We start from the raw sequence: 57124 nt of genomic DNA on the forward strand, positions 1-57124 counted from the left end.
ATATTTCAACGACACGATCAGGATCAACGACCACAGGATCAGCGACACCGCCCCCGTGGCCGCCGCCGGGACCGAGGCGCCGCCGGCGGTCGCCGCCTTCACCGCCTCCTTGAACGCGTAGAGCGGGCTCGTGCCGATGTCCCCGTACACGACGCCCAGCGCGCCCAGCATCAGCGCGGCGCCGGGCCCGTGCCGGACCGCGCCGGGCTTGCGCGCCACCGGCGCCGCTGGGAGATCGACCGCCGGGGCAGCTGCAGGGTGCAGGGCTTGGCTCACGGGCAGGTCCGGTGGATGGCGTCGCTGTTGGGCGAAACCTTAGCGCGTCGGCCGCGCGGCGATAGACTGCAGGCGTCTACGCAGCGCCGATGACAAAGACTTGTCACCCGATCGTGATGACCCTCGAAGCCCGCTCAAGCGGCGATCTCCGATCCACAGCATCGTGCCGACCTGCCGCGCGACGGACGCCTCAGGCGCGGGGATGACGGCCATGCCGCAGCTCGACGCTCAGGCGGCGTCCAGCCCCAGATCGATGATCGCCGCCGAGTGGGTGATCCAGCCGCAGGAGATCAGGTCGACGCCCGAGGCCGCCACCGCCCCGACGGTCTCGCGGGTGATCCGGCCCGACGCCTCGGACAGGGCGCGGCCGTCGATCATCGCCACCGCCCGGGCGAGCAGGTCGGGACCCATATTGTCGAGGAGAACCGCGTCGATCCCCACCGACAGCGCTTCGGCCAGCTGCTCCAGGCTGTCGACCTCGCACTCGATCTTGACCAGATGGCCGGCGCGCGCCCGGGCACGCGCGATCGCCGGCACGATGCCGCCCGCGACGGCGACATGGTTGTCCTTGATCAGCACCGCATCGTCGAGGCCGAACCTGTGGTTCGAGCCGCCGCCGGCCCGGACCGCGTGCTTCTCCAGGGCGCGCAGGCCCGGCGTGGTCTTGCGGGTGCAGACGATCGACGCCTTGCCGTGCGGACGTGCCGCCTCCACCAGCCCGTGGGTGGCGGTGGCGACGCCCGACATCCGGCACAGCAGGTTCAGGGCGACCCGCTCGGCGGTGAGGATCGCGCGGGCCGGCCCGTCGAGCCGCAGGACCACGTCCCCCGGCGCCACCCGGGCGCCGTCGCCGCGCTCGACCGTCACGGCGACCGCCGGGTCGACCAGCGCGAAGGCGATGGCGGCGGCGTCGGTGCCGGAGATGACGCCGTCTTGGCGGGAGGCGATCACGCCGCGCATGCGCGCGCCCGGCGGCACGATGGCGTCGGTGGTGATGTCGCCGGCCCGGCCGAGATCCTCGAGCAGGGCGGCGCGCACCACCGGCTCGACCAGGAGCCGCGGCAGGGGCAGGATCTCTTCGGACAGGACCGAGTGCGTCGCTGCGGGGGTCATGGCGTCAGCGCCTCCTCGGCGGACGGGACCGCGCGGAGCGCGGCGTTCAGGTCGGCCAGCGTCGTCTCGGTGTGCGTGGCCGGGGCGGTGTGGGGGAAGTCGCTGCGCCAGTGGGCGCCGCGGCTCTCCTCCCGGGCCAGCGCCCCGCGGGCGATCATCAGGGCCACCAGGGCCGCGTCGCAGGTCTCCGCCCGGGGCGTCAGGGCGGCGACCGCCCCGGCGAGCCCGGCCGCGTCGCGCACGACGCCGACCCGGCCCTCCATCAGCGCCCGGATCGCCGGCAGGTCGCCGGTCGGGCGCGCGGCCGCGACCTGGGGCAGGATGGCGGACGGCGGCGGCGCGTCCAGCCCGTCGGCGATGAAGCGGGCGTAGGCGAGCCCTTCCAGCAGGGAGTTGCTGGCGAGGCGGTTGGCGCCGTGCAGGCCCGTCGAGGAGACCTCGCCGCAGGCGTAGAGGCCGGGCACCGAGGTGGCGCCGTGGGCGTCCACCTTCACGCCGCCCATGTGGTAGTGCGCCGCCGGACGGACCGGGATCGGCTGCACGGCCGGGTCGATGCCGGCGGCGGCGCAGAGGCCTGCCACCGTCGGGAAGCGTCGCGGCATCGCGGTCCCGAGCGCCCCGCGGGCGTCGAGGAAGACCGTGCGACCCCGCTGGAGCGCCTGGAAGATGCCGCGCGCGACCACGTCGCGCGGGGCGAGATCGCCGCCCGCGATGCCGGCCATCACGGGGGCGCCGGTCTCGTCGATCAGGCGGGCGCCCTCGCCGCGCAAGGCCTCGGTGGCGAGGGGCATCGGGTCGGCGCCGGCCGCGATGGCGGTCGGGTGGAACTGCACGAACTCCATGTCGCGCAGCACCGCGCCGGCCCGGGCGGCCAGCGCCAGCCCCCGGCCGAGGGCGCCGGGCGGGTTGGTGGTCGCCGCATAGACGGCGCCGACGCCGCCGGTGGCCAGCACCACGGCCCGGGCCGGGATGCGGAAACGGGCGCCGTCGCGCTCGGCCACGATCCCCGCGACGGAGCCGTGGGCGTCCCGCAACAGGTCGCAGGCCCTCGCCTCCACGACCTCGACGGTGGGCGTGGCCAGCACCGCCCGCACCAGCCCTTCGAGGACCCGCGCGCCGGTGGCGTCACCGCCGGAGCGGACGATCCGGCGGCGGCCGTGCGCGGCCTCCAGGCCGAGGGCGAGCGCCCCGTCGTCGGTGCGGTCGAACGGCACGCCGATCCGCACCAGCCAGTCGATCAGCCCGGGCCCCTCCCGGGCGACCCGCAGCGCCACGTCGGGCTCGGTGAGCCCGGCGCCGGCCGCCTCGGTGTCGGCGGCGTGGAAGTCGGCAGCGTCGTCGCCGCCGACCGCCGCGGCGATGCCGCCCTGCGCCCAGCCGGTGGCGGTCCCGAGGCCGAGCGCCGAGGCGGTGATCAGGGTCACCGGACGGGGCGCGAGGCGCAGCGCGACGCTGAGGCCGGCGACGCCGCCGCCGACCACGACGATGCGGTCGGCCATGTTCGGAGCGATGGCGTTCATGGCTAGCGCACCAGCAGCATGCGCTCGACCGCCGCCCGGGCGCGGTCGGCGAGCGCCGGATCGACCGTGACCTCGTGGGTCATCGTCTCCAGGGCGCGGCGGATATTCTTCAGGCTCATCCGCTTCATGTGCGGGCACATGTTGCAGGGCTTGATGAACTCGATGTCCGGGTTCGCGGCCGCGATGTTGTCGGCCATCGAGCACTCGGTCACCAGGACGACCTGGCTCGGGCGCTTCTGGAGGACGAAGTCCATCATCATCGCGGTCGAGCCGGAGAAATCCGACTCGGCCACCACGTCCGGCGGGCATTCGGGATGCGCGATCACCGTGACGCCGGGGTAGCTGTCGCGGACATCGCGGATGTCGGCCGGGGTGAAGCGCTCGTGAACCTCGCAGTGACCGGCCCAGGTCAGGATCTCGACCTCCGGGATCTCGGCCTGGACGTTCTGGGCCAGGAACTCGTCCGGGATCATCAGCACCCGGGGCGCGTTCAGCGACTTCACCACCGCGACGGCGTTGCCGGAGGTGCAGCACAGATCCGACTCGGCCTTCACGGCGGCCGACGTGTTCACGTAGGTCACGATCGGCACGCCCGGATATTTGGCCCGCAGGGCGCGCACGTCCGCCGCGGTGATCGAATCGGCCAGCGAGCAGCCCGCGCCCATGTCGGGGATCAGCACGGTCTTGGCCGGATTCAGTAGCTTGGCCGTCTCCGCCATGAAGTGAACGCCGGCCAGCACGATCACGTCGGCATCGACCGTCACCGCTTCGCGGGCCAGCGCGAGGCTGTCGCCGACGATGTCGGCCACCGTGTGGAAGATCTCCGGCGCCTGATAGTTGTGCGCCAGGATCACGGCATTGCGCTCCCGCTTCAGACGCAGGATCGCCTCGATGTCCGGGGCGAGCGCCGGCCATTCGATCGCCGGAACGTGCCGGCTCACCCGGGCGTAGAGATCCGGCAGCGGCAGGCCCGGGACAGGCACGCGGGAGACGGGTGACACGGTCGACGCCATGGCGTCCTCCATTATGCTCAGTTTGAGCATTGTGCCGTCTAACTTATGGGGGCCGAAGCGGTCTGTCCAGATATGCTAGCTGTGAGCATAAATCTTTTGCGGTGCGGTGTTATGGTGCGCTGCCACAAGCGGCGCGGCGGCCGGCTGCTCAGCAGAAGGTCGCCGGGTCCGGGCCGATCCGGCCGTCGGGCCGGTCGAGGGCGGCCATTTGGGCCATCTCGTCGGCACGGAGCTCGAAGTCGGACAGGGCGATGTTCTCCAGGATGCGCGCGGGCCGCGCCGTCTTCGGGATCGCCACGCAGCCGATCTGCATCTGCCAACGCAGGACCACCTGGGCCGGCGTCTTGCCGTGCGCCTCCGCGATGGCGACGACCGCCGGGTCGTTCAGCTCCTTGCCCTGACCCAGGGGACTCCACGCCTCGGTCACGATCCCGAGACGCGCATCGTCGGCCCGGGGCCCGCTCCGCTGGAAATGCGGGTGCAGCTCGATCTGGTTCACCGCGGGCGTCACTCCCGTCTCGCCGACCAGCGTGGCGATATGCTCGGCCGTGAAGTTGGAGACGCCGATCGACTTGGCCCGCCCGTCTTCGCGGACCTGGATCAGCGTCCGCCAAGTCTCGACGAACAGGCGCCGCTGCGGGCAGGGCCAGTGGATCAGGTAGAGGTCGACGTAAGGCAGGCCGAGGCGCTTCAGGCTCTCGTCGAAGGCACGCCGGGCCTCGTCGCGGCCCTGGCGGTCGTTCCAGAGCTTGGTTGTGACGACGATCTCCTCCCGCGGGACCTGCGCGTCGCGGATCGCGCGGCCGACCCCCGCCTCGTTGCCATAAGCCGCCGCGGTGTCGATCAGGCGGTAGCCGGCTTGGAGCGCGCGGCCGACGAGGTCCGGTGCCTCCGCGTCGGAGAGCTGCCAGCAGCCGTAACCGATCTGGGGGATGCGGCGCCCGTCATTGAGGGCGAGGGTCGGGACGGTCGCGGCCATGCGATGAGGCTCCGAGGGCGTTTTTCAGCCCTCAGGTGGACCGGCGGCACCGCCGGACAAGGCCGGCCCCGGGCGTCCCACGACGTTCGAACGGTTCCGTCGGACGCCGCCGAGCGTCTTGCGCGATCCGCAACCGCGCTGAACGGGCGCAGTCTGGACCGGATCTAATCCGCCGGGCCGGGCGTTGGCGCACCAGATTCCAGGCTGCGACGTGCGTCCGGCGCACCGCGCACGAGCGGGATGACAGCATGACCGACGTGATTCCGAAGACGCCGTTCGCCGTGACGCGGCGCGCCGTGGTGGAGGGCGCCGCCGCGGCGGGCGTTCTGGGAGCCCTCGGGTTCCGCGCTACCCCCGCCGCGGCGGCGCCGGGCGATCCCGCCCCGCAGACCCTGCCGGTGCGGCTCACCATCAACGGGCAGGACCAGGACCTCGTGCTCGACACGCGCACCACGCTCCTCGACGCCCTGCGCGAGCATCTGGCGCTCACCGGCACCAAGAAGGGCTGCGACCACGGCCAGTGCGGCGCCTGCACGGTGCTGGTCGATGGCCGGCGGATCAATTCCTGCCTGACCCTGGCCGCGATGCACGAGGGCGACCAGATCACCACCATCGAGGGACTTGCCTCCGGCGACCAGCTCCATCCGATGCAGGCGGCGTTCCTGGAGCATGACGGCTTCCAGTGCGGCTACTGCACGCCGGGCCAGATCTGCTCGTCGGTCGGCATGCTGAGCGAGGTCAAGGCGGGTTGGCCGAGCCACGTCACCGAGGATGTCGCGTCGACCCCGGCTCTGAGCGACGCCGAGATCCGCGAGCGGATGAGCGGCAACATCTGTCGCTGCGCCGCCTACCCGAACATCGTCGCGGCGATCCGCGACACCGCCGCCAGCAACCTCTGAGGGGGCGGAGATGAAGGCTTTCACCTACGAGCGTCCCGCCACGGTTCAGGACGCCGCAAGGCTCGCGGCGGAGCGCCCCAACGCGAAGTTCATCGCGGGCGGGACCAACCTTCTCGACCTGATGAAGCTCCAGATCGAGACTCCGGCGACGCTGATCGACGTCAACCGCCTGCCTCTGAACGCGGTCGAACCCACAGCGGACGGCGGCCTGCGGATCGGCGCGCTGGTGCGCAATTCCGACCTCGCCGCCGAGCCGCGCGTGCGGAAGGACTACGCCGTGCTGGCGAAGGCGCTGCTGGCGGGCGCCTCGGGCCAGCTTCGCAACAAGGCGACCACCGCCGGCAACCTGCTCCAGCGGACGCGCTGCTACTATTTCTACGACACGGCGATGCCGTGCAACAAGCGCGAGCCGGGGTCGGGCTGCGCGGCGATCGGCGGGTTCAACCGCATCATGGCGGTGGTCGGCGCAAGCGACTCCTGCATCGCCACCAATCCGTCCGACATGGCGGTGGCCATGCGCGCCCTCGACGCCACCGTCGAGACGCTGGATCCGAACGGGCAGGCGCGGACGATCCCGATCGCCGATTTCCACACGCTGCCCGGCGACACGCCCCAGATCGAGACCACGCTCCGCAAGGGCGAGATCATCACGGCCGTGACCCTGCCGAAGCCGGTGGCGGGCCTGCACATCTACCGCAAGGTGCGCGACCGGGCCTCCTACGCCTTCGCGACCGTGTCGGTGGCGGCGGTGATCGCCGGAGCCGAAGGCGGCAAGCCGCAGGCCGCGCGGCTGGCCTTTGGCGGCCTGGCGCACAAGCCCTGGCGGGTGGCCGAGGCCGAGGCGGCGCTGGTTCGGACCGGTTCCGCCGACGCCGCCGCCGACGCCGTGCTGCAGGGTGCCCGCGGCTACGGCAGCAACGACTTCAAGATCCCGCTGACGCGGCGGACCCTGCGCGCCGTCGTGGCGCAGGCGACCCGCGCGTAGCCCTCCCGATCAAGGACCGTCCCATGGAGATGAACCAGCCGATCGGCCGGACGCCGCTGGACGAGCGTCCCGACGGCCTCGTCGGCAAGCCGTTGAGCCGGGTCGAGGGCAAGCTCAAGGTCACGGGCCGCGCGCCCTACGCCTACGAGACCCGGGCGCTGCAGAATCCCGCCTACGGGTTCGTCGTGACCGCGACCATCGCGTCGGGCACCATCCGCGCCATCGACGCGGATGCGGCCCGGCGGGCGCCGGGGACCCTTCTGGTCCTGACCCACGAGAACGTGCCCGAACAGGGCGAGAAGAAGGAGCAGGTCTGGCCGCAGCTCCAGGGCACCGACGTCAAGTTCTACGGACAGCCCGTCGCCTTCGTGGTGGCCGAGACCTTCGAGCAGGCCCGGGCGGCCGCGATGCTGGTGAAGGTCCAGTACGACGCCAAGACGCCCAAGGGCCGGCTCAAGGACGCGCTCGCGTCGGCCTACGAGCCGAAGCCGGTCAACTCGCCTCCGGATTCGAAGCTCGGGGATTTCGATGCGGCCTTCGCGGCGGCGCCGGTGAAGCTCGACGTGGAATACGTCACGCCGAACCAGATCCACGCCCAGATGGAGCCGCACGCCACGATCGCCTCCTGGGAGGGTGACGGCGTCGTGCTGCACACGGCCAACCAGATGCCGAACCGCGGCCAGAAGGCGCTGGGCTCGGTGCTCAAGCTGCCGCCCGAGAAGGTGCGGATCGTCAGCCCCTATATCGGGGGCGGCTTCGGCGCGAAGCTCCAGGTCCAGCCGGAGGCGACCCTGGCGATCCTGGCCTCGAAGGTGATCCGGCGGCCCGTGAAGGTCGCGCTCACCCGCCAGCAGGAATTCCACGTGGCGACCCACCGGACCGACACGATCCAGCGGATCCGGCTCGGCGCCGACCAGGAGGGCCGGCTCTCGGCGATCGGCCACGAATCGTGGTCCGACACGGCGGAAGGCGACGGCTTCTTCGAGACCTCGGCCAACGTCACCCGCTCGCTCTACGCGGCGCAGAACCGCGTCACGCGCCACAGGCTCGTGAACCTGAACATGCCGATCGCCTCGTCGATGCGCGCGCCGGGCGAGGCCGTGGGGCAGCTCGCCTTCGAGTGTGCCATGGACGAGCTGGCCGAACGACTGAAGATCGATCCGGTCGAATTGCGGATCCGCAACGAGCCGGCCGAGGATCCCGAGAACAAGGTGCCGTTCTCCACCCGCCAGCTCGTCCCCTGCATGCGCGAGGGCGCGCGCCTGTTCGGCTGGGACAAGCGTCAGGCGGCGGGCAGCCGGCGCGAGGGCAACTGGCTGGTCGGCATGGGCATGTCGGCCGCCGCCCGCCTCAACCCGCTGATGCCGTCCTCCGCCTCGGTGCGGTTCGGGCCGGACGGGGTGCTGGTCGTCCGAATGGCGATGACCGATCCCGGCACCGGCACCTACACGATCCTCACCCAGATCGCCGGCGAGATGCTGGGGCTTCCGCCGGAGCGCGTGCGGGTGGAGATCGGCGACACCGCCTTTCCCTACGCGTCGGGGTCCGGCGGCTCGTTCGGTGCCGCCTCGGCGGGCTCGGCGCTCTACGTCGCCTGCGACAACCTCCGGCAGGCGTTGCTGAAGGTCGGAGGCCTCAACCCGGAGGGCGCCACCTTCCGCGACGGGGCCGTCACCGCGGGAGGCCGGACGGTGTCGCTCGCCGACCTCGCGGGTCCGGGTCTGGAAGCCTCGGGCGAGATCAAGCCCGGGGAGATGAAGAAGAAGTTCTCGCAATATTCCTACGGCGCGCATTTCGCCGAGGTCGGGGTCGATGTCGACACCGGCGAGATCCGGCTGCGGCGGATGCTCGGCGTCTTCACCGGCGGGCGCATCCTGAATGCCAAGACCGCCCGCAGCCAAGCGATCGGCGGCATGACCTTCGGGGTCGGCGCCGCCTTGATGGAGGATGCCGTGGTCGATCCGCGCCACAGCTACTTCGTGAACCACGACATGGCCGAGTATCACGTGCCCGTGCACGCCGACATCCCGATGATCGATGCGGTGTTCCTGCCGGAACTCGACGACAAGACCAATCCGCTGAAGAGCAAGGGGCTCGGCGAACTCGGGATCTGCGGTGCCGGCGCGTCGCTGGCGAACGCGATCCACAACGCCACCGGGATCCGCGTGCGGGAATACCCCCTCACCCTCGACAAGATGCTCAAGGGCTTCGAGGAGCAGGAGGGCCAAGCGCAGCGGCGGACCTGATCGGGACGGCCCGGGGGGCCGATCTCCATCCGCGGTTGACGGCCGGGCGCGCAGGCGGGACACCCGGCCAAAAGCCCGAATGTGGGGAAGCGCCCGGTGCCCGACAGCCTGTCCAACGACCGCCATCCGCCGGCGCGGTTCAACGCGGCCCGCTACGGCCTCGCCGAGAACGCCCGCCTGCGTCCCGACAAGACCGCGCTGATCATGGTCGGCGACGACAGCGAGGCGCGCCTCACCTTCGGGGAGGTCGAGCGGGCGGTGCGCGCCATCGCGGCGGGATTGCTCGGGCTCGGCCTCAACCGCGGCGACCGGGTGATGATCCGGATGGGCAACGAGGCCGATTACGTCCTGGTGTATTTCGGCGCGCTGGCGGCCGGCCTCGTGGCGCTGCCGTCCTCGCCGCAGCTCACCGAGGGCGAGGCGGCGTTTCTGATGGAGAATTCCGGCGCCGCCGCGGTGGTGATCGGCAGCGGCTGCACGGTGGGGTCGGACGCCCTGGGCGGCCGCCTGCTCCTGGATGCAGCGGCGGTCGCCGCGCTGAAGCTCGGGCCGCCCCTGCCCGACTACGCCGACACCGCGGCCGACGACCCGGCGATGCTGATCTACACCTCTGGCACCACCAGCCGGCCGAAGGGCGTGCTCCACGCCCACCGCGCCGCCTATGGCCGGCGGCCGATGCTCGATCACTGGCTCGGACTCACCGAGTCCGACGTGATGCTGCATGCCGGCACCATGAACTGGACCTACACGCTGGGCGTGGGCTTGAGCGACCCGTGGTCGGTGGGCGCGACCGCGGTGCTCTACAACGGCCCGCGCGATCCCGCCGTCTGGCCGCGTCTCATCGCCCGGCACGGTGCCACGCTGTTCGCCGCGGTCCCGACCCTGTACCGCCAGATCCTGAAGTACGGCGCCCTCGAGGCCCATGATCTGTCGAGCCTGCGCCACGGCTGCACGGCCGGCGAACCGCTCTCGGTGGAGCTGCTCGACGCCTGGACGCGGGCCACCGGAAAGCCGCTCTACGAGGCGCTCGGGATGAGCGAGATCTCGACCTACATCTCAAGCGGCCCGACGATTCCGGTCCGTCCCGGCTCGCCCGGCAAGCCGCAGCCCGGGCGGCGCGTGGCGATCCTGCCTCCGGAGGGCGAGCCCGTGCCGCTGCCGGCGAACGCGACCGGGCTCCTGGCCGTCCACCGATCCGAGCCCGCCCTGATGCTCGGCTACTGGAACCGCCCCGAAGAAGAGGCCGAGGTGATGCGCGGCGACTGGTTCGCGGGCGGCGACCTCGCCCGGATCGACCCGGACGGCTACCTCTGGTTCGAGGGCCGCAACAACGACCTGATGAAGGCGATGGGCTACCGGGTCTCGCCCAACGAGGTGGAGGCGGTGCTGTCGGCCCACCCGTCGGTCGCCGAGGTCGGCGTGGCCGAGCTGCCGGTACGCGCGGACGTGTCGGTGATCTGCGCGTTCGTGGTGCTGCAGCCGGAGGCCGAGCCCGATGCCGAGGCGCTGCTCGCGTGGTGCGCCGAGCGGCTCGCCGCCTACAAGCGTCCGCGGGAGATCCGCTTCCTCGACGCGCTGCCGCGCACGGCGAACGGCAAGGTCCAGCGGAAGCGGCTGGCCGGGGCTGTATTGGGCTGAGGAAAGCCGCGCGCACGCCCTCGCCCCCCCTTTGCGGGGGAAGGAGTGGCACGGTTCTCGAGTGCGAGCGCCTACAGCAACGTCCCGCGCAGGATCAGGAGCGCCACCGAGAAGTAGATGACGAGCCCCGTCACATCGACTAGCGTCGCCACGAACGGCGCCGACGCGGTGGCCGGATCGAAGCCGACGCGCTGGAGCAGGAACGGCAGCATCGAGCCCGAAAGCGAACCGAACGTCACGATCCCGACCAGCGCCGCGCCGACCGTCGCGGCGACCAGCGGCCAGTGCTCGCCGTAATCGTACAGGCCGAGCTTCTGCCAGGCGACGATCCGGATCACCGCGATCACCCCGAGGATCGACCCGAGGAAGATACCGGTCGGAAGCTCCCGCAACGCGACCCGCCACCAGTCGCGCAGGTGGATCTGGTGGAGGGCCAACGCCCGGATCAGCAGCGAGGTCGCCTGCGAGCCGGAATTGCCCCCCGAGCTCATGATCAAGGGGATGAACAGCGTCAGGACGATCGCCTTCTCCAGCTCGCCCTCGAAACCCTGCATGGCCGAGGCGGTGAGCATCTCTGAGAGGAACAGGGCACACAGCCAGCCGGCGCGTTTCCGGATCATCGTGAAGAAGCCGATGTCCATGTAGGGCTCGGGCAGCGCCTCCATGCCGCCGAAGCGCTGCACGTCCTGGGTCTGCTTCTCGATCATGGCGTCGATCATGTCGTCGACGGTGACGATGCCGATCACGTGGCCGACCGCGTCGACCACAGGCAGCGCAAGGAGGTCGTATTTGGAGATGAGCCGGGCCGCCTCCTCGCGACTCGCGGTCGGCGAGACGGCGAGCGGCCGCCGGCCCGGCGCGACGCTGAGCACGTTGTCGTTCGGATCCCCCGAGATCAGCCGGCGCAGGGGCACCGCCTTGGTCAGCGCACGGGTGCGCGGGTCGAGCACGAAGATCGCGTAGATGGTCTCGCGGGTCTTCTCGACATGGCGGATGTGCTCCAGGGTCTGGCCCACCGTCCAGGTCCCAGGAACTGTGACGAACTCGGTGGTCATCAGCGAGCCGACCGTCTCCTCGCCGTAGGCCGAGAGCCGGTCCACGGCGCCGCGGGTCTCGGCGTCGAGGCGCGCGCGCAGGTCGGACCGGCCGGGCTCCTCGATCTCCCGGAACACGTCGGTGACCCGGTCGGCCGACATGCCCGACAGGTAGGCGGCGACCCGATCCCGCGGCAACATCTCGATGATGTCGGCGGCGCAGTCGAGCTCCGGCTGGTCGAGCACCTCCACCGCCCGATCCATCGGCAGGCCGAGCAGGATCGCGGCGGCGACCTCTGGGGCCTCGTCGTTGAGCTTCTCCACGATGTCGGGGGCGCGTTCGTCCGAGAGCCGCGCGGCCAGCACGGACGGGTCGACGCGGGTGTCGAAGGGGGCGATCTCGTTCATGGCCTCGCCTCGTGGTTACGAGGCGACGCGGCGCCGGTCATCCTGGGTCAAGGCCGTGGCCGGCCGCGGCGCCGGTCGCCCCGCGGCCAGGCCTCTCAGCGGCTCAGGCGGGACGACGGCGCGTGGCCGGGCACGGCAGGCACGATCGGTCGGGCACGTCGCTTCGCGGGTCGCTGCTGAAGGGGAGCGCAACCTCGCCGGGGACGATGTCGCGCGGCTGCGTCGTGCGCTCCCGCGAAAACGCCGTCAAGCCGAAAGCCCTCCCGGATCGGACGATCCGCCCCGTCCGGGGGAGGGCCGCGGGCGGGTGTCGCTTGGCGGCATCAGCGGTCCCTATGAGAAATATAAGTGTTGTGCTCACTTGTATTGCGTCCAAGATATTGCCTATATGCCTCTCACCAACAACGAGGAGAAACGCCATGGCTTGGTCTGCCCCGATCGTGTCCGAGATCTGCGTCGGCATGGAAGTCACGAGCTACGAGTCGGCCGAGATCGACACCTTCAACTAAGACGCCCGTCGGTGAACCGCGCGTGGCCCGGGGCTAGCAGCTCCGGACCGCGCGGTCCCTGATCCCACTGCTTGCATTTAACCGGAGGAAATCATGGCCTGGTCCGCTCCCGTCGTGTCCGAGATCTGCGTCGGCATGGAAGTCACGAGCTACGAGTCGGCTGAGATCGACACCTTCAACTAAGTCGTCGACAGCGCGTTTTTTTTGGGCGCCGCTTCCCGGGAAGCGGCGCTTTTGTTTTGTGCGGCCCCCGGCACCGGCGCGGACCGGCTTGACGCCTTCGCCGAAACCTGACCGGCTGACGCCCGGGCAGGCGACCACCGTCTGCGGAGCGAGCGGGGACGGATTTGGCGGACAGCGCATACCCGGCCGATCGGACGATCCCGCCCTGCCCGATCACCGGCGCGCCCGCCCGGCGCTGCATCGAGCGTCTGGACGCGGCTTTCCTCACGCTGCTCTGGCGCTTCTCCGGCCGCGTCGATGTCGGCAAGCTGCTGCTGCCCGCCGGGACCTTCCGGCTGTGGGAATCGCCTACCGGCCTGATCTTCTTCGATCCGCCCGTGGCCGGCGACGCGGCATTCTACCGGGTGTTCTACGGACAGATCGCGGCGCACGACAAGCTCGCCGGGCCGGCGACGGAGCGGCTCGAATTTCGACGGGCGGCCGCGCATGTGGCCGACGGCGCCCGGGTGCTCGATGTCGGGTGCGGCCATGGCGGGTTCCGCGCCTATGTGCCGAATGCCGCCTATACCGGCCTCGACCCGAACTTCTCCGCCGAGGATCCCACCGGCGCGATCCTTGACGAGACCGTGGAGGCCCACGCGGCCCGCCTCGGCCCGGTCTACGACGTGGCCTGCGCCTTCCAAGTGATCGAGCACGTGGCGGATCCGTTGGGCTTCGCCAGGGCCCTGGCGGCCTGCGTGAGGCCCGGGGGGCTGGTCCTGATCGGCACGCCGCTCTGGCCCTCGCCCAACACCACGATCCCGAACTTCGTCATCAACGCGCCGCCCCATCACCTGACGTGGTGGACGCCCGCCGCCCTGGAGGCGCTGGCCGGAACGCTGGGCTGCACGCCGGAGGCGGTCCACGCAATCGGCATGGACCGGCACGATTCACTGATCCACTGGATGGCCAAGGTGACCCCGGTCCGCTGCCGCGACCGCTTCTTCCGCCAGACCTGGCGCTGGGTGCTGGCGCTCGCCGTCGCCTATCGGATCGGCGCCTTCCTCGACCGTTGGCTGCCGGTGCCGAAGCGGACGCGGCCGAACGCCTTGCTGCTCGTGGCGCGCAAGGGCGCCTGACCCTTCACCCCACGAACAGACCCGCGATCGCCGCGCTCGTGAGGTTCGAGAGCGTCCCGGCCAGGATCGCCCGCAGCCCGTAGCGGGCGACCTCGGAGCGACGCTCCGGGACGAGGCTCGAGAAGCTCGCGAGCTGGATGGCGATCGAGGCGAAGTTCGCGAAGCCGCACAGGGCGAAGCAGACGATCGCCTGCGAGCGCGGATCGAGGCTGCCGGCCTTCAGGGTCGGCGACAGGTTGGCGTAGGCCAGGAACTCGTTGAAGGCGAGCTTCTGGCCGATGGCGCCGCCGACCAGGGCCGCCTGCTCCCACGGGACGCCGAGAAGCCACGCCAGGGGGCTGAGCGCCCAGCCGAGCACGCGCTCGAAGGAGGCGTTGGGGTATCCCACGAGGCCGCCGAGGGAGCCGAAGAGGCCGTCGGCCAGCGCGATCAGCCCCACGAAGGCGATCAGCATGGCGCCGACCGCCACCGCCACCGCGAGCCCCTTCTGCGTGCCGTCGGCCGCGGCCTCGATGAGGTTGGCCGCGCGCCGCTCGCCGAATTCGACCCGGGTGGTGGTGATCCGGGTCGGTTCCGTCGAGGGAACCAGGATCTTGGCGTAGAGCAGGCCGCCCGGGATCGCCATCATCGAGGCCGCGAGCAGGTAGGTCATGGGCACGCCCAGCGCCGCGTAGCCGGCCAGGATCGATCCGGCCGTCGAGGCCGCCCCGCTCGACATGACGGCGAACAGCTCGGCGCCGGTCAGTAGCGCCAGGAACGGCCGGAGCGCCACCGCGATCTCGCTCTGGCCGATCGCGATGGTGATCACCGCCGAGAACGACTCGATCGGCGAGGTGCCGAGGATCCGGCGCAGCACCGCGCCGAGCCCCCGGGCGAGGACCTGCATCAGCCCGAGATGATAGAGCACGGCGATGAGCGCGGAGACGTAGAGGATCTGCGGCAGCACCCGCAGCGCCAGGATGAAGCCCGCGCCGCCGAACAGCTCGAACATCTTCGGCTCGACGAGGCCGCCGAACAGGAAGGCCGTGCCGCGGTCGCCGTAGGACAGCACCGCGGCGACCCCGTCGGCGGCGGACCTCAGGGCCGCCTGACCGGCCGGCAGGAACAGGATCAGGGCGCCGAGCCCGACCTGCAGCGCGAGTCCGGCGAAGACCACCCGGGGACTGATGGCGCGCCGGTTCGTGGAGAACAGCACCGCGACGGCGAGCAGGACCAAGAGGCTGAGGCCGGCATGAATCAGGCGGTCGGACATCGGGTCCTTCGGGTCGAGCTTGGCTGGACCCTATGGAAGGTTCGGGCCAGGAGCGGTCAATCCGGGCGATCGGGTGCCAGATACGGGGCGAAGAGGGCGCGAACCTGCGCGAAGCCCCAGTCGAGGTCGGCCTCGGTCAGCGCGGCGCCGCCCTGGGGGCGGTGGTTCATCCAGTGGCTGGAGACGATCCAGGCGTTGTCGATGAGCCGCCCGAGGGCGTCCGACCCGATCCGCAGCCGACCCGCCGTCACGGCCGCCTCGAAGACGCCCCGGGCCAGAGCCTGCGTCTCGGCCCGGAGGGCATGGATCCGGGGTCGCAGAGTCGGGGCGATCTCCACCATGGCGATGCCGTCGCGATAGACGCAGCGGTAGCGCCAGATCAGGTCGAACCACGACCGCTGATAGGCGAGCAGCGCCTCCGCGGCGGCCGGATCCGGCGGCAACCGGCCGGCCACCGCCACCGCTTCGGCCTCGAACGCCGCGAAGACGGCCTCGACCAAGTTGGATTTGCGCGGGTAGTGGTACTGCAGGTTTCCCTCGCGGATCCCCGAGGCGGCGGCGATCTCCGCGGTGGTGACCTGACCGAGGCCCCGGGCGTTGAACAGCGCCAGGCTGACCGCGAGGATCCTGGCGCGCGTGCGCGGCGGCTCACGGGCGACCGCGTCCTCGTCCTGCGGTGCTGCGCGGCCACGGGACATCGTGTGCAACCTCGTCTCGGAAGGGGCGCGAGCGCCGTCCATCCGGCGGCTAGGGTGCCTACCCTAGACAATCCGCGGGGCTGGTTCTATCCCTCCGGGACGGTCCGGACCAACCGGCGACCCGGGAGGCGCGACGTGGCGCAGAAGTTCCAGCTCGCTGGCGCGGTCGCGCTGATCACCGGTGCGGGGAGCGGCATCGGAGCCGCCCTGGCGGCGGGGCTCGCGGCCCGGGGCTGCAGCCTCCTGCTGCTGGACCGGGATGCCGTCGGCCTCGAAGCGGCGGCGCGGGCGGCGCGCGACGCCGGCGCGGCTGTCGAGACCCGGGTCGTCGACCTCGTGGATGCCGAGGCGATCCGGGCGCTCCCGGAATGGCTCGAGAATGGCTTCGGACGGCTCGATATCCTGATCAACAACGCCGGCGTGGCCCTCGGCGGCCGGTTCGACGAGACCCATCTCGAGGATTTCGAATGGCTGATGGACATCAACCTGCGCGCCGTCGTGCGGATGTGCCACGCCTTCCTGCCGATGCTGCGCGCCCGCCCGGCCGCGCAGATCGTCAACCTGTCGAGCCTGTTCGGTCTGATCGCGCCGCCCGGTCAGGTCGCCTACTGCACCAGCAAGTTCGCCGTACGGGGGTTCTCCGAGGCGCTGCGCCACGAATATGCCGGCACCGGATTGGGCGTCACGGTGGTCCATCCGGGCGGCGTCGCCACCGGGATCTCCCGCAACGCCCGCGGCCGGCGTCCGCCGAGCGACCCCGAAGCGGCCCGCCGTGCCGCGGTCGAGGACGAGGAAGCCCGCGAGGCCTTCGGCAAGCTCCTGACCCTCGCCCCCGCGGAGGCCGCGGCTTCGATCATCCGCGGCATCGAGGCCCGGGCGCCGCGCGTCGTCATCGGCAAGGATGCCCGGAACGCGGCGCTGATCCAGCGGCTCATGCCGGTGGGCTACTGGAAGACGATCGTGCGACTCTCCGGCGGGAGCCTCTGAGATGGCCAGCCTGCGCGCCTATATCGGCGCCTACATGATCCGCAGCCGGGTCCGCGGACCCTTGGCCAAGGCGCGGGATGCCGCCGCCTTCCGCCGCATCTTCGAGGCGCCGACCTTCCCGGATCCCAAGGGCGTCCGCTACGAGGCCGGCATCGTCGGCGGCGTCCGGGGCGAGTGGGTCCGCCCCAAGGCGGGACCGGGACGGCGGATGCTGTACATCCACGGGGGCGGCTTCATCGCCTGCTCGCCGCGCACGCACCGTCCCGTGACGGGCGCCCTCGCGAACCGCGGCTTCACGATCTTCGTCCCCGATTACCGCCTCGCGCCCGAGCATCCGTTCCCGGCAGCCCTCGAGGACGTGATGGCGGTGTGGGCCGCCTTCAGCGCCGAGGGCGCGGCCTGCGTGGCGGGCGAATCCGCCGGCGGCAACCTAGCCCTGGTGCTGATGGGCGAGGCCCGCGCCCGCAACCTGCCCATGCCCTGGGCCGCCGCCCTGTTCTCCCCGGCCACCGACTTCGTGTCCGAGGCGGGCTCGCGGGTCACGAACGCGTGGCGGGACGCCATGTTCGACCCGAAGGCGCTCGCCGCGATCCGGTCGATGTATCTCGGCGCCGCCGACCCGGCCGATCCGCGGATCTCCCCGATCTACGCCGATCCCACCGGCTATCCACCCCTGCTGTTCCACGTGGGCGAGCGTGAGGTCCTGCGCGACGATTCCGTCCGGATGGCGGAACGGGCCCGGGCGGCCGGCGTCGCGACGACCCTGCGGGTCTTCCCCGTCGTCTCCCATGCCTGGCAATTCGCCGCCGGCGTGCTGCCGGAGGCGCGCACCTCCCTCGACGAGGCCGCGGCGTTCCTGAAGGCCCATGCGCCGGCGCCCCAGGCACAGGCCCGGAGCCCTGCACCATGACCGGACCCGCCCGCGAAAAGCTCGCCGTGCTGATCGTCGGCGCCGGCTTCTCCGGACTCGCGATGGCGATCCGCTGCCGGCAGGCCGGGATCGGCCCGCTGCAGGTGATCGAGAAGGGCGACGGCATCGGCGGGACGTGGCACGACAACACCTATCCGGGGGCGGCCTGCGATATTCCCTCGCACCTCTACTCGCTGTCCTTCGCGCCGAAGCCGGACTGGACGCGGATGTACGCGCCGCAGCCGGAGATCCTGGCCTACCTGCGGGAGACCGCGGAGCGGTACGGGCTGATGCCCCTGATCCGGCTCGGGACGACGTTCACGGGCGCCACCTGGGACGAGGCCCGCGCCCTCTGGCGTGTGGAGACCGACCGCGGGCCGATCGAGGCCCGGGCGATCGTCTCCGGCATGGGCGGCCTGCACCATCCGGCCTATCCGGACATCCCGGGCCGCGACGCGTTCGCGGGGCCGGCCTTCCACACCGCGACCTGGGATCATGCCGTGGACCTGGCGGGCAAGCGCGTCGGCATCATCGGCACGGGCGCGAGCGCGATCCAGGTCGTGCCGGAACTCGCCAAGGTCGCCGCCCACCTCACCCTGTTCCAGCGCACGCCGCCCTGGATCATGCCCCGGCACGACCACGCCATCCCGGCGCGGTCCAGGGCGCGCTACCGGCGCCTGCCGCTGGTCCGGCGGCTCGAGCGAGCCCGGCTGTTCTGGCTGCACGAGGTGCGCGCCCTTCTGGGCTTCACCAAGGTCTCGAAGCTCACCGCCCAGGCCGAAGGGCTCGCCCGCCGGCACCTCGCCAAGGCGGTGCGGGACGAGGCCCTGCGGGCGAAGCTCACGCCGCCCTACCGGCTCGGCTGCAAGCGCGTGCTGATCTCGGACGATTTCTACCCGGCGCTGCAGCGCGCGAACGTGAGCCTGGAGACGGACGGCATCGCCCGGATCACCGCGACCGGCATCACCACCGAGACGGGGCACAGCCACGCGCTCGACGTGATCGTCTACGCCACCGGGTTCGACGTCACCGCGAGCTTCGCGCGGATGGACCTCGTCGGCCGCGACGGCCTGCGGCTGACGGAGGCTTGGGCCGACGGCATGGGTGCCTATCAGGGCATCACGGTCGCGGGCTTTCCCAACTATTTCATGCTGCTCGGGCCCAATACCGGGCTCGGGCACAACTCGGTCGTATCGATGATCGAGATCCAGGTGCAGCACGTCCTCGATTGCCTGAAGGCCCTGAAGACGGGCGACCGCTCCATCGAGGTCCGTCCGGAGGCGCAGGGGCGCTTCCTCGACCGGATCCGGCGCCGTCTGGCCGACAGCATCTGGCAGGTCGGCGGCTGCCGCAGCTGGTACCTCGACGCCAACGGGCGCAACACGAGCCTGTGGCCCGATTCGGTCATGGCGTATCGCCGGAGCGCCCGCCGGGCCCGCATGGCGGATTACCGTCGGGGCTGAGGGCGAGCCCGGCTTCGCCCCGCGTCATCGCGGGCGCGGCGGAACGACCCGGGGCGGTGGGACGCCGGAAGACAAATCGCAGTCCCGGATCGCTCCCCGGCGCCGGCGATCCGGATCGGCCTTCAGAACGCGAAGCCGGCCTCGGCCGCGAAGGCGTCGAGGCCGGGCAGCGACGCATCGAACAGCGGGCGGGCCCCGAAGGCGTCACCGGCGCGCACGAACAGCGTCACCTTGGCGTTGCGGTGCGGGCCCATCACGCAGACCAGGCGGCCGTCGTCCTTGAGCTGGTCCAGCAGCGCCTGCGGCCGGACCTCGACGCGGCCGTTGATCAGGATCACGTCGAAGGGCGCCCGCTGGGGGGCGCCCGCGGCGAGCGGGCCCTCCACCACCTCGGCTTTCGCGCCGAGCTGGGCGCGGGCCGTCGCGGCGAGGTCGGGAACCGATTCGAGCGCCGTCACCTGCGCACCGAGCTGCGCCATGATCGCCGCCGCGTAGCCAGTGCCGCTGGCCACGTCCAGGGCGGCGACGCCCGGCCGGATCCGAAGGGCCTGGATCATCCGGGCCAGCACCATCGGCGCCGGCATGCAGCGGGGCTCGCCGCCCGCCTCGCCGAAGCTCAGGGTCTGGTCGATATAGGCGAACGGCTCGCGGCCCCTGGGCACGAACGCCTCGCGCGGAACGGTGTCGAAGGCGTCCAGCACCGCGTTGTCGTTCACGTCGAAGGTCCGCAACTGGCAGTCGACCATCATCCGCCGCGCCTGCGCGTAATCGATCATCGAACCGTGCCCTCGAACCGGATCGGAACGCCGCGTCGGCCGGGCTCCGGCCGGCGGCCAGCGGCCCCGGCCAAGCCTAAGCTTCCCGGACGGGAGGCGTTTTCGGAGATCGCCCGCCAAAACGCAAGGCGACCGCGCGGCCAGCGATCCGGGACCGATGCGCCTTGCCCTGTATGCGCGCGGACGCATACGTGAAATACCGGTTCTTCGAATGCTGTCGACACCCGACAGCAGAAGCCGTCTTATACAACCGCCGCGGCCCATCGGTCGAAGAGCGATAAAGACCTGGGGAGGTTCAGGGATGTCCATCCGCATCGGGCGCATGCGCGCCTGCGCTGCCGCATTGTGCCTCGTGCCGATCGCCGCGGCCCCGGCCGCGGCCCGGATCGTCGGCATCGACATCACCGCGGTGGAGCCCTTCGCGGACGGGGCGGAGTTCGGGGCGGCGGGCGCCTACGAGCGGGTCGTCGGGTCCGCCCGCGGCGAGATCGATCCGGCCGACCCGGCCAATGCCGGCATCGCCGACATCGCGCTGGCGCCGCGCAACGCGCGGGGCCGCGTGGAGTACCGCACCGACCTGTTCATCCTGCGCCCGAAGGATCCGACGCGCGGCAGCGGCACGCTCCTCTATGAGGTGCTCAATCGCGGCCGGAAGTTCCTGTTCAACTGGGTGATGGACGCCCCCGCCCAGGCCGGGCAGGCCGTCAACGAGCCGCGCGCAGCCCGGGATGCGGGCACGGCCCTCGCGCTGAACCGCGGCTACACCATGGTCTGGTCCGGCTGGGAGGCGGACGCCCTGCGCCAGAACGGCGGCATGGCGATCGACGTGCCGGTGGCCACCCGGGACGGCAAACCCATCGTCGAGACCGTGCGGGACGAACTGGTCAGCGGGACGCGCGGCCCCACGGAGGCGCCGTTCTACCTCACCTTCGCGGCGGCCGGGACGGACCAGCCCGGCGCGACCCTCACGGTCCGGCGCCGGGAGACCGATCCGCCGCGGCCGGTGCCGCGGGAGGCCTGGACCTTCGCGGGACCGCGCCAACTCATGCTGCTGCCCGCGGGCACGAAGCCCCAGCCCGGATCCCTCTACGAGCTCACCTATCAGGCGGTCGGGCCCAAGGTCCTGGGCCTCGGCTTCGCCGCCACGCGGGACGTGGTCGCCTACCTCCGCGGACACGCCACGGACAATCCGGCCGGTGGCGTGCAGCGCGCGCTCGCCCTGGGCATCTCGCAGAGCGGCCGATTTCTACGCGACTTCATCCACCTCGGCTTCAATCAGGACGAGACCGGGACGCGGGTCTTCGACGGGATGCTGGCCCATATCTCGGGGATCGGCGGGGTCTTCCTCAACGCGCGCTTCGGCCAGCCCTCGCGGACCAACACCCAGCACGAGGATCACCTGTACCCGGAGAACGCCTTCCCGTTCTCGGCGGCCACGCAGCACGACCCGGTGACCGGACAGAGCGGCACGCTGCTGCGCGGCGACGGCTTCGATCCGCTCTGGATGGAGGTGAACACCGAGACCGAGTACTGGCAGAAGGGCGCCTCGCTGCTGACCACGGATCCGCTCGGGCGGGTCGACATCGACCTCCCGGACACCGCGCGCGCCTATCTGGTGGCGGGAGGCTTCCACTACGGACGCTCCGGCCTGGTCTCCGACGCGGGACCCTGCGCCAACCCCCGCAACACGCTCAATCCCGGTCCGGCGCTCCGGGCGCTCATGGTCGATCTGGAGGAATGGGTCCGCGACGGACGGCAGCCGCCGCCGAGCCGGGTGCCGCGCCTGTCGGACGGCACGCTCGTCGAGCCGACCGCCACGGGCTTTCCCTACGTCCGGGGTCCCGCGATCGCCACCACGGTCAACACCATTCCGCGGTTCCCGACCTACCTGGACCCGCATCCCGAGGCGGGGCTTCAGTACCGCCCCCTGGTCCCGCGCGTCGACGCGGACGGCCAGGATGTCGCCGGCATCCGCCTGCCCGAGGTCGCGGTCCCGACCGGCACCCATACCGGCTGGAACCTCTACGCGGAGCCGTTCCCGGCGGGGGCGTTGTGCGACCGGGAGGGTAGCCTGCTGCCCTTCGCGGCGACGAAGGCCGAGCGCGACGCGACGGGTGACCCGCGCCTCTCCCTGGCCGAACGCTATCCGGACCGGTCGACCTACGGTGACGCCGTGGCGCGCGCCGCCGACGCCTTGGTCGCCGACAGGCTGCTCCTGCGGGAGGACGCCGACCGGTCCGTGGCGCGCGCCCGCACGGACCCGCCGCTTCGGTAGTCCCGTATCGGGTTACGTCTGCACCGCGATGTCGCGTCCCGGCGCGTTGCGCAGGTCGCCGCCTGAGCCCAGAAGTTGAATTATGAGTGCAGAAAAACGGACGGCCCCGAGATGCCGGCCGGAGTGGGAGATATCATGACGCCGATCTACAAGCCGGTCCTCACCCACACCTTCGCGGCCGCCCTGGCCTGCCTGGGCCTCGGAATCGTCGGCCGGCAGGCCGCACACGCGCAGGAGACGCCCGCGACCGCCGCTCCGCCGGCGAGCGTGAAGGTCGAACGCGGCGACGCGCTCTACGGCCGCCCCGAGGGTGGTGCGGCGGCCAAGCTCGCGCCGGTCGCCGGGCCGCCGCTGGCGACCGCCGCCGCCAAGCTGCCGCTGGACAAGCTCAAGGTGCCCGAGGGCTTCCACGTCGAGGTCTATGCCAGCGGCCTCGCCAACGCCCGCGAGATGACCCAGGCCCCGGACGGGACCGTGTTCGTCGGCAGCCGCACGGTGGGCAAGGTCTACGCGGTGCTGCCGCAGCCGGATGCGGACGGCAAGCGCCCGGTCAAGACCATCGCGACGGGCCTGCACCGTCCGAACGGCGTCGCGTTCCACGACGGCGCGCTCTACGTCGCCGAACTCTCGAAGATCTGGCGCTACGACGACATCGCCCAGCACCTCGACGGCGCCGCGAAGCCGACCCTCGTGTACGACGACCTCCCGAAGGACGAGGCCCACGGCTGGAAGTTCATCGCCATCGGCCCGGACAACAAGCTCTACGTCCCGGTGGGCTCGCCGGGCAACATCCTGATGCCGCCCGACACCCACGCGCAGATCCGCCGGATCGACCTCGACGGAAAGAACGCCGAGGTCATTGCCCGGGGCGTGCGCAACACGGTGGGCTTCGACTGGAACCCGAAGACCAAGCAGCTCTGGTTCACCGATAACGGCCGCGACTGGGTCTCGGAGGACATCCCGAACGACGAGCTGAACGTGCTCACCGAGCCGGGCAAGCAGCATTTCGGTTACCCGTTCTGCCATCAGGGCACCTTCACCGATCCGGAATACGGCTGGGGCCATTCCTGCGCGGAATTCACCGCACCGGCGGCGCTCCTCGGCCCGCACACGGCCTCGCTGGGGCTGCGGTTCTACACCGGCACGCAATTCCCGGAGGCCTACCGCGATGCCATCTTCGTCGCCCGGCACGGCTCCTGGAACCGCACCACCAAGCTCGGCGGCGACGTGGTGGTGGCCAGGCTCGGACCGGACGGCAAGATCGCCAAGGTCGAGCCGTTCATGACCGGCTTCCTTCAGGACAACCGATATGCCGGCCGGCCGGTCGACGTCCTGGTCGCCAAGGACGGGTCCTTGCTCGTCTCGGACGATTACAACGGCGCGATCTATCGCGTCAGCTACGGCCAGTGATGCGCCGGCGTCCCTGCGTGGCCCGGGGGCTGGCCGCGGCCCTCGGCGCGCTTCTGGCGGCGGGTGCGGCCCGCGCCGCCCCGGAGGCGGCCATGCCGGAGCGCCTCGCGCCCTGCATCGGCTGCCACGGGGCGGGCACCTCCGAGACCGAGGGCGTGCCCTCGCTCGGCGGCCAGCTCCCGGATTACGTGGTCACGCAGCTGTTCCAGTTCCGGGAGAAGCAGCGCGAGGCGCCGCCGATGAACGACGTCGCCGCCGGGTTCTCCGACGACGACCTGCGGGCCTACGCCGATGCGGTGGCGACGCTGCCGCCGCCGGCTCGGTCCGGGGCTCCCGAAGAGGCCGGCCTGACGGAGCGGGCGCAGGCGCTCGTCGCCAAGCACCAATGCTCCTCCTGCCACGGCCCCGACCTCGCGGGGCGCGACGCGATCCCGCGGATCCGGGCGCAGCGGGAGGAATATCTGGCCAAGGCGCTGGCCGGCTACAAGTCGAACGCCCGGCCCGGCTACGATCCGGCGATGAACGAGGTCGCGCAGGAGCTGAGCGAAGCCGACATCAAGGATCTGGCGGCCTACGTGTCGCGGCTCTGAGGCGCCGCGTCCGTCAGCCGACCCGCCGCAGCGCGTCGCCCTTGGCCAGCGCCCCGCCGGCGATCACCTCGGCGTAGACGCCGAGGTCGCGGTGACCGAGACGGGCGTCGAGGGTCCAGGGGATGTCGCAGTCGCGGACCCCGCTGACCGGATCGACATTGGTGGCGGCGCACCGCACCGTCCGCTTGGTGATCTTGAGCCGCAGACCGCTCGGCGCCTCCACCACCTGCCCGACCATGTCCAGCTCGGCGAAGGGCGCGAGCCCGTCGACCAGAAGGTTGCCGCGGAACCGCAGCGGGTCGATTGCGGCACCGAGGTAGTCCTCAACCGCCGTCACGCTCGCCCGGTTGATCAGCGAAACGTAGCCGGTCGCCGAATCCGTGAACCGGTATTGTGGCGGGGCGGCGAGCACCCTGGGTTCGCCCCGCAGGCTCTCGGGGATGAACTGCCGCATCAGGTCGGCCAATCCGTCGCGGCCGGCCTCCGTGTCGAGGCGGAAGGCCTGCGGCTCGCCATGGCCCTCCACGGTGAGCGTCGCCGTGGCGTCGTCGTAGCGGGTCCGCAGGCGGGCCAGGGCCTCGTCGCGCATGAGCATCAGGTACTTGGTCTTCGGCTGGTGCCGGGGCGCGACCGCGTTGAAGCCCGAGGGCCCGTTCTCGATGGCGTAGAGTCGGTCGCCCGGGAAGTAGCCGCTGGTCTCGAGCTCCGCCCGCTCGACCGGTTCGGGGCTCAAACCCTTCACCGGGTAGCGGTAGAGGGCGCTCACGAGAATCGCATCGGTCATGCGCCGAGCGTGGCCCCGAAACGACCCCTCGCGCAAGGGTCTTCAGACCCCTTGTGGTGCTCAATTGCAACACCACATGCAGCATACCGGCGGCCACAACGGCGCCGGGGTCCTCGCGCGGTGGAATGCCGGAGGGCGACGTTTCGGTGGCGCCGCGCCTCTCATCGGGCGGCGGATGCCGGCACGAGAGGGTTGTGCATGAATTTCGAAAAGTACACCGAACGCGCCCGCGGCTTCGTGCAGGCGGCGCAGAACCTCGCGATGCGCGAGGGGCATCCCCAGCTTCAGCCGGGTCACCTGCTCAAGGTCCTGCTGGACGATCCGGAGGGCCTCTGCGCCGGGTTGATCGACCGCGCCGGCGGCCAGTCGCGCGTGGCCCTGGCCCAGACCGAGCAGTGGCTCGCCAAGCAGCCGAAGGTCTCCGGCAACGCGTCCGCCCCGCAGGCGACGCGCGAGCTGATGCGCCTGTTCGACACCGCCGAGAAGGCCGCCGAGAAAGCGGGCGATTCCTACGTCACCGTGGAGCGGCTGCTCCTCGCCCTGGCGGTGGAGAAGGAGTCCGAGGCCGGCCGCGCGCTCCAGGCGGCGGGCGTCACCCCCGCCTCGCTCAACGCCGCGATCAACGCCCTGCGCAAGGGCCGCACCGCCGACAACGCCTCCGCCGAGAACGCCTACGACGCCCTGAAGAAGTACGCCCGCGACCTCACCGAGGCCGCCCGGGACGGCAAGCTCGACCCGGTGATCGGCCGCGACGAGGAGATCCGCCGGACCATCCAGGTCCTGTCCCGGCGCACCAAGAACAACCCGGTCCTCATTGGCGAGCCCGGCGTCGGCAAGACCGCGATCGTCGAGGGCCTGGCGCTCCGCATCGTCAACGGCGACGTGCCCGAATCCCTGCGCGACAAGAGCCTGCTGGCCCTCGACATGGGCGCGCTGATCGCCGGCGCGAAGTATCGCGGCGAGTTCGAGGAGCGGCTGAAGGGCGTGCTCTCCGAGGTCACCGCGGCCGAGGGCGGTATCATCCTGTTCATCGACGAGATGCACACGCTGGTCGGCGCCGGGAAGGCCGACGGGGCCATGGATGCCTCGAACCTGCTCAAGCCCGCACTTGCCCGCGGCGAGCTGCACTGCGTCGGCGCGACCACGCTCGACGAGTACCGCAAGCACGTCGAGAAGGACGCGGCGCTCGCCCGGCGCTTCCAGCCGGTCTTCGTGTCGGAGCCGACCGTGGAGGACACGGTCTCGATCCTGCGCGGCCTCAAGGAGAAGTACGAGCAGCACCACGGCGTGCGCATCCAGGATTCGGCCCTGGTGGCGGCGGCGACGCTGTCGAACCGCTACATCACCGACCGCTTCCTGCCCGACAAGGCGATCGACCTCGTGGACGAGGCCGGCTCGCGCCTGCGCATGCAGGTCGATTCGAAGCCGGAGGAGCTCGACAACATCGACCGCGAGATCGTCCGGCTCAAGATCGAGGCCGAGGCGCTCAAGAAGGAGACCGATTCCGCCTCCCGCGACCGGCTGGTCCGGCTGGAGAAGGAACTCGGCGACCTGGAGGAGCGGTCGGCGGCGATCACCGCCCGGTGGAAGGCCGAGAAGGACAAGCTCGGCACCGCCGCCGGCCTGAAGAAGAAGCTCGACGAGGCGCGCAACGATCTGGCGGCGGCGCAGCGCCAGGGCCAGTACCAGCGCGCGGGCGAGCTGGCCTACGGGGTGATTCCCGGCCTGGAGAAGCAGCTCGCCGAGATCGAGGCCAAGTCCGAGAACGGCCGCGACGCCATGATGGAGGAGGCGGTCACGCCCGCCCATGTCGCCGGGGTGGTCTCCCGCTGGACCGGCGTGCCGGTCGACAAGATGCTGGAGGGCGAGCGCGAGAAGCTGCTGGCCATGGAGGACGCACTCGCCAGGCGCGTCGTCGGCCAGCGCGAGGCGGTGGAGGCGGTGTCCACCGCGGTCCGGCGTGCCCGCGCCGGGCTGCAGGACCCGAACCGGCCGATCGGCTCATTCATGTTCCTGGGCCCGACCGGCGTCGGCAAGACCGAGCTGACCAAGGCTCTGGCCGGCTTCCTGTTCGACGACGACACGGCGCTCGTGCGCATCGACATGTCCGAGTACATGGAGAAGCACGCGGTCGCCCGGCTGATCGGCGCCCCTCCCGGCTACGTCGGCTACGAGGAGGGCGGCGCGCTCACGGAAGCCGTGCGGCGCCGGCCCTACCAGGTCGTGCTGTTCGACGAGGTCGAGAAGGCGCATCCGGACGTGTTCAACGTCCTGCTGCAGGTGCTCGACGACGGGCGGCTCACGGACGGCCAGGGGCGGACGGTCGATTTCCGCAACACGCTGCTGATCATGACGTCGAATCTCGGGGCCGAGTATCTGGTGAATCAGCCCGCGGGCCAGGACACCGACGCGGTCCGCGAGGAGGTGATGGGCGTGGTGCGGAGCCACTTCCGGCCGGAGTTCCTGAACCGGGTCGACGAGATCATCCTGTTCCACCGCCTCGCGCGGTCGGAGATGGGGGCGATCGTCGAGATCCAGCTCGGGCGCCTGCAGAAGCTGCTGGACGAGCGCAAGATCACCCTCACGGTCGACGAGGACGCCAAGACCTGGCTCGCCGACAAGGGCTACGACCCGGCCTACGGGGCGCGGCCGCTGAAGCGGGTGATCCAGAAGAACGTCCAGGACCCGCTGGCCGAGCTGGTCCTCTCGGGCAAGATCCACGACGGCGAGACGGTGTCGATCACCGCCGGCCCGATGGGCCTGATGATCGGCGACGTCACGGTCGGCGCCGAGCGCCGGCCGGTCCACGCGACGCTGAACTGATCGTCCCGGCCGGCCCACCGCGGATGGATCGCAGGGGGCGTCGCACCGGATCGGTGCGGCGTCCCCGTCTCGGCGTGTTGTCCCACGAAGGACACAACCCCTCGGAAGCGTCGGCTAGGCCCGGCGGATCGCTCCCGCCAGATCCTCTGCCTGCGCCCGGTCCCGGCAGACCAGCCAGAGATCGTCGTGGGCGGACAGGTCCGCGTCGAACAGGTCGGCGAGGGCGGCCGGCGGCTCGCCGAGATCGGGCCAGTGGTAGAGGCGGAACCCCAGCGCCTCGAAAAGGGGAAGCAGCGGGGCAAGGTCCCAGAGTCGGTGATTGCTCAGGGTCGCATCGAGCCGGCCGGTCGCCAGAAGGGCGGCGTCCGAGATCGCGCCGCCCTCGCCCCAGGGGAACCAGCCCTTCCCGTAATCCAGGGTGAAGCGTTGCGCCGCCACCGCCAGCCAGCCGACATGGCCGGTCCGACGCGCCGGCCGCTCCAGCGGCTGCAGCGCCTCGGTGGGGCGCCCGCCCCGGGTCGGCGCCCAGAAGGCCCGGCCGCCGCTCGCCGCGAGCAGGATCCCGCTGGCGGCTTCCGCGGGCTCGTTCCGGGCCGGACGGCTTCGGTCCTCGTTCCAGGCGGCCAGGCTCAAGACGCCGGCACGGGGCCAGCCCGCGCGGCAGGCCGCCACCATCACACCCCAACCCGGGAGACCACCGGCGAACGGCCGGGTGCCATCGATCGGGTCGCCGACGAAGGTCCAGGCTTCCCGGGCGAGCATCGCCCGGGCGGCGTCGCGTCCGAGGGCGTCGGCGGTCTCCTCCTCGATCAGGTCGGGGCCGAAGCGCTCGTTCAGGAGGCGGCTCACCGCGAGGTCGGCCTCGGTCAGAGCTTGGCCGAGATCCGGCCCCTTGTTGGTCATGGCGAGCCCGGCCGCGCGCAACGCCAGCGCCAGCGGAGCCGCCTCCGCGGCGAAGTCCAGCATCCGCGCGAGGACATCCCGCTCGGGGAGATCGGCCGGGATGGTCATGCGGCGAACAGGTCCGGGCTGCGCAGCATCAGCGCCTGGACGAGCACCAGCGTCTTGAGGTCGGGCAGTCGGCCCGTGCGGGCCTGATCCGCCAAGTCGGCCAGCGGTACCTCCATGGCCACCACCTCCTCGCCTTCCTCGTGCAGGCCGCCGCCGGGGCCGATCCGATCCGCGGGACCGTAGGACGCGAGGTACAGCCAGAGCCGCTCGGAGGAGACGGCCGGCATGCTGTAGGCGTGCGCCACCGGCTCCAGCCGGCGCAGGGTCACGCCCGCCTCCTCCATCGCCTCCCGGATCGCGGTCGCCTCGGGCGCGCCGCCGTCCAGGCCACCGGCGGGGGCCTCGTCGAGCTCCGCCGGTTCGCCCCAGAAGGCCGGCCCGACCCGGGCCTGCCGGACGAGCAGCGCGACCCGCCGCCCGGGGTCGTAGGGCAGCACGCAGGCCGCCTCGCCGTGATCCTCAAGCACCCGCGGGACCGTGCTGCCGCCGGCCAAAGTCAGCGTGGCGATCCCGAAGGTGTTCCAGCCCCGGTGGATCACCCGTAGGGGGAGCGCGATCCGCGTGCCGGTCATGAGCGAGGTCAGCGCTTGATGGTCGCGGCGGTCTGGCCGAACATGACCTTCTTGGCGTCCTCGCTCATGGTCTTGCCGTGGTCGGGATTGACCTCGGGGGCGCGGGCATAGGCCGCCTGGGTGGCGGGCCGCTCCGCGATGGCGGTGAACCAGCGCTTCAGATTGGGGTGATCGTCGAGGGTCTGGCCCTGCTTTTCCCACGGCACGATCCACGGGTAGCAGGCCATGTCGGCGATGGAGTAATCCGGGCCGGCCACGAAGGCGCGGTCGGCGAGGCGGCGGTCCAGGACGCCGTAGAGCCGGTTGGTCTCGTTGACGTAGCGCTTGATCGCGTAATCGATCTTCTCCGGTGCGTATTGCGAGAAGTGATGGTTCTGGCCGAGCATCGGCCCGAGGCCGCCCATCTGCCAGAACAGCCATTGCAGCACCTCGGCCCGGCCGCGCAGGTCGGTGGCGATGAAGCGCCCGGTCTTCTCGGCGAGGTAGAGTAGGATCGCCCCCGACTCGAACAGCGAGACCGGCGCGCCGCCATCGGCCGGCGCATCGTCGACGATCGCCGGCATGCGGTTATTGGGAGCGATTTTCAGGAATTCCGAATTGAACTGCTCACCCTTACCAATATTCACCGATTGAATTCGGTAAGGAACGCGGGCCTCTTCGAGAAACATCGTGATCTTATGGCCGTTCGGCGTCGGCCAGTAATAGAGATCGATCATCGGTTCGTATCCCGCTGCGCCCCCAGCGGACGGAAAGTGGGTCGGCAGGACAGTGCGGTCAAGCCTGTCGCACCATCCCATAGGCGGGCGTCCCCTATCGCGGCGGTGCGGGTCCGACCGTTCGACCGCGGAGGCGACCGGTGCGGCACCTCCGCGATCCCGCGCGGCTCAGGGACGGACCGTCGGGATCATGGCTGCCCGGCAACGTTCGGCGCCTCGATGGCCAGACCCGCGAGCCGATCATCCTGGCGGGCGCCACGTCCGCGCACCGGAATCCGCTCGGCGAGCCGGTTGAAATAGGCCTGGCAGGGTACCTCGACGAATTTGTAGGTCTGAGAGGCGACCGCGACCGTCAGCGCGATCACGAGCAGCGCGAGGACATCCTGGACCCAGGGTCCACCGGCGGTGAGCACGTCGTTCCCCTTGCCGTCCACCACGACCCATTCCCGCAGGGAAATGTGGAACAGCCGCTCGCCCACGCGTGAGGACGCGTTGACGAGGACGATGACCAGGTAGTGCGTCAGGTAGATCGAGTAGGAATACAGGCCGAGCCGGTTGACCCATTTGCTCGACATGAACCGGGAGATCGGACCCTGCTCGAAGGCGAAGACCAGGACGATGGCGCAGAAGAACGGAGTCGCCGAGCCGAACAATGCTTCAGCCGGCAGCGTCGACATCAGCCCGACGAGGGCCACCACGAGAAGAATCTCGAGACCGTAGAAATTCCAGACCCTGCCCTTGATACGATCGTAGACATAGAAGGTCGAGACACCTGCGAAGAACTCGAAGATGCAGCGCACCAGGGAGACCCTGAACTCGCTGACGTCGAAGTAGAAATACAGGAGCATCAGCAGCGTGCCGGCCACCAAGCTCACGCCGGCGCACAGCCAGCCCATTCTCTTCGAGAAATACAGAAACAGCCCGGCGAACAGGATGTAGGTGTAGAACTCGGCGCTGATGCTCCAGCTCGGCCCGTTCCAGGTCCAGGAGTCGAAGAAGCCGACGCCCTGCACCAGGATGAGATTGGAGAACAGCGCCGGGATCGACCGCCTGCTCTCGAACGGGATCTCCCCCACCGGCAGCCGGGTCGCGTCCAAGAGGAAGTACTTGATCACCTCGAGGGCGAGCAGCACCAGAAGCGTGAAGATGTGCAGCGGCCAGAGACGGCCGAATCTCCGGACGATGAACTTGGCGACCCCGCCCCGATCGTGCAGCTTGGCGCTGTAGCCGTAGGCGAGGACAAAGCCGCTCAGCACGAAGAAGAAGTCGACGAAGACCCAGCTGTTTCGCACCATTCCCCAAGTGTAGAAGTGTCCCGCCAGACCGAGATGATAGAGGGCGACCAGAACGGCGGCCAGCCCACGCCATCCGTCGAGTGCTGTGAAACGTACCATGCGTAGCCTCCTAGCGGATGGATTTGGGCTCGATCGACCGCCCATGGGCCGCGCCATCGGGGCATGCGACCGGTAACTGCGCGCGGCGGCTCAAGCACGGGCGCGCCGACGGGGCGAAACGGCCTGCGCCGCCCCGGATGTCGACCGACGCGGCCGCCTTCCGGAGAGGCCGGCCCGCGGCGGGTGCCGAACGCCCCCGGCTCCTTCCGGACGATGCCGCCGACGCGTACCGCACCACCGATGCGGCGGGTCGTCTGCCCGAACGCATCATCGGCGTTGGAACTCGGGCGACAGCAGAAGCACGGCGACCGATTCCTGACGGTTCGAGGAGTTTTTGATCGCCTCGGATGTGTCGAGCGACAGGGCGTCGCCGACGACCGATTCGGCCAGCTGGCCGACGTTCAGGCCCGTCTTCTCACGCTCGGCGACGGCGGCCGCGACTTCGAACCGCCCCTTGAGGTTCGCGGGCGAGGACCACGCGTCCTCGATGTCGGCGAAGCCGTTCGGCCCGGGCACGTCCCAGATCCGGTTGCCCAGCCCCCGGAGGAACTGCGTGTAGGTTCGCGCGGGAACCGAGACTTGCGTCGCGCGCAGCGCGGCACCCAGGAATTCCTGCGGCGTGCGCAGCTTCACCATCGGTCCCCACGCCGAGGGCGACGAAATCAACGCGTACGAGACGGCGCGAAGGTCGCCGCCGGTCTGCTGGAAGACGCGAGCCAGATTGTCGACCAGCGTCCCCGGCGGGTTGTCCGAGACGAAGTGACGGGCGAGCTTGAAGGCGATGAAGCGCGCGGTGGCGGGGGCAGCGGCGAGCTGATCGAGCGCCGACAACCCTTCGTCGACGCCGGCCTCGCGATAGGTTCGGCCGAGGAGCGTCTTGGGGCCGGGTTCGTGAGCGGCGTTGTCGAACACGAACGAGCCGGCGGCCTGACCCTGCCGGATATCGCCCACGGTCCAGCCGGAGAGCATCTTCGCGAAGTTTTCGACGTCGTGCTGGTTGTAGCCGCCATGGACGCCGAGCGTGTGCAGCTCGAGGATCTCGCGGGCGAGGTTCTCGTTCAGGCCGCGGCCCTCCGCCGCGCGCGCGGCCCGCGCCCGTGCCGAGTGGGGACCGACCGAGTTGTTGTTGTCGAGGTAGGTCAGCATCGTGAAATGCCGTGTCGAGGCCTTCAGCATGTCGGCGAAGCGGCCCAGGGCGTGCGGCCGGACGACGTCCCGCTCGAAGACGCCGGCGGTCAGGCGATGCCAGCCGCTCTTCGCCGTACCGACCGCGAAGTGATTGCTCCAGAACCAGACCAGCCGTTCCGGAAAGCCGATCACGGACTCCCTCAGGATCTGCAGCCGCGCCTCGACCTCCGCATCGTAGAACCGGCCTTCCGGGAGGCGATAGACACCTTCCGGCAGCGGCGCCTCGGTCTGCGGCTGGGCGCCCATGCCCGCCATGGTCGCGCCCTGCGACGCCGGCCGATGGGTCGTGGAGGCGAGGTACTGCTCCCAGCGGAACTTGTGCATCACGAGTTCGGTCAGGGTCTGCATGCCCTGCGGAACGATCACGCCGGCGTCGAGCTCGGCCTTGAGGCGCCCGAAGGCGTCGGTACCGATGACGTCGAGATCGTTGGGACGGATACCGAGCCCGAACCGGTGCGAGGCGATACGCGCGGAGTGAAAATCACCAATCATAAAGGCACTGCCATGGATAGCGTTTATCCTGGTCAGGATCCGCCCGATGACCGATTTCCGCAGTGCGCCTCTCTGTAGCGAGGAACACCTTACGCTTCATCCCGGCATCAACACGTCGCGTTGCTTCCAGTCTGCAGCGTAGAGCTTGTCCCGCCCGGCCTCCTGACAAAGATCAAGACCCCGGGAGATTTCCCCCGCATGGTACTCCGCGCGGTGCCGCAGTTCTCGGCGGCACGCGAGGCCGCGGCAGCGGGCTCGGCCGATCCGGGCGCCCGGGATGATCCAGGACCGATGTTTGCGCTCTCAGGCCAAGCCCCCTATCGCGACGTCGACCTGGCCTGGGCCTGCCCTATGGAGTTGCGCCGATGGGGCACCGTTTGCCCCTGGCGCGGCCCACGTCCTCCGTCGAGGCGTCACGAAACGCGCCGTTTCGAACCGATCGAAGTCTTGAACCGGCGCCGGGATCCCGTCTGTACGGCGATCGGCGATCTGGACTGCCGATCCCGCAGCAGCCGATCGACATCGCCTTCGCGGCCCGATGCGGACCGATCCTCGCTCGCAGCCCAAGCTGAGCGGCTGGATGGTCCATCGCCGACACGGCCGCACTGATATGAGCCCGCCCCTCCCGCCGATCGAGGCCGCCATGAAGATCGCCGTCATCATCACGTGCTATAACGAGGGACAATACGTAGAGGGCGCGTTGCAGAGCGTCCTCGATCAGTCGGCCAGCCACGTCATCGAAGAGATCATCATCAGCGACGACGGATCGGATCAGCCGACGCTCGCTGTCCTCGACCGACTCGCCGATCGCGACCCGCGGGTGCGGATCCTGTTCAACGGCCGGTTCACCGAGGCGCGGCCCAACGGTCTGGCCCGCAACCGGAACTACGCCATCGCGCAGACCGCCGCGCCGCTCATCGCGCTCCTGGACGCCGACGATACCTGGGATGCGCGGAAGATCGAGACCCAGATGGCCGTGATCGAGTCCGCCCCGGATACGGCGCTGGTCTACACGAGCTTCGAGCTGTTCCAGGACGGGCCGGGCACCGAGAGCGAGTACGGCATCGTGCGCGATCTCGCGACCTCGCGCGACACGGCGCTCGACTATTTCCTCAACGATCCGCCCATCGTTCCGTCGACCGTGCTGATGCGCCGGGCGATCTTCGACCAAGTCGGCCGCTTCGACGAGGCGATCACGGTCTTCGAGGACACGGACTTCTTCTTCCGCTGCGCCCGCAAGGGCAGGCTTGCCGCCGCCAGCGAATGCCTCGTACGGAAGCGTGTTCACAGCAGCGCGATCACGTCGAAGCGCGATCACCTGATGAAACACCACGCCTTCGTGGCCATGCATGTCGCGTTTCAGGAGCCCCGGCTGATCCCGCTCGTGGGGAAGCGCCTCTCGGAGCGGGCCTACAAGCTGGGCAACGTGGAATCGTCGCACGGAAACCTGACGACGGGGCGCTGCCTGTACAAGCTGTCGGTGCGCATGAACCCGTTCCAGCTGAAGCCCTGGCTCGCGCTGGGCCTGTCGTATCTCGGCGGCCATGGCATGATGGTGTCGGTGAAGCGTCACCTGTCGTCGACGCGTCCGCACAACACCCTTCAGGGACGGGCCAAGTAGGTCCCGGCCCAAGGTGACAGGACCCCGCCGTCGTGTCGGACCCGCGGCGCGGTGGTCCAGTCCTGATGCGCGCCTGCGCCGATCCGGACGTTGCTTCCGGCGAGCGTGGCGTCCCGCGCGGCAGAGGCGCTTTGCGCTACGGTCGCGACGATCCGTGGGCCACCATGCCGGTTGCGGCAGCCGGCTAATCGACGGACGGGACCTCGATCGCCTCGACGGCCTCGACATCCGCCCGGATCCGGCCGCCGTCCGCGAGGTGCAGCGTGACGAGATGACCGGTGATCCCGAGTCGGACGCAGGCGAAGGTCTTGCCGCTGGCCATGTGCACGGTCGGTTGAACGCCGGGCTCGCGATGCGCACTCACGGCGCCGATCCATTCTGCCATCTCGCGGAACGTCGCTTCTCTCATGTTCCCGTTTCCACCTCAGCAGCGTGACCGGCCGCAGCACGCCTCCGTCAGCCGTGGCGCGACTCACCCGGATCTATCAGCCGAGGGTGTATGGAAGATGCGGCGCGTTCCGACTCCCGCGATTTTGTCGGGTGCTCTCCGCGTGGCTCCGGCCGCCGTTCCGGATTCACACGCCTGCATCGAAGGGGAGCGGCGGTCGTCACACTCCCCCTACGCGCCGCGATGCTCACAGCTTGCCTGCGGGGGGCTATTCCCTCCCCCAAAGTGAGGAGGCCTTCGGGGATCGCAGATTCGGCGTTGGACAGCTGGCGGATGAAGCGTGCCAGCGCCTTGAGCACGGCCCCCACTCCTCCCCCTTCTTCACAAGGGGAAAGCGCCATTCCTCCAAAAGGGTGGAATGCGTTTGGAGAGGTATGAGGCGCGTTGTCCGCCCGGACGGGGCGGCCCCGTTCGCCAGCCTTGCTGAAACGCCCGCCAGGGCTTCGGATCAGTTCGGCGCCCGACGACGGCGCGGCCGTCCGACCCCGGCCACCAGAAGCCAGAGCCCCAGACTCGCAAGGACGAGCGGGTTGGTCATCGACCAGTGGACGATGGGTTCCGCGGCGGGCGCGGCTCCGTCGGTGGCGCCATGGCCGTCGGCCGCGAGGACGCTGAGCCACAGGTTGACCGCCAGAAGCGAACCTGTGGTGGCCAGGAAGAGGAACGCGCCGACGAGGCCGCTCAGACGCAGGAGGATGACGAAGCCGATGGCCGACAGCGCCATCGGTCCGACCAGCGCCAGGACGTAGAGCAGTTCGTACATCGCCGTGCCTCCGCGAAGCCGGCAGGCAGCCGAGACATCCGGACGGCGGGTCCCCGACCGGACCGCGCTCCCATGAACCCGGCGGCGAGGCCAGAGCGCCGGGGCGGTGCCGGACCGGGCTCCGTGCGGCCTTACCGGGCGTTCCGGTAGGCGCGCGACGAGAACATCGTCGTGATGATGATGCGGATGTCGAGCAGCAGCGACCAGTGGTCGATATAGTAGAGATCGTGCTCGACCCGCGCCCGCATCTTGTCGTCGGTGTCCGTCTCGCCGCGAAGCCCGTGGATCTGCGCCCAACCCGTGAGCCCCGGCTTGATGTTGTGGCGGCGCGCGTAGGCCGGGATCTTGCTCTCGAATTCCCAATCATGCGCCAGGGCGTGCGGACGAGGACCGACGAGGGACATGTCGCCACGCAGCACGTCGAAGAGCTGCGGCAGCTCGTCGAGGTTCGTCCGGCGCAGGATCGCGCCGACCTTCGTGATCCGCGTATCGTTGACGGTGGCCTGACGGATCACCGGACCGTCGTCCAAGGTCGTCATCGTCCGGAACTTGGTGATCCGGAACGGCCGCTGGTTGTAGCCGTGCCGGTTCTGGCGGAAGAAGACCGGGCCCTGGCTATCCAACTTGATGGCGATCGCGACGAGGACCATCAGCGGCGCGAGAGCCACGAGGCCGGCGATCGCCGTCGTGATGTCGAACATGCGCTTCGCCACCTGATCGAGGGCCGAGAGCGGCGGCTGACAGAGCTTGACGGCGTTCTTCCAGCCGAACCGCCGCACCTCGATCGTCTGCGGATCGAACAATTCGTGATCGAGAACCAGGTTGAGCCCGACCGGCAGGTGGGTGCAGCCGCGCACGAGGCGGTTGATGAGATCGCGCTCCTGTTCCGGGATCAGGATGACGACCTCCTCGACGGCCGCCTTGCGCAGGCCGGAGATCTTCCTGGTGATGATGTCGTGCAGCTCGTTCTCGTCGGCGACGCTGGACGGGCAGACAGCCCAGTCGGGAAGTTCGAAGGCGGTGAACCGCAGGGCGGTCCGGTCGGGCTGGTTGACCATGAAGGCGGCGATCGCCTGCGCGGTGCCGATAAGGCCGATCCGCTGCGCTTCCAGGTAACCGGCGCGGACCGCGGTCGCGATCAGCCAGCCGGCCGCGACCCGCCCGAGGAGCAGCGCGCCGCACCCCGCGGCGTACTGCGTGAACAAGCTGCCGCGCGAGTAGAAGTCGGTGAAATGGGTCAGGAACAGGAAGCAGACCAGGACCGAGAAGGCGCTGTTGAAGCTGAAGAAGGCGCGTCGCGTCAGCTTGCCTTCGTCGCCCTGCCGCTCGACCCGGTAGGCACCGTCCAGGATCATCGTCACGACGGTCAGGGCCGCCAAGCCCAGCGACACGGCGACGTAGATCTCGGTGTCGCGCAACTGCCCCGCCAGGGCGAACTGGTAGCCGATCGCGCCCAGCAGCGCGGCGCCGCTGACGAGGGCGAGGTCGATCACCACCAGGATGACGAGCATGTCCTTCGACAGGAGCCGAAGGCGCGGGACGCGGGCCTGGACGACAGCCTTGGCGAGGCCCTCCGCCGGCAGGGCGCCGCGGCCCGAACCCTTGAGCGCAGGTCCCTTGAGGCTGGACCCGGCGAATGTCGGTTCTGCCTGTAGGCTCGCCATACGCATCTCCCGCAGTGATCGAGTCGTCAATCGAGGGCGGGACACCCCGTCCCCGTAACAAGCGTGCTGCGGAACGCGGGCCCGCGGCACGCTCGACAGGCCTGGGCAGCGTGGTCGGCCGCCCCTTCGAACTGAAACACCGCCTCATCGCGCGGCCGGCCCGACGATGACCGGACCACGGACGCAGCCGCGCACGCCGGTCGCCGGGCGACCGACCGAACGACTTCAGCGATTATTTCCCTGCAGCAATAACCGCATGCGCTATCTACTCCGCGGTATTGACCTTGCGAGAAACCATAGACAGCGGGTCCGTGGAAAGATTGATAAATCTCAAGCTCGACGAAGTTCCGGACGGCTTCCGTACTCTTTATTCAGAAGGCCAGGCGGCGCATCGCCGACGCATCGGGACCCGCGTGCCCCTCGGGCGCGCGGTCCTGCGATCGTGTGAGCGCGCGGACACGCTTCAGAGGTGCGGCTCGACGGTCGGCGCGGAATCGCCCACGAACTTCAGCAGACTGCGATCCCGCTCCGCCTTCCCGCCGCGATGCACGAGATCGAGGTAGTACTGCGCGTAGGGAAAGAACCGCAGCTGCGGGTCCGGGTATTTCCCCCAGATCAAGTCGGTCTTGCTGTCCGACGTTGGCAGCCCGTACTTACCAATGAGCGCCTTCCTGAAGATCTGAAGCGACGCCTCGTTGACCGCCCCATCCTGTTCGGTGGAGACTTGATAGATGAGCATCCGGCCCGGGTGGTCGGGCAGATCCTCCACGAAGTTGACCGTGACCCGACGATCCTGCTCGCGCCAGCTCAGCGAAGCCAGACAGTTGCGCTCCACCACCCGCGTGTTGACCACGCCGCGCTTGCGGGCCTCGCGCCATTGTTGGTCGTACGCGATCAGGTCGGCGGCGCACTCCTTCATGGAGATGTTGCGCTCGATCGCGTGGGTGCAATCCATGATCTTCTGCGTGTCCTCCTGGGTCATTCCCAGCTTCAGACCGCCGATATCGAACTGGCTGACGTCGCGCGTCTTCAGGGCTGGCCGGCTGATCGCCTGACAGGTCGTCTGGTCCGGCTCCGGCCGATCGGGGGGCGCCGGTTCGGAGGGGACTTCGACCCGGTTGGGATCGGACAGGAGAACCGCGCCCACCACGCCGCCGCCAAGCAGCAGGGCCAGGACACTTACAATCAGACGCATGGCCCTCAACAGACCTCCGAGGAGCCGCTCACCGGCGAACGCATCGTTTCGGCACCGAGGCGCTCGTCTCTAGCACGGTAGGAAGCGATGCGGCGATCCCGGGGGATCGCGCAGGCCTCACGCACCGGAACCACAATACGCCCCGGGCGCGCCCGCGACGATCCCGCGGACCCGGCGGGCTTCTGCGTTCGCGGCCGACGGGGCGGAAAGGGGGTCGGTGGACGTGCGTGCATCGCTTCCCAGGGAGATCCGCCGGACCTGATCCCGACCCTGGAGCCGCGCGTCTACGGATCCCTCGACTGCGGTCAACACGACGGTGCCTTCTCGACCTGCCGGTAGAAACCCACGTCCCGGTCCTGGGCGGGCACCGAGCCCACGCGCACGTTGCCGTAGGAGAGGCGGGACGCGAAGACGTAGCCGGCGCCCCGGACGGACTTGATGAGCTGAGGGCTCTTCGGGTCGATCTCGATCTTCCGGCGAAGACGCACGATCTGCGCGTCCACGACACGATCGAGACCGTTCCACTCGCGTCCCCGCGTGAGGTCCATGAGCTGATTGCGGGTCAGGACCTGCCCCGGATGCTCGACGAAGACTTTCAGCAACTCGTACTCGCCGGAGGTCAGCACCACGTCGTGCCCGTCAGGGGACGTGAGCTTGCGGCGGCTCGGACTGAATTGCCAGCCATCGAAGGAGAAGACCGGCTCGCCCGCGCTGCTGACGGGCTGCGCGCTGGGCTGGAGCCGGCGCAGGATGCTCTTCATGCGGGCGATCAGCTCGCGGACGTGGAACGGCTTCAGCACGTAGTCGTCCGCCCCGACCTCCAGGCCGACGATCCGATCGATCACGTCGCTGCGGTTCGCCATCATGATGAGCCCGACCTTCCAGGACAGGCTCCTCACTTCGCGGGCGAGCTGTAGCCCGTCGATGTCGGGCAGGACGAGATCGAGAAGGATGAGGTCGATCCCGTCATGTGCCAGGCTCTGGTGGACGCCGGCCGCACCGCTGACCTCGCGGACACTGAAGCCTTCCATGGAGAGTTGCCGAGCGAGCGCCAGGCGGCTCTCCTCGTCCGGATCGACGATGAGCACGCGGTGTGCTCCCGGCAACACACTTCGGGACAACCATTGTCTCCCAGCGCAGGCGAGACACGTCCCGCCCTGTTCATCGGAATAGCACGTATATCTGTCTGGTAATAGCATCATATGTGCGATTCCGGCTGCAAACTGTCAATCGTTGCGCAGACTGGTACAATCGCGAAGGATTCTGTTTCAGTCTCTGAAGTCGCTGGATTGTTTTCATACGTTCCAACGTGTGGACAAGTGCATGCGTCAAGCTTCGTTTTCATCATCCGGCCGACAACGCCGGCCGGGTGCGGAGGCGGGCCGCGAGCCGCGACCTGAGCCGGGTCCGCAATGCCGCCATGTCGCCGCCGAGCGCGCGCTCCGGCGTGCAGAGGAACAGGATCACGCTGGCGAGGGTCAGCGCGGCACCGCCCAGGATCTGAGATGGCCAAAAGCCAAGCGGGCTCGCCGCCAGGGTCAGCGGCACGTCCACGCACGCGACCGTGATCGCCCAGACGATCGCCGCGGCGTGCATGCGCAGGATCCGTGAACCCGCCATGCCGAGGCGGCGGGAGACGGCCCGCAGGGAGACGACGTAGTAGAGCGCGGTCGCCGCCGTCACCGCCCCCGCGACACCGTTGATCCCGAGGCCCGAGGCGCCCAGGGACAGGCCGACGATGGCCGTCAGGTAGAAGAGCTGACGGCTCGCGACGAGCCAGAGCTCGCCCTTCGCCATCAGGAGCGAGTCGGACACCTTGTAGCTGATCCGCGGCAGCAGCCCCAACGCGAGGAGTTGCAGAACCGGGATCGATTCCCCCCAGGCCGGCCCGAGGATGATCCGGACGGTCGCCTCGGCGTGGATGACGAGGGCGGTGCTGGCGACCGCGAAGGCGGGGAGGCTCGCCGCCATCGCGCGCTCGAACGCCTCGGCCTGGCGTGCCGGCTCGCTCTCCATGGCGGCGAAGGTGGGCAGGAGCACCCGGGCGAGGCTCGACCCGAGCACGTCCTTGGCGAGGTTCACCAGGGTGGCGCCCCGCGAGAACAGGCCGAGCGCGTGGGCGCCGAACAGCGTCCCGACGAGGAAGTTCGGGCTGCTCAGGGCGGCCCAGTTGATGACCTGCATGGTGGTTCCGGCGTAGCTCGCCGTCGCCAGATCCCGCGCCGCGGCGAGGGGCGGGACCTGGAAGCGGGGGATCCGGGCGGCGCGCGCCGTCAGCGCGGCCTCCAGGACGCTGGCGGCGAGCAGTCCCACGAGCAGCGCCTGGATCTGGAAGCCGGCCCAGGCCAGGATCAGGGCCGGCAGGACGTTCCCGAACAGGTTGCTCTGAAGGGCGATGATGGTGTTCTCGCGGAAACGCCCCTCGCGCTGCAGGATCGCCGACAGGACCGAGATCCAGGCGCGGAACGGCATCGTCAGCGAGGCGAACAGCACCACCGTCGCGGGAACGATCTCCCGGCCCGCCACCATCTGACCGATCTGAGCGATGAGCGTGAGCGCCGCCGCCAGGACCAGGGCGACGAGCGTGGCCAGCACCAGGGCCATGTGGACATGCGCCGTCGAGATCTGCGCCCGCTGCACGAGCGGCACCGCCACGCCCCCCTCGACCACCTGCGCGGCGAGGTTGGCGATGACCGCCACGAGGATCATCAGGCCGAAATCGGACGGCGACAGAATGCGCGCCAGGACCGCCGTCGAGACCAGGGACAGCATCATCCCGAGGAGCCGCGCGGCCGCGAGCCAGCCGACGCCCCGCAGCACGCCTTTGGACGACACGCCGACATGGGCGAAGGTTCGCGCGGACGATCGGGCGTGCCCGTCAGGCTCGGCCATGTTGCCTCCCGAGCAGTTCGGCCGACGCGGGCTCGGCCGGGCTCTGCGCGATGGTCCGGGTGAGCGTGCCGAAGACGGCTGCGGCCGAGACCGCGCCGTAGGCGTCGGCGATGTGCCCGGCCGCAGCCTGCCCCAGGGTGCGGCGACGATCGGGATCGGCCAGGAGGCCGGCGATCAGCCGGGCCACGGCGCTCGGCTCCGCCGGCATCGGCGCGTACAGGGCATCGAGCCCGTCGCGGGCGTATTCGAGCACCCCGCCGCAGGGGCTGGCGATCACCGGCAGGCCGACCATCATCGCCTCGGCGACGACGATGCAGAATCCCTCCTCGTCGCTCAGATGGACGCAGAGGTCGTGGTCCCGCGCCGCCTCGTACCATCGGGGCCGGAAGCCCGCGAAGGTCACGGCATCGCCGAGGCCGAGCGATGTGGCGCGCTGGGTCAGTCGCGGGCGGTCCGGGCCATCGCCGAAGACCGTCAGGGTACAGTCACGGCCGGCCGCGCGCAGGCTCGACATTGCGTCCAGCAGCACGTCCATCCGCTTGCGCGGGATGAGCCGTCCCGCCGTCACGAGCCTGACGGGCGTGCCCAGCGCGTAGTCGGTTTTGCGCTCGGCGTTCGCATCCGCGACGAACAGCGGCACCACCCGCTCGCGGCGCCGCCGCCGGTAGTAACGCCGCGTTCCCTCGAGCGTGACCCGGCAATCCGCCCAGACCTCGTCCACCCGCGGCGACAGCAGCCACAGCAGGGCCGCGTAGACGGGCGTCAGCCGCCCGGCCTCCAGCTTGGCGATATGCTCGAAGGCGATGCAGCGGACGTGGCGGGCGCCGAGCAGTGCCAGGCGCCCGATGATGTTGGTCTGCCGCAGGGACAGCACCACCGTCTGCGGCCGGAAGGTGCGAAGCGCGGCCCGCAGGGCGCGGAACCCCCGCCAGAGCGCGGCGAGGGTCAGCTTCGGCCCGTGCGTGAGCACGGTGACGTTCTCCGCTCCGACCAAGTGCTCGATGGCAGCGCGCAGCTCCGGCGAACCTTCGTGGAGCCCGATCACCCGGACCTCGCAGCCCTTCAGGAAACCATGCTCCAGCATGGTCCGGAGGCCGATCTCAGCGCCGCCCTTGTTGAACCCGTTGATGACGTACAATACGCGGCACTCGGACATCGTCCTAGACCTCGGTTGATCTCGTCGGCGGACGCGAGCGATGGACGATGTCGAGCGCCGCGTTCACGACGCGCTCCGGACGTCGAGGCCCCCGGCCGCCAGCGTCGGGGCGCCCGCCGCGTTGCGCTTGCCCCGCAGCGCGCTCCGATAGATGTCGTTCAGCCGCAGATACATCCGGTCCGCGCCCCATTCGCTGAGATCGACGGCCGCCGCGTTGTCGGCCATCCGTTGCCGCGTAGCCTCATCGTCGAGGAGGCCGCGGATCCGCGCGAATAGGTCAATGAAGTCGCCCTGTGGGCAGAGGTAGCCGTTGTGGCCGTGGTGGAGGACGGCCTCGATGCCGGGCAGGTGGAAGGCGACGATCGGCCGACCGGTGGCGCAGTATTGCACGATCGCCCGCGGAAGCCCCTCGCGCTCGGAGCAGTAGACGCACAGGTCTGCCGAGGCGATCAGGTCGCTCGTCGCCTCGACGTAGCCCAGGATCTTCACGCGCTGCGCGAGGCCTCGGCGCTGTACCATCTCCTCCAGCGCGTCGCGCTCGCGCCCTTGCCCAGCTAGCAGGAAGGTGGTGTCGGCGAACCGCGTCGCCTGCGCGGCGATCTCGTCGATCAGGCGGGCATGCTGCTTCCGGGCCTCGTAATTCGCCAGATACAGGACTTTGAAGGTCCTGTTGTCGTTTCCGGGGGCAGGTGCCCGGTTCCGGTCCGCCAACCTCTGGAAGGCGCCGATGTCCATGCCGCTGGCCACCACGTGGTGCACGTCGGCGCCGCCCAGACCGTGGGCCACCGCGATGTCGCGCATGCCGGCGCTGACGCTCACGTACTGGTCGGTGGCCCGCACGAGCGCCCGCTCCAGACCGAGGTAGATCGCCCGCTGGGCGGCGCCGACATTGACGAACGGCAGGATATGGATGCCGTGGATCACCGCGCTGGAGCGCATCCGGATCGCAGCGGCGCGCCCGAGGATGCCGGCCTTGCTGGTGTGCGTGTGGATGATGTCGGGGCGAATCGCCTGGAGATGCATCCGCAGCGACATCAGGGCGGCGGCGTCGGCGATGGGGTTGATCGGCCGGACGAGGCTGGGGATGCGGATCGTGGTGACGCGCGGATGGGCGCGGGCCAGCATCTCCGGCTCGACCTCATTGCCGCAGAGGAGCGTGACGTCGTGGCCGCGCTCCGCGAAGGCGTTGCACGACAGCATGGTGTTCTCGTCGGCGCCCCCGCGGATCATGCGCGTTATGATATGGGCGATCTTCAAACCAGGATCCGCCATCCGCCGCTCCCACCAGACCGGAACAAGTTGGCGTTAAGCTAGTCGTCTTGGCTCACTAGGAATTGATTTTAGTCATGCGTTTCAGGTTTTTAAAACCGAGTATGCCGGCGCCGTACCAGTAATCTTACAAGCTATAGCGAAGGTTGTAGCGTGGGCCCGGGCGATCGTGATTCGCGCGGTGCGTCAGGCTCGGCGTCAGGCCACCCGGAGTTCGCGGACGATGTGGTCGGCGCAGCGGTGCGCCAGCTGCAGGATGGTCAAGGTGGGGTTGGCGCTTCCGGCGCCCGGGAACACCGAGGCGCTGACGAGAAAAAGGTTTTTCACGGCGTGGCAGCGCAACGTCGCGTCCACCACCGAGCGGGTCGGATCGATTCCCATGCGGGTCGAGCCGGCCGGATGAGAGGCGTCCCGCGCCGCCTCCAAGAAGCGGTCGCCGGCGGCTTCATCGTCCGCCTCCCACGCGATCGGGCTGGAGCTCGCCAGCCCGGCCTGCGACCAGAACGTCTTGAAATGCCGCAGAGCCGCGAGAAAGGTCCGCCGATCGGCATCCGTCGGCGCCCAGGTCAGACGAACCAGTGGGACACCGTAGGCGTCGGCGCGGTCGGACAGGGCCACCCGGTGGGCGGCGCTCGGAGATTGCTCGATCCGCATCTCGGCCGTGATGCCGATTTCCGCCGAGAGGTAGAGTTGCCGGTGGCGCAGGCGCCAGAACAGGAGCCGGTACAGGGTATCGACGTCCAGGGCCTCGCGCAGGACCTGAAGGTTTCGATGCGGCATATTCCTGCCCTGCAGCCTCCCACCAAGATCGCGCAACGCTCTGTAGATCGATCGGTCGGGCATCCCGAGGCGGAAATCGATGTAGGCGCTGGGGATCGCGAGTTGCCGCTGCGCCTGTGCACTCAGCTCGAAATGGAGGTTGCGGCGCGTCGAGCCGGCCAAGTGGTAGCCGAAGAGCCGATTCGTTGCGCGGATGTCGACCGGATAGACCGTCCCGACCGGGACCTTGAGATGGTCGTTGAAATAGTGGCCGAGCGCGGTGCATCCCGCGAAGGCGCGCTCGCCCGAGATCCGATTCAGCAGGAGGGTGAGGCGGGTCGTCTCGATGGTGCCGGCCGAGAAGATGAAGTACCGGGCGGTGACCCGCAGGCTGGCTCCGCCGGGGGCACGGGCGACGACCTCGCGGACCTGCCCAGTCTCGGCATCCAGCGCGAAATCGTGGGCGGTCGCGTTGAGGTAGACGGCGGCCCGGGCGCCGGCGAGGACCGAGCGGCGCAGGGCCGTGGCGATGTTCCGGTTTCGGAACGTCGGGAACTTCGCGAAGCGGCAGCTCACGTCGGCATGCCGCGGATAGATGCCGAATTTCGGCCAGAGACGCGTCAGATCCGTCAACTCGAAGGGGCGGTGATCGAGGTCGAACAGCGTCTCGACCGAGGCCGTGTGGGCGTCCAGCTCCTCGGGCCGGATCGGCCAAGCATCGATCGAGGCATATTCGCGCGCGCCGAGGTCATGTGCGGTGAGGGGCAGGAGCCGGCCTCCCCACAGGGACGAGGCGCCTCCGATCAACCGGACGCGGCTGTCGCGGGCGCCGGCGTAGCGGCCCGCGCAATCCTCGATGTCGTTCAGCGCCTCCAGGCCTTCGTCGCGGGCGTGCGCGCCGCTCTCGAGGACGCAGATCCGGACTCCGGCCACGGCGCTCAGCCGCTGTGCGGTGGCGAGCCCGGCCATGCCTCCGCCGACGATGCAGACGTCAACCTCGCGCCGTAAAGTCGCGCTGTTGGCATCTGACAGGTTGAAAACCGTCACTGCCCCATCCCCTTCAGCGCTACGTAAGTAGCCACTCAGCAACAGTCATGCCATCCGGGACCTCAAGGTCAGTACAGTTCTCAACGGACCGTTTTTCGACTGTCTAGACGATCGGACATTCATCGAACGCGTCGCGAAAAGGGCCGCCGATGACGCCGACACAAGATCTGCACCGATGCTCGGATGCACAGAGAATGCATTTTCTGGATCTTTCACGGTCATCCGATGGTAACAGAATATGCACGCCCGAATCTTCAATCAGGCTGCAATCACAGTCGCAAGAACGGCCCTTGAGCGCCTTGACCTTTGTCAAGCGCCGCACCTTACGGCTGGTCTACCGTGGCGATGCCGAGCACGGGGACGACCTGCGTGCGCCGTCGCGAACGGGATGAGCTGCTTAAATGCGCATCGTATTTCTGATGCCGAGCTATTATCCGGACAGCTTCGGCGGCGCCGAGCGTCAGACCCGTATCCTCACCCGCTCCCTGCGCGACCGCGGCGCGGCGATCACGATCCTCGCCCCGACCCTCCGGCCCGACGCCGCGGGCGTCGTCGAGGAACCGGAGGGCCGGGTGGTGCGGCTGCTGATGCGCAACGATCCCGCGCTCGGGGGCCGCTACGTCGTCTCGATGCTGCATTTCTGGATCCGGGCGCTCCTCTGGCTCGCCCGGCATCGACGCACCTACGACGTCATCGCGATCCAGCACCTGCGCCTGCATGCCTGGCCCGGGATCGTGGCGGGGCAGCTCTTCGGAAAACTGCTCTCGGCCAAGCTCGGGCGCGGCGGCGCGCATATCGAACTGCGCCGGCTGCCGGCGCAGAAACTGCCCTTCGGGAAGCTCGTGGTCGCGCTTGCGCGGCGTTCGCGCCTGGTCTTCGTGGCCAACAGCAGCGAGATCGCGGGCGATCTGGCCGACCTCGGCATACCGGCCAGCCGGGTCGCGCGGGTGCCGAACGGCGTCGAATGCCCGCCGGAGCCCCGGTCCGCCTTCAGCGCGCCGGACGGCGCACGCGTGTTCGTCTACGCCGGTCGGCTCGCGACGGAGAAGCGCGTCGACAGGCTGATCGAGGCGTTCCGGATCTTCGCCGCCGACCAGCCGGCCACCTTGCGCATCTTCGGGGACGGGCCCGAGAAGGCGCGGTTGCTGGCGCTGGCCGCCGGTCTGCCGGCGGTCCGCTTCATGGGGGTCACCGACGACCGTGATGCGATCTACGGCGACGCCGCCTTCATGATCCTGCCCTCGGATTCCGAGGGCATGTCGAACACGCTGCTCGAAGCCATGGCTTACGGCGCCGTTCCGATCATCACCGACGTGAGCGGCGCGGGCGACCTCGTCGTATCGGGGCGCTCCGGGATCATGCTGGCGGCCAATACCCGCGAGGGGATCCTGGAGGGCCTGTTCACGGCCGCCCGCCTCGATCCCGCCGCATGGGGTGCGATGAGCGCCGAGGCGCGACAGCGCATGTGCGAAAAGCACGCGATTCCCGTGGTCGCCGACGCGTATCTGCGCCTCTACCGCGCGATGGCGGACGACCGGCTGAACCGGGTGCCCCCCGCGCTCGGCCGCGGGATCGGCGACACGGATCCCGGCCTCTCGGCCCATGGCGGCCGATGATCGCCGGCGCGCAGGTTCACCGGCTGATCCGGCGGGGCGGCGACCTGTCGGACGTGAACGGGCCAGCCGGCGCTGAGGCCCGGCGCCGGCAGGCCGGACCGAACCGCGCCGCGGCCGAGGGGCAGCGGGCCGCCGTAAAACCGAGCGAGGCCGTAGGCGGCCTGCTCCTCTCCCCCGAGTTCCAGCGGACATGACCATGGCGTATGGACACGGATTCAGGCCGACCCGGCGCAGCCTCGCCTTCGGGGCCGGTGCGCTCTACGCCTGGGCGCACGCCCCCCGCTTCGCGCAGGCCACCACGGGGCGCGATCCCCGTCTGCTCGTGGTGATCCTGCGCGGGGCCCTCGACGGATTGTCCGCCGTCGCCCCGATCGCGGACCCGGCCTACCGGGGCCTGCGCGAGACCATCGCGCTGGAAACCAGCGGTCCGCGGGCGGCCCTGCCTCTCGACGGCTTCTTCTACCTGCATCCGACCATGACGGAGACGGCGCGCCTGTTCCGCGAGCGCAAGCTCTCCGTGGTCCACGCCGTCGCGACGCCCTACAGGGACCGCTCGCATTTCGATGGGCAGGACGTCCTTGAGAGCGGGGCGCCCAAGCCCGGCGCAACCCGGACCGGATGGCTCAACCGGCTCGCGGCCCATCTGCCGGCCGGCCGGACGCTCGGGCGGTCCGAGGGACTGGCGGCCGGCCAGGGTGTCGACGGCCTCGCGGTCGGGGCCTCCACCCCGCTGATCCTGCGCGGACCGGCGCCCGTGCTGGCGTGGTATCCGTCCGAGATGCCGGCCGCCGCCAGCACGCTCTACGACCGCATGGAGCAGGTCTACGCCCACACCGATCCGAAGCTCGCCCAGGCGCTCGACCGCGCCCTGGAGACCGATCGCATGGCCGCGGAGGCCGGGATCGGCGCGGGCCTCAACACCCGCAACCAGCCCCACGTCCAGGCCGCGCGCTCGATCGCGGCCGGAGCCGCCCGATTCCTTGTGCGGCCGGACGGACCGCGGGTGGCGGCCCTGTCGTTCGACGGCTTCGACACCCATGCCCATACCGGCGGAGCCTCCGGCCGGCTCGCCGACCTGCTTCAGGCCCTCGATGCGGCGTTGCAGGTCTTCGAGACCGAACTGGAATCGGTCTGGCGCGACACGGCCATCGTGGTCGTCACCGAGTTCGGGCGGGCCGCGCGGCTCAACGGCACCCTCGGCACCGATCACGGCAATGGGACGATCGCGCTGCTGGCGGGCGGCGCCATCGCGGGCGGGCGGATGATCACCGACTGGCCGGGCCTGCGCGAGAATCAGCTCTACGAGCAGCGCGATCTGATGCCGACCCTCGACCTGCGCGCCGTCCTGAAGGGCGTCGCGATGGATCTGCTCGGCGCGTCCGACGCCGTTCTCTCGCGGGACGTCTTCCCCGGGACCGAGCACCTGCCCCCCGTCCGGGGGCTGATCGTCTAGGGCACGGGGCGGGAGGGCCTATCCCGTTGTCCGAAACCATCGTGCTCTGACGGATATACAATCGGTCGGCGTGGCGGCCGTTCGGCCCGAGCGTGGAGTTCCTGGGATGCTGGCAAGCTTCGAAGATTACGCGGGTCTGTTGCGCCATCCCGGGCGCCCCGAGGAGCCGGTGGTGGTCACGCGGGGCAACGCCGGCGCCTTGCGTGCCGCCTCGGCCCTGTCCGCCTTCCCGGTGGTCCACGGACAACCGGTGCTCATCGATTTCGAGCGGAGCGTGGTCCGGCGGACCGATTTCGGCGAGGCGGACATTGCCCCGCTCATCGACCGCAAGCCGCATTCCGGCCTGCGCCAGGCGGTCAAGGCACTCTTCCCCTCGACCAAGCGGAGCCGCGCGAATTTCAGCGCCCTGATCGCCGCGACCAAGGCTACGACCGCCGATCCCATCATGGTCGTCGTGGGGGGCGGCACCCGCGGCGAGGGCTCCCGCGACCTCTACGCGGACCCGGCCCTGAAGGTCATCGCCTTCGACGTCTACCCGAGCGCGGACATCTCCTTCATCGCCGACGGACACGCCATCCCCCTGGCCGACGCGTCGGTCGACGCGGTGGTGGTGCAGGCGGTTCTGGAGCACGTGGTCGACCCGGCCCGGATCGTCGCGGAGATCGAGCGCGTGCTCAAGCCCGGCGGCCACGTCTACGCCGAGACGCCGTTTCTCCAGCACGTTCACGAGGGGCCGTACGACTTCTGGCGCTTCACCGAGAGCGGGCATCGCCTGCTGTTCCGTGCCTTCGAGCCGAAGGCGCGGGGTTCGCTCGGGGGCACGGGCCTCTCGGCCTACTGGGCGGTCCGCGCGCTCATGCGGGACCTGACGCGATCCCGGACGATCGGCGGCCTGATGTCGCTGCCGTTTCTGCCGCTGGCGTTCCTCGACCATCGGCTGCCCGAGGCGCGGCAGGTGGACAGCGCGAACGGCGTCTACTTCCTCGGCCGCAAGCCGGACGGGGCCGCCGCCGCGACGGACAGCCTGCATCCGCGCGACATCTATCTCGGCTACCAGCGCTGAGATCGATCGCCTCGGGCCTCCGAGGGCCGATTCCGCGAGCGACCGGCGAAGCCGCTGGCGGGTCCCGCGGCCGCGCCTGCCGCCTCGTGTCGACGCCGCATGCGGAGCGGGCGCGGATCAAAGTGCCGCCCTGGCCCCGCGCCTGAGCCGCCGCCGTCGCGGCCCGGATCCCGCGCGCGAGACCCGGGATCGCGATCAGACGCCGTAATAATCCCGATACCAGCGCACGAACCGCTCCACGCCGACCTCGATCGGCGTGCTCGGCGCGTAGCCCACCGCCGTCGCGAGGTCCTCCACGTCGGCGTAGGTCGCCGGCACGTCGCCGGGCTGCGCGGGGAGAAACTCCTTCAGCGCCTTGCGACCCAGGCAGGTCTCCAGGACCTCGATCAGGTGCAGGAGCTGGACGGACTGGTGATTGCCGATGTTGTAGACCCGGTAGGGTGCGTTGCTGGTGCCGGGATCGGGCGCGGTCGAGTCCCAGGCCGGGTTGACCTGCGCGGGTTTGTCCGCGAGGCGCACGATGCCTTCGACGACGTCGTCGATGTAGGTGAAGTCGCGCATCATCTGGCCGTTGGCGAAAACCTTGATCGGCTCACCCGCCAGGATCGCGCGCGTGAACAGGAACAACGCCATATCCGGCCGACCCCACGGCCCGTAGACCGTGAAGAAGCGCAGGCCGCTGCACGGGATCCGGTAGAGGTGGCTGTAGCTGTGGGCGAACAGCTCGTTCGACTTCTTGGTGGCCGCGTACAGGCTCACCGGATGATCGACGTTCTGGTGCACCGAGAAGGGCATCTGCGTCACGGCGCCGTACACGGAGCTGGACGAGGCGTAGAGGAGGTGCTCCACCGGGTTGTGGCGGCAGCCTTCGAGGATGTGCAGGAAGCCTTCCACGTTGCTTTTTACGTAGACGTGCGGGTTCTCCAGCGAGTAGCGCACACCGGCCTGCGCCCCGAGATGGATCACCGTTTCGAACGCGTTTGTCTTGAAAATATCCTCCATGGCCGCGCGGTCAGCCAGATCGACCTTGCGAAAATTGAACTTTTCATGAGCGTTAAGATCTTTGAGGCGGCTCTCCTTGAGCGCGACCTCATAATAGTCATTGAGATCATCGACCCCGAGGACGCTCCGCCCCTGGTTGAGGTAGCGCTTCGCGACATGATAGCCAATGAAGCCGGCGGCGCCCGTCAACAATATAGGCTTCATGTCATGCTCCGGTACAAGGGTCGAACTTCGAGGATACGTTCCGGAATTCTTTAGACCATTGCGAACACAGCCGCCATGACAAATGCCAAGAACCTTCTCGGAAAAGCCACGATCCGCGCAGCGACTGATCTGGAAATTTCGAAACCCCCGCGCTAGTTCATCGAAAAGTTACCGATAGTGCCAGAAACGCCCAATACAATTGCAATTTCTGCTTCATCGCTGTGCAACTGACCGCCCGCGAAAGCGTCATTGTTACAAATCGTCGATATCCTGTTACGGACTGTGGATCCGCGTGACAATTGAGCACGCTGGAGTTATCCGCCTGTGCCATCGCGTGCCTAAGCTATTAACGTATTCTTAATAGTGTTGAGGTGACCGCCGTGGAATGTCTGGCTCCGATCACCTCGCGTCCGATTGTGCGCAAGGCGCTATCCGACAGACAAACGCGCACGATAAGCCTTCGCTCTGAGTGCTCGGATCGTCCCACGATCCTGTATCACGCGGGTCAGAAGGTGTTTTGGGAGGACGATCAGGCGAATTCTGTGTTCCTGGTCGCCGACGGCGTCTTGCGGATATCCCGGTTCCTTCTGGATGGTCGCCGCGGGGTCATCGGCTTCGTCTTTCCGGGGGACGTGATGGGCCTTTCGGCACGTGGGAAGCACATCTACTCGGCTGAAGCAGTGACGAATTGCTACATTCACGCCCTGCCGCGCGAGAAGCTGAACACACTTCTCACAGAGAGCCCAACGCTGCGCGACGAGTTCATCTCGGAGCTGTGCGCGGAGGTGTCGAGGACGCAATCCCTCGTGCTCAACCTCAGCCAGAAGAGCGCGGAAGAGCGTGTCGCCAGCTTCATCCTGGAACTGGTCTCCAAGGGCGAGCGCCGGACCGGCAGCAAGGTCGAGATCCGGATGCCGATGTCGCGGCTCGACATCGCCGACTACCTGGGCCTGACCGTGGAGACGGTCTGCCGTTCGCTGGCAAAGCTCAAGAAGGCTGGACATATCCGAACCGTGGGGCGCGACATCGTCCTGATCGAGCGTCTCGCCGATCTGAGAGACTTCGCCTGCGCCGACGGGACCTGCTGACGCGCGGGCGGATCCCGACCGGGATCCGCCATCATCGCCCCCTTGTGGGCTCGAACGCGCGCCAGGGCGGAGTCCGGACCGCGTGACCGGCCTCGTCCGGAGCAGCGGGCGATCCGCAGGCCGCGGGCACCGGATGGGGCGCAGACGGCGCGGATGCCGGTGTTAGATTCCAATCTGTTACAGAGCCGCGACGAGGGTGGCAGGCCCCCGGCAGCTCAGGCAACCCCCTCTCGCCTGGCGATCGCCCAGCGGACCCTGGGGCGCCGCTTCAGGGAACGCCCGGCGACAGGGCTTTTCCATCGCCGACACCGCGACCTCACAACCAGCGGGATCCACCGAAGCGTCGGATGAGCCGCGACGACGCCCGTCGACCATTGAGGCGGCCAGGGTCCGCCCACTTCCGCATGGGACCGCAATCCGCGCCCTACCGATGTCCTCGAACTGTGCCCTGCCTCAAGCCTGCGCGCTGGAACTCCGTCCGTCTGCGGACTGCTTGAACACGAACTGGCCGTCGAGGATGAATTTCGTCGTGTAGCCGCACAACAGAACGAGCGTGCCGATCACGTAGTAGAGCGCGCACTCCCCGTATTTGTAATACATGAGACCCTGGGACGCCAGATAGAGACCAGTCATAAGGACGCTGGTGCAAAGATAAAGCACCATGACCCAGAGTTCCTGTCTGTGGTCCGACGAGGTGTGGTAGAAGATGAAGTTCCGGTCGAGCAGGTACTTCGCCGCGAATCCAGCTCCGGTCCCGGCGAACAGCGCGACGTAGATCGCCGAAGCGCCGGGGATCGTCCGCAGCATGAGGAACTGCATCAGCCAGTTGATCGCGATCGACAGGAGCGCGAAGACAGCATAGCGCAGGATCAGGGATAGGCGATCGAGGGGCATGTCCATGTCCTTCCGGGAAACGGCCCGCGTACGCCGCACCGGGCCCGGCAGCCCCGGTGCCGGGCGATCATCCGATGCGGCGCTGCGCGCGCCCGGCTCGCGCGGGGATACGTCGGGCTCCGGGAGCACGTGCGGGCCCGTCGCGGATCGGTCGGACGAGGCAACGGTCACGCGGGCTGCCTCGCATCCGGCCCGGGGGCCACGGACGGCTCGCGCGCGGTTTCGCATGTGCGGAACAATCCGCCGTAGGCCCCGAGAAGGAGCACGATCACGAAGTGCCGGACGAGCCCCTGCGTCAGCACCATCGGCACGAGGAGCACGCCGCAGAGGACCAGGAACGAGACCGCGCGGGGGTGGTGGCGCTCGACCCGGCCGGCGGCGAACAGGCCCGCGAGCCCCAGGGCGACCAGCATGGCGTAGGCGACCCGATCGGCCGTCCCCGATACGATGCAGCCGTAGCGGCCGTCGCCGAGACAGGCATCGCCGACAAGCAGGCCGACGACGCGCTCGCCCAGCCGTCGCAGGGCGCCGACCGGGTCGGCGGCGATCTCGGAGAGCGCGATCGCCTTGAAGATCCGGCGCTTGTTCTCGTCGTGCAGCCACTGCTCGTAGCGGCTCGCCGGAACGGCCAGGGGCCGGGGATAGACGACCCGGTCGCCATCGGCGTAGCGGCGCTCCATCTCGGCGAAGAGCTGGTCGTCGGCTTCTCCCCGGGGGGCGGTGCGCAGGTACGGATTGTTGTTGCGCGCGAGGTTCTCCTCGGCGGTCGTGGCAAACAGCACGAGCCCCGTGTGCAGCGAGTTCTGCACCGCGAAGTAGGGCCCCGCCACCGCGAGCAGCGCGGCGACGAACATCCAGCGGCGGCGGATATCGAGGAGGGCGAGCAGCGTCAGGTACGCGGCGCAGAGCGCGAAGACGGCGTGGGTCAGGCAGGTCAGGCCGGCCAGAGCCCCCACCGCCGCGTATGCCAGAGGCCGCGCCCGGTCGGGCTTGGCGGCCCGGAACAGGCGCCCGCGCGCGATCGCCGTACTCGCGAGGCCCACGAGCAGGACCGCCAGGTTTTCCGGCCGGACCTGGAAGTAGGTGGTGGTCCCGGCCAGGAAGCACGCGGGGATGACGAGCGAGAGCAGCCTCGGGCGCGGGTCGTCGATCATCCGCGTGAACAGGGCGAAGCCCGCGAAGACCAGGGCGACGTTGACGAGCCGCAGCCCGGGGACGCCGAGGCCGAACGCCGCCTCGAGGGCGCCCATCAGCGCCGGATAGAGCGGCGGCCAGATGCCGCCGCCATAGGCGGTCGCGAAGAGATCCAGACTGAACTCGCCCCGCCATATTCGGGCGAAGATCATCGTCCGGCGCAGATGCTCGGTCTCGTCCGAGTAGGTGATCCCGCTCGACAGGATCCCGTCGTGGGCGAGGACGACGAGGGCGAGGGCGAAGATCAGCGCCAGACCGATCAGATCCAGGCCGCGCAGGCCGCGGCCCGCGCGGATCGTCCCGGAGGCGGGTAGCGTCGATGAGGCGCCCATCAGAACTTCAGCCGCATGAAGAGAGGTTCGGGGAGGAGGCGGATCGGGAGCATGATCCAGCGCCAGCGGCCCAGCGTGTAGATCACCGAGCGGCGGCCGAGATGCGCGCGCACGATCTCCCGGGCGACCTGCGCGGGCGAGGCGGTGAGGACCGGCGGCAGCTTCATGCCGCTCGTCATCCGCGTGTCCACGAAGCCGGGCTTGACCGTCAGCACATGGATGCCGTGGGCCCGCATCCGGGCCCGCAGGCCCGACAGGAACGCGCTGAACCCGGCCTTGGCGGACCCGTAGAGGTAGTTGGAGGCGCGGCCGCGATCGCCGGCGACGGAACTCACCCCGATGATCGTGCCGGCGCCCTTCTCCTGCATCCGGTTGGCCACGGCCGAGAGGATCAGCACCGGGGCGACGTAGTTCGTCGTCATCACCGCCTCGGCGAGGGCGGCGTCGCCCTGCGAGCGTTCCTGCTCCCCGAGCAGCCCCGCGACCGAGATCACGGTGCCCGGCACGACGGTCAGGCCGTCCAGAAAGCGGGTACGGCTGTCGGGATCGAGGAGATCGAGATCGACCGAGCGCGCGCTCACGCCGTAGCGGGTCTGCAGATCGAGGAGGTCGGCCTGGAGGCGGTCCGGCTGGCGGGCCGCCAGGATCAGGGCGGCGCCGCGCTTGGCGTATTCGTGCGCGAGGGCGAGGCCGATATCGGACGTCGCGCCGACGATCAGGACTGGGGACATGTCCGCGGCCATGACCCCGCTCATGCCCGCGCCTCCGGCCGACGTGGAGGTCGCCCCTGACGGGAGCGACGGACGGCCCGGAGCGGGATCCACGATGGTCCGTCTCATAGCCCGAGCCTCTCTGATTGAACGGATCTGAACCGCCGCCGCGGGTCGTAGCGGTCGCGCGTCCGGGAGAACTCCTCGAGGCGCGGATACCCGTCCCGCAGGAGCCTGGCGCCGCCGCGGGCGTCCTTCGCGAGATAGAAGCGGCCGCCATGGGCGGCCACGACCTCGTCGAGTTCCGTGAGCAGGCTGAAATTGCCGGCGTTGGCCTGGAAATCCAGCGCCAGCGTGTAGCCTCTCATCGGGAACGAGAGCGGACCCCGCGCCGCCTCCCCGCACAGTTTCAGCACCGCGAGGAACGAGCCGGTGCCGCGGGCGGCGATCATCGTGAGCAGTTCGCGCAGGGCCTCGTCGCAGGACACCAGCGGCAGGACGCACTGATGCTGCACGAAGCCCTGCCGCCCGTAGATCCGGTTCCAATGCAGGAGCGCGTCCAGGGGATAGAAGAACGTCTGGTACGAGACCAGGTTTCGGCCGGCCTTCGCCCGCCCGTAATAGGCCGCGTTGAGTGCGCCCATGCTGTAGCGGTTCAGGGCGAAGCTCGGAGGCGACAGCGGTAGGGTGCGGCTGCGGCGCGGCGCGTCCTCGTAGGCGCGCCCCTCCCGGGCCGGCGGCAGGTCGCCCAGGGCGGCATGCTCGCCCCTGTAGACGACGCCGCGGCCCAGGTTGGCGCCCCGGGCCAAGCAGTCGATCCACGCGACCGAGTAGGTCGCGTCGGAGGCGTCCTCCAATGCGCTGAAGGTCTGCGCGAGATCGCGGGTGCGCGTCGTGTGCTGGACGACGAGGTCGGTCTCCACCGGCCGGAGGCGGAAGGTGGCGCGCAGGATCACGCCGGTGAGGCCCATGCCCCCCTGCGTCGCCGCGAACAGGTCCGGATTCTCGTTGTCGCTGCAGCGCACCACGGAACCGTCGGCCAGGGCGAGGTCGATGGAGAGGAGATGGCGCCCGAAGGTGCCGTCGAGATGGTGGTTCTTGCCGTGGACGTCGCTGGCGATGGCCCCCCCGACCGTGACGAAGCGCGTGCCGGGGGTGACCCAGGGGAACCAGCCCCGCGGGAGGAAGACCTCGATCAGCTCGTCGAGGGTCGTGCCGGCCTCGCAGGAGACGACGCCGGAGGCCGGATCGAACGCTGCGATACGGTTCAGCCGCGTGGTCACCAGCGTGGCGGCGCGATTGAGGGCGGCATCGCCGTACGAGCGCCCCGCACCCCGGGCGATCAGGGTCGGATTCCGTCCGATCGCACCCATCAGCTCCGCGACGTCGCGCGGGCGGGTCACGGTGCAGTCCACGCGTGGATAGTTGCCCCAGCCGGAGAGCATCATCGCGGGCGGCCCTCGCGGACGGCGTCGCAGGTCGTCGCGGGTGT

At 69.7% G+C, this 57124-nt stretch carries 49 protein-coding genes; 20 read left to right on the plus strand and 29 right to left on the minus strand.

Annotation, left to right across the window (positions count from 1 at the left end):
- The 5 genes from MKL01_RS29675 to MKL01_RS29695 form a co-directional block, all read right to left on the minus strand.
- The coding region (locus MKL01_RS29675) for a KUP/HAK/KT family potassium transporter (protein ID WP_243908826.1) at positions 1–219 on the minus strand (219 nt) is incomplete at its 3' end.
- A gap of 285 nt (positions 220–504) precedes the next feature.
- Positions 505–1389: a carboxylating nicotinate-nucleotide diphosphorylase gene (gene nadC / locus MKL01_RS29680; protein ID WP_243908774.1), complete on the minus strand. Its 885-nt coding sequence runs from the start codon at positions 1387–1389 to the stop codon at positions 505–507.
- Positions 1386–2909: an L-aspartate oxidase gene (locus tag MKL01_RS29685; protein WP_243908775.1), complete on the minus strand. Its 1524-nt coding sequence runs from the start codon at positions 2907–2909 to the stop codon at positions 1386–1388. Before MKL01_RS29685 ends, nadC begins: the two co-directional genes overlap by 4 nt.
- A gap of 2 nt (positions 2910–2911) precedes the next feature.
- Positions 2912–3922 carry a quinolinate synthase NadA gene (gene nadA / locus MKL01_RS29690; RefSeq protein WP_243908776.1) on the minus strand — a complete coding sequence of 337 codons (1011 nt, stop codon included), beginning with the start codon at positions 3920–3922 and terminating at the stop codon, positions 2912–2914.
- 148 nt (positions 3923–4070) lie between these two features.
- The gene (locus MKL01_RS29695) at positions 4071–4901 is read right to left on the minus strand and encodes an aldo/keto reductase (RefSeq protein WP_243908777.1); all 831 of its coding nucleotides are present in this window, start codon (positions 4899–4901) and stop codon (positions 4071–4073) included.
- A 248-nt stretch (positions 4902–5149) separates the two neighbouring features.
- Here MKL01_RS29695 and paoA point away from each other — a divergent pair, with 248 nt between their 5' ends.
- The 4 genes from paoA (at position 5150) to MKL01_RS29715 (ending at position 10669) form a co-directional block, all read left to right on the plus strand.
- Positions 5150–5800, plus strand: coding sequence for an aldehyde dehydrogenase iron-sulfur subunit PaoA (gene paoA, locus MKL01_RS29700; RefSeq protein WP_243908778.1), 651 nt, complete (start codon positions 5150–5152; stop codon positions 5798–5800).
- 10 nt (positions 5801–5810) lie between these two features.
- Entirely contained in the window at positions 5811–6785 is a 975-nt protein-coding gene (locus MKL01_RS29705; RefSeq protein ID WP_243908779.1) for an FAD binding domain-containing protein, read from the plus strand.
- 23 nt (positions 6786–6808) lie between these two features.
- Positions 6809–9031, plus strand: a complete 2223-nt coding sequence (locus MKL01_RS29710) for a xanthine dehydrogenase family protein molybdopterin-binding subunit (protein WP_243908780.1) — start codon at positions 6809–6811, stop codon at positions 9029–9031.
- 96 nt (positions 9032–9127) lie between these two features.
- Positions 9128–10669: a class I adenylate-forming enzyme family protein gene (locus MKL01_RS29715; RefSeq protein WP_243908781.1), complete on the plus strand. Its 1542-nt coding sequence runs from the start codon at positions 9128–9130 to the stop codon at positions 10667–10669.
- A gap of 71 nt (positions 10670–10740) precedes the next feature.
- Here MKL01_RS29715 and mgtE read toward each other — a convergent pair whose 3' ends face one another.
- Complete coding sequence (mgtE, locus tag MKL01_RS29720) at positions 10741–12111, minus strand: magnesium transporter (protein ID WP_243908782.1); 1371 nt, start codon at positions 12109–12111, stop codon at positions 10741–10743.
- A 419-nt stretch (positions 12112–12530) separates the two neighbouring features.
- Here mgtE and pqqA (MKL01_RS29725) point away from each other — a divergent pair, with 419 nt between their 5' ends.
- The 3 genes from pqqA (MKL01_RS29725) to MKL01_RS29735 all read left to right on the plus strand — a co-directional run bounded on the left by pqqA (MKL01_RS29725) (position 12531) and on the right by MKL01_RS29735 (position 13921).
- Complete coding sequence (gene pqqA, locus MKL01_RS29725; RefSeq protein WP_007559223.1) at positions 12531–12620, plus strand: pyrroloquinoline quinone precursor peptide PqqA; 90 nt, start codon at positions 12531–12533, stop codon at positions 12618–12620.
- A gap of 93 nt (positions 12621–12713) precedes the next feature.
- The gene (gene pqqA, locus MKL01_RS29730) at positions 12714–12803 is read left to right on the plus strand and encodes a pyrroloquinoline quinone precursor peptide PqqA (protein WP_007559225.1); all 90 of its coding nucleotides are present in this window, start codon (positions 12714–12716) and stop codon (positions 12801–12803) included.
- A gap of 164 nt (positions 12804–12967) precedes the next feature.
- Positions 12968–13921, plus strand: coding sequence for a class I SAM-dependent methyltransferase (locus MKL01_RS29735; protein WP_243908783.1), 954 nt, complete (start codon positions 12968–12970; stop codon positions 13919–13921).
- 4 nt (positions 13922–13925) lie between these two features.
- On the opposite strand, the gene MKL01_RS29740 is transcribed toward MKL01_RS29735, so the two are convergent.
- Positions 13926–15173 (minus strand): NupC/NupG family nucleoside CNT transporter, encoded by a 1248-nt coding sequence (locus MKL01_RS29740; RefSeq protein WP_243908784.1) that lies wholly within the window; start codon positions 15171–15173, stop codon positions 13926–13928.
- 56 nt (positions 15174–15229) lie between these two features.
- Positions 15230–15871, minus strand: coding sequence for a TetR/AcrR family transcriptional regulator (locus MKL01_RS29745; protein ID WP_243908785.1), 642 nt, complete (start codon positions 15869–15871; stop codon positions 15230–15232).
- Positions 15872–16006: 135 nt separating this feature from the next.
- Here MKL01_RS29745 and MKL01_RS29750 point away from each other — a divergent pair, with 135 nt between their 5' ends.
- From MKL01_RS29750 to MKL01_RS29760, 3 genes are read left to right on the plus strand one after another with little or no spacing between them, the layout of a single operon-like run.
- The gene (locus MKL01_RS29750) at positions 16007–16858 is read left to right on the plus strand and encodes an SDR family NAD(P)-dependent oxidoreductase (RefSeq protein ID WP_243908786.1); all 852 of its coding nucleotides are present in this window, start codon (positions 16007–16009) and stop codon (positions 16856–16858) included.
- A gap of 1 nt (position 16859) precedes the next feature.
- On the plus strand, positions 16860–17768 hold the full coding sequence (locus MKL01_RS29755; RefSeq protein WP_243908787.1) for an alpha/beta hydrolase: 909 nt from the start codon (positions 16860–16862) through the stop codon (positions 17766–17768).
- Positions 17765–19231, plus strand: a complete 1467-nt coding sequence (locus MKL01_RS29760) for a flavin-containing monooxygenase (protein WP_243908788.1) — start codon at positions 17765–17767, stop codon at positions 19229–19231. The genes MKL01_RS29755 and MKL01_RS29760 overlap by 4 nt, the downstream gene beginning before the upstream one ends.
- Positions 19232–19353: 122 nt before the next feature.
- Here the strand turns inward: MKL01_RS29760 and MKL01_RS29765 are convergent, their stop codons facing one another.
- Positions 19354–20007 carry a protein-L-isoaspartate O-methyltransferase family protein gene (locus MKL01_RS29765; protein WP_243908789.1) on the minus strand — a complete coding sequence of 218 codons (654 nt, stop codon included), beginning with the start codon at positions 20005–20007 and terminating at the stop codon, positions 19354–19356.
- A gap of 322 nt (positions 20008–20329) precedes the next feature.
- On the opposite strand from MKL01_RS29765, the gene MKL01_RS29770 reads away from it, so the two are divergent.
- From MKL01_RS29770 to MKL01_RS29780, 3 genes are all read left to right on the plus strand, one after another.
- On the plus strand, positions 20330–22282 hold the full coding sequence (locus MKL01_RS29770; protein WP_313901498.1) for an alpha/beta hydrolase domain-containing protein: 1953 nt from the start codon (positions 20330–20332) through the stop codon (positions 22280–22282).
- A gap of 135 nt (positions 22283–22417) precedes the next feature.
- Positions 22418–23692: a PQQ-dependent sugar dehydrogenase gene (locus tag MKL01_RS29775; protein WP_243908791.1), complete on the plus strand. Its 1275-nt coding sequence runs from the start codon at positions 22418–22420 to the stop codon at positions 23690–23692.
- The gene (locus MKL01_RS29780) at positions 23692–24282 is read left to right on the plus strand and encodes a c-type cytochrome (RefSeq protein WP_243908792.1); all 591 of its coding nucleotides are present in this window, start codon (positions 23692–23694) and stop codon (positions 24280–24282) included. The genes MKL01_RS29775 and MKL01_RS29780 overlap by 1 nt, the downstream gene beginning before the upstream one ends.
- Positions 24283–24295: 13 nt before the next feature.
- Here the strand turns inward: MKL01_RS29780 and MKL01_RS29785 are convergent, their stop codons facing one another.
- The gene (locus MKL01_RS29785; protein ID WP_243908793.1) at positions 24296–25066 is read right to left on the minus strand and encodes an MOSC domain-containing protein; all 771 of its coding nucleotides are present in this window, start codon (positions 25064–25066) and stop codon (positions 24296–24298) included.
- Positions 25067–25264: 198 nt separating this feature from the next.
- Between MKL01_RS29785 and clpB the strand changes: the two genes are divergently transcribed.
- Positions 25265–27889 carry an ATP-dependent chaperone ClpB gene (gene clpB, locus MKL01_RS29790; RefSeq protein ID WP_243908794.1) on the plus strand — a complete coding sequence of 875 codons (2625 nt, stop codon included), beginning with the start codon at positions 25265–25267 and terminating at the stop codon, positions 27887–27889.
- A gap of 114 nt (positions 27890–28003) precedes the next feature.
- Here clpB and MKL01_RS29795 read toward each other — a convergent pair whose 3' ends face one another.
- From MKL01_RS29795 to MKL01_RS29815, 5 genes are all read right to left on the minus strand, one after another.
- The gene (locus MKL01_RS29795; protein WP_243908795.1) at positions 28004–28900 is read right to left on the minus strand and encodes an inositol monophosphatase family protein; all 897 of its coding nucleotides are present in this window, start codon (positions 28898–28900) and stop codon (positions 28004–28006) included.
- A complete protein-coding gene (locus tag MKL01_RS29800) occupies positions 28897–29472 on the minus strand; it encodes an NUDIX domain-containing protein (RefSeq protein ID WP_243908796.1) in 576 nt (191 codons plus the stop codon). Before MKL01_RS29800 ends, MKL01_RS29795 begins: the two co-directional genes overlap by 4 nt.
- Before the next feature lie 8 nt (positions 29473–29480).
- Complete coding sequence (locus MKL01_RS29805) at positions 29481–30188, minus strand: glutathione binding-like protein (protein ID WP_243908797.1); 708 nt, start codon at positions 30186–30188, stop codon at positions 29481–29483.
- A gap of 188 nt (positions 30189–30376) precedes the next feature.
- Complete coding sequence (locus MKL01_RS29810) at positions 30377–31582, minus strand: acyltransferase family protein (RefSeq protein WP_243908798.1); 1206 nt, start codon at positions 31580–31582, stop codon at positions 30377–30379.
- A 267-nt stretch (positions 31583–31849) separates the two neighbouring features.
- Positions 31850–33262 carry a DUF1800 family protein gene (locus MKL01_RS29815; protein ID WP_243908799.1) on the minus strand — a complete coding sequence of 471 codons (1413 nt, stop codon included), beginning with the start codon at positions 33260–33262 and terminating at the stop codon, positions 31850–31852.
- A gap of 610 nt (positions 33263–33872) precedes the next feature.
- Here MKL01_RS29815 and MKL01_RS29820 point away from each other — a divergent pair.
- Complete coding sequence (locus MKL01_RS29820; RefSeq protein ID WP_243908800.1) at positions 33873–34883, plus strand: glycosyltransferase family 2 protein; 1011 nt, start codon at positions 33873–33875, stop codon at positions 34881–34883.
- 184 nt (positions 34884–35067) lie between these two features.
- Here the strand turns inward: MKL01_RS29820 and MKL01_RS29825 are convergent, their stop codons facing one another.
- The 9 genes from MKL01_RS29825 to MKL01_RS29865 all read right to left on the minus strand — a co-directional run bounded on the left by MKL01_RS29825 (position 35068) and on the right by MKL01_RS29865 (position 46076).
- Positions 35068–35292: a hypothetical protein gene (locus MKL01_RS29825; RefSeq protein ID WP_243908801.1), complete on the minus strand. Its 225-nt coding sequence runs from the start codon at positions 35290–35292 to the stop codon at positions 35068–35070.
- A gap of 487 nt (positions 35293–35779) precedes the next feature.
- The gene (locus MKL01_RS29830) at positions 35780–36094 is read right to left on the minus strand and encodes a hypothetical protein (RefSeq protein WP_243908802.1); all 315 of its coding nucleotides are present in this window, start codon (positions 36092–36094) and stop codon (positions 35780–35782) included.
- A 131-nt stretch (positions 36095–36225) separates the two neighbouring features.
- Positions 36226–37758, minus strand: coding sequence for an undecaprenyl-phosphate glucose phosphotransferase (locus MKL01_RS29835; protein ID WP_243908803.1), 1533 nt, complete (start codon positions 37756–37758; stop codon positions 36226–36228).
- A gap of 463 nt (positions 37759–38221) precedes the next feature.
- Entirely contained in the window at positions 38222–38953 is a 732-nt protein-coding gene (locus MKL01_RS29840) for a hypothetical protein (RefSeq protein ID WP_243908804.1), read from the minus strand.
- A 305-nt stretch (positions 38954–39258) separates the two neighbouring features.
- A complete protein-coding gene (locus MKL01_RS29845) occupies positions 39259–40041 on the minus strand; it encodes a winged helix-turn-helix domain-containing protein (protein ID WP_243908805.1) in 783 nt (260 codons plus the stop codon).
- A 256-nt stretch (positions 40042–40297) separates the two neighbouring features.
- Entirely contained in the window at positions 40298–41845 is a 1548-nt protein-coding gene (locus MKL01_RS29850; RefSeq protein ID WP_243908806.1) for an oligosaccharide flippase family protein, read from the minus strand.
- The gene (locus MKL01_RS29855) at positions 41832–43001 is read right to left on the minus strand and encodes a glycosyltransferase (protein WP_243908807.1); all 1170 of its coding nucleotides are present in this window, start codon (positions 42999–43001) and stop codon (positions 41832–41834) included. Before MKL01_RS29855 ends, MKL01_RS29850 begins: the two co-directional genes overlap by 14 nt.
- 63 nt (positions 43002–43064) lie before the next feature.
- Complete coding sequence (locus MKL01_RS29860) at positions 43065–44273, minus strand: glycosyltransferase (protein WP_243908808.1); 1209 nt, start codon at positions 44271–44273, stop codon at positions 43065–43067.
- 195 nt (positions 44274–44468) lie between these two features.
- Positions 44469–46076: a GMC oxidoreductase gene (locus tag MKL01_RS29865; protein WP_243908809.1), complete on the minus strand. Its 1608-nt coding sequence runs from the start codon at positions 46074–46076 to the stop codon at positions 44469–44471.
- Between the two features lie 401 nt (positions 46077–46477).
- On the opposite strand from MKL01_RS29865, the gene MKL01_RS29870 reads away from it, so the two are divergent.
- From MKL01_RS29870 to MKL01_RS29885, 4 genes are all read left to right on the plus strand, one after another.
- Positions 46478–47692 (plus strand): glycosyltransferase family 4 protein, encoded by a 1215-nt coding sequence (locus MKL01_RS29870; protein ID WP_243908810.1) that lies wholly within the window; start codon positions 46478–46480, stop codon positions 47690–47692.
- On the plus strand, positions 47689–47886 hold the full coding sequence (locus MKL01_RS29875) for a hypothetical protein (protein ID WP_243908811.1): 198 nt from the start codon (positions 47689–47691) through the stop codon (positions 47884–47886). Before MKL01_RS29870 ends, MKL01_RS29875 begins: the two co-directional genes overlap by 4 nt.
- Positions 47887–47888: 2 nt before the next feature.
- Positions 47889–49145 carry a DUF1501 domain-containing protein gene (locus MKL01_RS29880; RefSeq protein ID WP_243908812.1) on the plus strand — a complete coding sequence of 419 codons (1257 nt, stop codon included), beginning with the start codon at positions 47889–47891 and terminating at the stop codon, positions 49143–49145.
- A 106-nt stretch (positions 49146–49251) separates the two neighbouring features.
- On the plus strand, positions 49252–50208 hold the full coding sequence (locus tag MKL01_RS29885) for a class I SAM-dependent methyltransferase (RefSeq protein WP_243908813.1): 957 nt from the start codon (positions 49252–49254) through the stop codon (positions 50206–50208).
- A 195-nt stretch (positions 50209–50403) separates the two neighbouring features.
- Here the strand turns inward: MKL01_RS29885 and MKL01_RS29890 are convergent, their stop codons facing one another.
- Complete coding sequence (locus MKL01_RS29890) at positions 50404–51414, minus strand: NAD-dependent epimerase (RefSeq protein WP_243908814.1); 1011 nt, start codon at positions 51412–51414, stop codon at positions 50404–50406.
- Between the two features lie 416 nt (positions 51415–51830).
- Here MKL01_RS29890 and MKL01_RS29895 point away from each other — a divergent pair, with 416 nt between their 5' ends.
- Positions 51831–52502, plus strand: a complete 672-nt coding sequence (locus MKL01_RS29895) for a Crp/Fnr family transcriptional regulator (protein ID WP_313901499.1) — start codon at positions 51831–51833, stop codon at positions 52500–52502.
- Between the two features lie 453 nt (positions 52503–52955).
- Here the strand turns inward: MKL01_RS29895 and MKL01_RS29900 are convergent, their stop codons facing one another.
- The 4 genes from MKL01_RS29900 to MKL01_RS29915 form a co-directional block, all read right to left on the minus strand.
- Positions 52956–53525 carry a GtrA family protein gene (locus MKL01_RS29900; protein ID WP_243908816.1) on the minus strand — a complete coding sequence of 190 codons (570 nt, stop codon included), beginning with the start codon at positions 53523–53525 and terminating at the stop codon, positions 52956–52958.
- 38 nt (positions 53526–53563) lie between these two features.
- Complete coding sequence (locus MKL01_RS29905; RefSeq protein ID WP_243908817.1) at positions 53564–54922, minus strand: hypothetical protein; 1359 nt, start codon at positions 54920–54922, stop codon at positions 53564–53566.
- Positions 54922–55677 (minus strand): SDR family oxidoreductase, encoded by a 756-nt coding sequence (locus MKL01_RS29910; protein WP_243908818.1) that lies wholly within the window; start codon positions 55675–55677, stop codon positions 54922–54924. The genes MKL01_RS29905 and MKL01_RS29910 overlap by 1 nt, the downstream gene beginning before the upstream one ends.
- Before the next feature lie 80 nt (positions 55678–55757).
- Positions 55758–57080, minus strand: a complete 1323-nt coding sequence (locus MKL01_RS29915; RefSeq protein WP_243908819.1) for an FAD-binding oxidoreductase — start codon at positions 57078–57080, stop codon at positions 55758–55760.
- Between the last annotated feature and the right edge of the window lie 44 nt (positions 57081–57124).

This window comes from Methylobacterium sp. J-070 (assembly GCF_022829385.1).
Lineage (GTDB): Bacteria > Pseudomonadota > Alphaproteobacteria > Rhizobiales > Beijerinckiaceae > Methylobacterium.

What these genes read in the sequence shown, in the direction of transcription:
- paoA (WP_243908778.1), top strand. Translation starts at nt 5,150, where the DNA reads ATGACCGACGTGATTCCGAAGACGCCGTTCGCCGTGACGCGGCGCGCC.
- MKL01_RS29800 (WP_243908796.1), bottom strand. Translation starts at nt 29,472, where the DNA reads ATGACCGGCACGCGGATCGCGCTCCCCCTACGGGTGATCCACCGGGGC.
- MKL01_RS29915 (WP_243908819.1), bottom strand. Translation starts at nt 57,080, where the DNA reads ATGATGCTCTCCGGCTGGGGCAACTATCCACGCGTGGACTGCACCGTG.
- nadA (WP_243908776.1), bottom strand. Translation starts at nt 3,922, where the DNA reads ATGGCGTCGACCGTGTCACCCGTCTCCCGCGTGCCTGTCCCGGGCCTG.
- MKL01_RS29765 (WP_243908789.1), bottom strand. Translation starts at nt 20,007, where the DNA reads ATGATCGATTACGCGCAGGCGCGGCGGATGATGGTCGACTGCCAGTTG.
- MKL01_RS29705 (WP_243908779.1), top strand. Translation starts at nt 5,811, where the DNA reads ATGAAGGCTTTCACCTACGAGCGTCCCGCCACGGTTCAGGACGCCGCA.
- MKL01_RS29850 (WP_243908806.1), bottom strand. Translation starts at nt 41,845, where the DNA reads ATGGCCGAGCCTGACGGGCACGCCCGATCGTCCGCGCGAACCTTCGCC.
- MKL01_RS29695 (WP_243908777.1), bottom strand. Translation starts at nt 4,901, where the DNA reads ATGGCCGCGACCGTCCCGACCCTCGCCCTCAATGACGGGCGCCGCATC.
- MKL01_RS29870 (WP_243908810.1), top strand. Translation starts at nt 46,478, where the DNA reads ATGCGCATCGTATTTCTGATGCCGAGCTATTATCCGGACAGCTTCGGC.
- nadC (WP_243908774.1), bottom strand. Translation starts at nt 1,389, where the DNA reads ATGACCCCCGCAGCGACGCACTCGGTCCTGTCCGAAGAGATCCTGCCC.
- MKL01_RS29740 (WP_243908784.1), bottom strand. Translation starts at nt 15,173, where the DNA reads ATGTCCGACCGCCTGATTCATGCCGGCCTCAGCCTCTTGGTCCTGCTC.
- MKL01_RS29910 (WP_243908818.1), bottom strand. Translation starts at nt 55,677, where the DNA reads ATGAGCGGGGTCATGGCCGCGGACATGTCCCCAGTCCTGATCGTCGGC.
- MKL01_RS29830 (WP_243908802.1), bottom strand. Translation starts at nt 36,094, where the DNA reads ATGTACGAACTGCTCTACGTCCTGGCGCTGGTCGGACCGATGGCGCTG.
- MKL01_RS29755 (WP_243908787.1), top strand. Translation starts at nt 16,860, where the DNA reads ATGGCCAGCCTGCGCGCCTATATCGGCGCCTACATGATCCGCAGCCGG.
- mgtE (WP_243908782.1), bottom strand. Translation starts at nt 12,111, where the DNA reads ATGAACGAGATCGCCCCCTTCGACACCCGCGTCGACCCGTCCGTGCTG.
- MKL01_RS29685 (WP_243908775.1), bottom strand. Translation starts at nt 2,909, where the DNA reads ATGAACGCCATCGCTCCGAACATGGCCGACCGCATCGTCGTGGTCGGC.
- MKL01_RS29745 (WP_243908785.1), bottom strand. Translation starts at nt 15,871, where the DNA reads ATGTCCCGTGGCCGCGCAGCACCGCAGGACGAGGACGCGGTCGCCCGT.
- pqqA (WP_007559225.1), top strand. Translation starts at nt 12,714, where the DNA reads ATGGCCTGGTCCGCTCCCGTCGTGTCCGAGATCTGCGTCGGCATGGAA.
- MKL01_RS29855 (WP_243908807.1), bottom strand. Translation starts at nt 43,001, where the DNA reads ATGTCCGAGTGCCGCGTATTGTACGTCATCAACGGGTTCAACAAGGGC.
- MKL01_RS29710 (WP_243908780.1), top strand. Translation starts at nt 6,809, where the DNA reads ATGGAGATGAACCAGCCGATCGGCCGGACGCCGCTGGACGAGCGTCCC.
- MKL01_RS29875 (WP_243908811.1), top strand. Translation starts at nt 47,689, where the DNA reads ATGATCGCCGGCGCGCAGGTTCACCGGCTGATCCGGCGGGGCGGCGAC.
- MKL01_RS29835 (WP_243908803.1), bottom strand. Translation starts at nt 37,758, where the DNA reads ATGGCGAGCCTACAGGCAGAACCGACATTCGCCGGGTCCAGCCTCAAG.
- MKL01_RS29795 (WP_243908795.1), bottom strand. Translation starts at nt 28,900, where the DNA reads ATGACCATCCCGGCCGATCTCCCCGAGCGGGATGTCCTCGCGCGGATG.
- MKL01_RS29880 (WP_243908812.1), top strand. Translation starts at nt 47,889, where the DNA reads ATGGCGTATGGACACGGATTCAGGCCGACCCGGCGCAGCCTCGCCTTC.
- MKL01_RS29820 (WP_243908800.1), top strand. Translation starts at nt 33,873, where the DNA reads ATGAGCCCGCCCCTCCCGCCGATCGAGGCCGCCATGAAGATCGCCGTC.
- pqqA (WP_007559223.1), top strand. Translation starts at nt 12,531, where the DNA reads ATGGCTTGGTCTGCCCCGATCGTGTCCGAGATCTGCGTCGGCATGGAA.
- MKL01_RS29760 (WP_243908788.1), top strand. Translation starts at nt 17,765, where the DNA reads ATGACCGGACCCGCCCGCGAAAAGCTCGCCGTGCTGATCGTCGGCGCC.
- MKL01_RS29885 (WP_243908813.1), top strand. Translation starts at nt 49,252, where the DNA reads ATGCTGGCAAGCTTCGAAGATTACGCGGGTCTGTTGCGCCATCCCGGG.
- MKL01_RS29805 (WP_243908797.1), bottom strand. Translation starts at nt 30,188, where the DNA reads ATGATCGATCTCTATTACTGGCCGACGCCGAACGGCCATAAGATCACG.
- MKL01_RS29860 (WP_243908808.1), bottom strand. Translation starts at nt 44,273, where the DNA reads ATGGCGGATCCTGGTTTGAAGATCGCCCATATCATAACGCGCATGATC.
- MKL01_RS29840 (WP_243908804.1), bottom strand. Translation starts at nt 38,953, where the DNA reads ATGCGTCTGATTGTAAGTGTCCTGGCCCTGCTGCTTGGCGGCGGCGTG.
- MKL01_RS29770 (WP_313901498.1), top strand. Translation starts at nt 20,330, where the DNA reads ATGCGCGCCTGCGCTGCCGCATTGTGCCTCGTGCCGATCGCCGCGGCC.
- MKL01_RS29905 (WP_243908817.1), bottom strand. Translation starts at nt 54,922, where the DNA reads ATGGGCGCCTCATCGACGCTACCCGCCTCCGGGACGATCCGCGCGGGC.
- MKL01_RS29890 (WP_243908814.1), bottom strand. Translation starts at nt 51,414, where the DNA reads ATGAAGCCTATATTGTTGACGGGCGCCGCCGGCTTCATTGGCTATCAT.
- MKL01_RS29825 (WP_243908801.1), bottom strand. Translation starts at nt 35,292, where the DNA reads ATGAGAGAAGCGACGTTCCGCGAGATGGCAGAATGGATCGGCGCCGTG.
- MKL01_RS29785 (WP_243908793.1), bottom strand. Translation starts at nt 25,066, where the DNA reads ATGACCGATGCGATTCTCGTGAGCGCCCTCTACCGCTACCCGGTGAAG.
- MKL01_RS29810 (WP_243908798.1), bottom strand. Translation starts at nt 31,582, where the DNA reads ATGGTACGTTTCACAGCACTCGACGGATGGCGTGGGCTGGCCGCCGTT.
- clpB (WP_243908794.1), top strand. Translation starts at nt 25,265, where the DNA reads ATGAATTTCGAAAAGTACACCGAACGCGCCCGCGGCTTCGTGCAGGCG.
- MKL01_RS29775 (WP_243908791.1), top strand. Translation starts at nt 22,418, where the DNA reads ATGACGCCGATCTACAAGCCGGTCCTCACCCACACCTTCGCGGCCGCC.
- MKL01_RS29780 (WP_243908792.1), top strand. Translation starts at nt 23,692, where the DNA reads ATGCGCCGGCGTCCCTGCGTGGCCCGGGGGCTGGCCGCGGCCCTCGGC.
- MKL01_RS29815 (WP_243908799.1), bottom strand. Translation starts at nt 33,262, where the DNA reads ATGATTGGTGATTTTCACTCCGCGCGTATCGCCTCGCACCGGTTCGGG.